The sequence below is a fragment of the Phycisphaerae bacterium genome (assembly GCA_035384605.1).
In the GTDB taxonomy this organism is placed as follows: Bacteria; Planctomycetota; Phycisphaerae; order UBA1845; family PWPN01; genus JAUCQB01.
Genome location: DAOOIV010000018.1, coordinates 1 through 57,671, shown reverse-complemented (window position 1 = coordinate 57,671; position 57,671 = coordinate 1). Strand labels below are relative to the sequence as shown.

The window sequence follows — 57,671 nt, the reverse complement described above, 5'->3', positions numbered from 1 at the left end:
GGCGTCTTCACCATCCGCAAGCGCCGAGTCGTGGCGATTCGTGCCCTTAGGAGGTTTCGGCTACGGTACACAACAAAACAGAAGAGTCCGTGCAGCCTTCCAAAGCAGTCTCGATGACTTCATCGCGATCCGGGTCGATGCTCATCTATCTGGCTCTGGCGACCCCCCTTGTTCTCGTCCACCTGGGCGGCACCGATCTGATCCGGATGGAGCCGATCATTGCCCTGGGTGCCAAACGGATGGTTGAGAACGGCGGCTGGTTCGTTCCGCACTTGTACGACGAGGTCTATGCGTTCAAACCTGGGCTGGCCTACTGGTTGACCGCAATCGCCGGCTCGACGTGGGGCTGGTCGGAGCTCTCACTGCGCCTGCCGACGGCAATCTGCGGCCTGCTGCTGGGCTTGGCGATCTGCCTCTTCATGGGACGCTTCCTGTCCCCCCGATGCGGCCTGGTCAGCGGCTTGGCGGCAGCCACGTCCTGCCTCTTCTTGGAGCAGGCCCGCACCATCGGTTTCGAGATGCCCATGGCTCTCGGCGTCGGCGTGGCCATCCTCGCGGCAATTCGCAACCTCGCCAAGGACGAATCGAGCCTGGGGTGGTGGATACTCGCCGGCGTCGGCCTGCTCTTCGGTTTCCTGGCCAAGGGCCTCCCTGCAATAGCGATCTACGCCGCCGGCCTGCTGACCGCCTCCGTTGCTCTTGGACGGATTCGACTTCTCCTGCGTTGGCAACACCTTGCTTCGGTGGCGATGTTCATCCTGGCGGCGGCAATCTACGGTCTGCTGGCCTATCGCGAAGGTGGAGCCCTCATCTTCTACCAGCACCTCGTGGAGATCCTCTTTCGCGGCACGCGATGGAAGCCCGCGATGCTGCTGCAGACTCTGCTCAAACCCGCCGTGATGTTCGCCGCCTACCTGCCCGGATCGGCCCTGCTGCTCCTGCGATTGGCCCCACAATCCCCGGAAAAGCCCGACCCCACGACAACCAGGCTTCGCATCGCAGCCTGGTGTTTCCTGCTCGCCGGCGCGGCCTTGTTCGTCCTCTCGCCGGTTGACAACACCCGTTACTATCTCCCGCTGATGACGCCGCTGGCCGTCTTGGCCGGAATCCATGCCGAGTCGCACCGGATCCCCATGGCCGCGTTCCTCAAGGAAAAACGCCGGCTTAAGGCGACGGCCAACCCCGTGCTCTGGATGGTCGTCGCAGGCTGCATCTATTGGCTTATCTACGTCGGCGTGGTCGAGCCGCGCCGCGCGTACAGCAACTCGCTGCGGGCCATCGCCGCACGGTTTGCCGAACACGTAGCGCCGAACGAGACCGTGTACGTGGACTCACAGGACGAGTACAGCTCGTTGTTCTGGTACCTCGATCGCCCGGTCCGCGGATCCTGGGACATCGGCGAGCCCCTGCCGCCGCCCCCCGCATACCTTCTCCTGGCCGACAAGCAGGCCAGGCTCGCCGCCTCGCTGCAGAACAGAGGCCTCATCACCGTCGCCGAAGAAAAAGACCACGAAGGGATCCCCTACATCCTCTGCCGCGTCCAGGGTACCCCCTGACCACAGCCCAGTCGGCGGAATCCCCTTTCGAACCAGCCTGCTCTCTCAGTAAACACATTGGCGGGCCGCATCCGCAAAAACCTGCAGCTTCTCCGGCGGCGTGTCAAAAAAATGATCGCTGAGCGAACAGATGTATCCACCGTCGCGCCCCACCGTCTCGAACAGCTTGTGAACCGCCTCCCGAATGGTCTCCCGGCTGCCGGTGGTAAGCGTGTTGAACTGATCCACGCCCCCGATCAGCGCCAGGCGGTTGCCCACCTTTCTCCTGAACTCCCACGGCTCCTGGTTGCCGCCGACGCTGGGCGGCGCGAGGGTCTCCGAAGCGTCGCAGCCGTTGGCCACGATCATCTCCTCGATGCCCAGCGTGCCCCCGCACGTGTGATAGGTGATCTTGAACCCCAGGTCATGCAAAGCGTCGTGCATCTTGCGATCGTACGGAAGACAGAACTCCTCGTGCAGCTTCGGCGAAATCAGCGTCGACGAGCCCGCCCCGCCGCCCGTCTCAACAAGGTCGAACTTCGCCCCCTTCATCGACTCGATAAACCGCATCTTCTTGTCCAGCAGAACTCGCAGCAGCGTATGCACCCAGTCCGGCTGGTCCACGCAGCGATAGATCAGCTCGCTCACGTCCATCAGGCAGCAGGCGTGTTGCCAGCACCCCGCCTGGTCGCCCCACACGAAGCCGCGAAGAATCCCGTCGTCGCCGACTTCGTCGTACGCCTCGCTGATCGGTTTGGGATCAAGCGCCGGCACCGGCATGTACTTGCGGATCAGGTCGACGTCTTCGTCGTGCTTGATGAGATACTCGGTGATCCAGGTCGTCTTGCGGTCCCCGGCCGTCTTATAGGTCATCGTGCCTTCCGGCGTCGTGATCGTGTGATGGGCGATGCGGTTGTCCGGGTCATCGCTGATCACCTTGACCTCGTCCACCCACTGCTGTTCCGAGAACCTGGCGAAGTCGGCGTCCACCAGCCAGAACTGCCCCATCAGTTGGAAATACTGAATCTGGGCGTCCATGCCGAACCTGCGAAACGCCTCCAGGGCGCTGATCCCGCCCAGGTAGGTATCCAGATGATAGGGCTGCCATTGGTGAACCGACACCGGCAACCGATCCGGCTTGCCGCGATTCAAAGCACAAAGCATCCGTTCCTTGCCGGTCATGAGCATGCTCCAAACGCCTGATACCGCAGATGCTAATGCCGGCTCCTGAAATGTGCCAGAATCCGGCCAAACGCCTTCGCATCTCGTCCTGCTGTCGGACAGTGGGGGTCGCACGTGCCAAGGCCGGCTCAATAATGTGAACGACAAGCGTCAGGCCGCCCAAAAAACGCTTGTCCATCCGGCCCGACTCTCGTAACATGAACGGTAGAGTCGAAGAGGCGCTTCCTGCGAGGTTCGCGCCAAGAGCCCGCGTGGCACCGCAAATCCGTGAGCCCGACCGTCATGAATCGCCGGATATGGGGTTGTGCCGTTCTGCTGGCAACCGTCGGGGGCAACCAGGCCCACGCCGTCGACTTCACGTTCGCCGTCTGGTCCGACACCCACTTCGGAGCCAACGACGGCGGCGGTTATCGCGATAACTCGGCTGAAGACATCGCCTCCCTCGCCGGCAAGCCCTACCCATCTCAGATCGGCGGCACGGTCGGCCAGATCCGCTTTGTCCTGGTCACCGGAGACATCACCGAGAACACCGCTTTCGCGCAGTACCAGGACAATGACGGAATGACCGACGACGACTTCATCTCATGCATCAACCGCTGGTTCACGATGCCGATCTACGAGATCACCGGCAACCATGATTCCTACAACGAACCGGGTGCCACCCAGATCCGCGCCGCCATCACCGGCCGGCACGGCAACACCTCCTACAGCTTCGACCATCAGGGCGTCCATTTCATCGGCCTTGACGGCTGGACCAGCGGCGATACGCCCTTCCACTCTTCGGCCCTGCCGTTTCTCGAACAACACATGACCGGCGTCCCCGCTCAGCAGCCGGTCGTCATCTTCTGCCACTATACCCCGCGCGACCCGCCCCACGCCCAATGGGACCGGTTCTTCAACGCCGTGCAGGGACACAACATCATCCTCATGTGTCACGGTCATGAACACTACCCGCGGGTAGGCCGATGGCGAGGCTACGATTACCTGGTCACATCCGACTGCAAAGTCGTGCACGGAAACCAGGCCTTCTCCGTGGTGCGGATCAGAGATACGCAACTGACCGGCATCGGCTACGACTGGTACAACAACACCTGGCGAACCGACGCCCTGATCACCAAACCGATCACCGGAATCGGCCCCTATATCATCGTCGAGCCCGCCGGCTTTGCACCGGCCACCGTATGGAGCGTCAACCCCCCGACCGATCACTTCACCGTGCGGAACGGGGGCGGCGGAACCTTGAACTACCAAATCGTCACCCAAACGGCCTGGATCACCGTCGAGCCGACATCCGGCAGCAGCACCGGCGAACCTGACGATGTCAGCGTCACCTACCACGTCGAGGGGTTGGTGCCGGGAGACTACCAGGCGACCATCGAAGTCCGCGACCCCCTCGCGTTCAACTCGCCTGTCGTCCTCGACGTCCGACTGCGCGTCAAACCGGTCCCTGGCGACCTCGACGTCGATCTGGACGTCGACCAGGAGGACTTCGGTCGGTTCCAGGCCTGTCTCAGCGGTCCGGGCGTCGCACAGAACGCGCCGCAGTGCGCCGGCGCGCGACTCGACGGCGACGGCGATGTCGACGCCGACGATGTCGCCATCTTCCGCCGCTGCCTCAGCGGACCGGAGATTCCGGCCGATCCCGGCTGCGCCGAATGAGGTCGGCTCGGACCTTCTCCATTTGCCTGCAACGCCAAAACGCCCATAATGTCGGCCACGCGGCCGTTTGACCTGGCCCGGTGCACCAGGCCCGCGCGAATTCGTCCCGGCAGGAAACATCCATGAGAACGAAAATCGGTGCGGATAATCTGGCTGATCCGATCACCGCTCATATTCACGCCGATATGGTCACACTGCGCGAAAACCAGACCGCCGCCGATGCGGTACGCGCCATCCGCCGGATGAATATCTCCGATAAGATCGTCTACCTGTACGTGCTCGACAAGAACGACCGCCTGGTCGGAGTAGTACCGGTGCGCCGACTGCTGGGCAGCGACCCGGGCGCGACCATCGAATCCATCATGGTCTCCCCCGTCATGTCGGCTCAGACTTCCAGCTCCGTGCTCGAAGCCTGTGAAATGCTGCTGAACCACCGCTTTCTGGCGCTGCCCGTGGTCGATGCCGACAATCGCCTCCAGGGCGTCATCGATCTCAGCCAGTTCACCGACGAAGTGCTGACCAGCGCCCAGCAGCAAATGGACAGCGCCTTCCAGTTGATCGGCGTACACGTCGCCCTGGGCCGCCGCGTCTCATCCTGGAGAAGCTTTCGCGACCGCTTTCCCTGGCTGCTCTGCAATATGGCCAGCGGCGTCATCTGCGCCTTCATCGCCGGCCGCTTCGAGTTGCTGCTCAGTCAGGTGGTGCTTCTGGCTATGTTTCTCACCGTTGTCCTGGCCCTCGGCGAGAGCGTCAGCATGCAGTCCATGACCATCACGCTCCAGAGCCTGCTGGGGCGCCAGACCGGCTGGGGACAGATCCTTGCCTCGGCCCGAAAGGAATTCACGACCTCCGCCATGCTGGGACTCGGCTGCGGCGGCATCATCGGCCTCACCGCTTGGATCTGGCGGGGTCAGCCCATGCCGGCCATCGCCATCGGCGGCGGCATCTGCCTTTCCATTATCACCGCTTGCTTCCTGGGCGTGGCCGTTCCGACCGCCATTCACAAGATGAGGATCGACCCCAAAGTGGCCGCCGGACCCATCGTCCTGGCATCCGCCGACATCGCAACCCTTCTCTTCTACTTCAACCTGGGCTACTGGCTGCTGAGCCGCCGGGTTTGACCCAAGAGGCTGAAAGAGAACCTCCGTTTCCGTCGTCACTCCAACTCCCGGACGCGGGGCCCACCCTGCCAACAGCACCGACATCCACCCTCGTGCATGGGCGCCCTGCCATCCGTTCATCGATTCTGCCATTTGGCTGGCTCGCTCCCGTGTGCCTCACTTGACGAAACTGGCCAGACCCAGCCCATGCTCTTATAATCGCATACTTTGGGGTAAGCCCGGGCTCGGGCAAGCCCTTGTTAGGCAGAACGAGCGTCAAGATGCCCAGAATCCGCGTCATCAGAACGACCGATCCCACGGCAATGGCTGACCTGGCAACGATGCGGCAGTCGTTGCTGTTAGACCACTTGATCCTCGATGAGCCGCCCCAGACAAAAACCGTCCGCGATATCATCGCCGAAGTTCGCCGTCGCGGCGACGATGCCGTAAGCGAGATCACCGCCCGCGTCGACCATGCTACCGTCCCGCCCGATCAGGTACGCGTTCCGCCCGAACGGATCGCCCGTGCTCAGGCGACGACGTCACCCGCCCTGCGGGCGGCAATCCAGAAAGCGATCGAGGCCGTTCGGCAATTCCAACAGTCAATCCTGTTGCGCGAGCCGTCGCCGATTCAGACCGACGGGCTTACGCTTTCCCTGCGGGTACGACCGCTGCGCCGCGTGGGCGTATGTGTTCCGGGCGCCGCAGCCCCCCTGCTGTCTTCCGTCATCCACAGTGCCCTGCCCGCACAAGTCGCCGGCGTCAAGGAAATAGCCGTCGTCGCGCCTCCCCGTCACAACGGCGACATCCACCCCACGATCCTGGCCGTCTGCGGCCAACTCGGCATCACCGAGGTCTACCGCATGGGCGGGGCCCAGGCCATCGCCGCGCTGGCACTCGGAACCCGGCAGGTTCCGCGAGTCGACAAGATCGTCGGCCCCGGAGGCATGTACGTGCAACTGGCAAAGCGATATCTCTACGGCCTGGTCGACATCGATATGTTCGCTGCGACCACCGAAGTATTAATCATCGCCGACCGTACCGCGCGACCGGCCTTTGTCGCAGCCGACATGCTTGCCCAGGCCGAGCACAACCCGGGCTCGGCGATTCTGCTGACCGACGACGAAAGCCTGTTGGATAAGGTCCTGACGGAACTCGATCGCCAACTGGCCGCCCTCCCCACCGCAAACGCGGCCGCGAAGTGCCTTGAAGAACTCGGCGCCATCGTCATCGTCCGCAACATGGATGAAGCGGCTGAGATGGCCGATCAGATGGCACCGGAGCACCTGCAGATCGAGACGGCCAACCCGCGAGACCTCGCCGATCGTATCAACGCCGCCGGAGCCGTCTTCCTGGGCCACTTCTCGCCGGAATCAGCCGGCGACTACGTGGCCGGACCGTCCCATACCCTGCCCACGGGCGGCACGGCAAGGTTTTGGAGCGGGCTCTCCTCGCTGAGCTTCCTGCGAACCAACAGCATGATCGAATATACTGCCGAGGGAATACGACGGGATGCGCCGGCAATCGATCTGATCGGCCGTGCCGAGAATCTGGAGGCCCACGCCCGTTCGGCCACGATTCGTGCCGAGTAGAATAACCGGGCTCTCCATGAAAGTTGATCGCGACCTGACAGAGCTTACCGGAATCCGATCGCTTACTGCTGAAGGCGGATAGCTGAGTGCTGATGTATGAGTTACTTTCGACCTGAAATAGAAGCGATGGAAGGCTACACCCCCGGCGAGCAGCCGGACAGCCTCTCCGTCGTCAAGCTCAACACCAACGAAAATCCCTACCCTCCCTCGCCAAAGGTGATGGAGGCTATCGCGAACATCAAGCCGGAGCAGTTGCGGCGATATCCGCATCCTCTGGGCAAGCCCTTTCGCGAAATGGCGGCAAGAATCTTCGACGTAACCCCCGACCACATCCTCTGCGGCAACGGGATGGATGACATTCTCAATCTGACCTGCCGGGCCTTCAGCGGACCGGAGGCGGCGCTCGTCTACCCCGTGCCCACGTATACCCTGTACGGCGTCCTCGGACAGATCCAGGCTTCCATCATCCGCGAGGTTCCCTGGGGGGTAGACTACTCCCTTCCGTTCGAGGCCCTTGTCGAGGCCCGCGGAGCCGTCACCTACCTGGCCAATCCCAACGCCCCCACGGGCACTTTCGTTCCCGTGGACGAGGTAGCCCGACTGGCCGATGCTTTGCGCGGCGTTCTCTGCGTCGACGAGGCATACGTCGATTTCGCCGATGCCAACTGCATGGAACTGGCCAAAACACGCCCAAACGTGCTGGTCATGCGAACGTTATCCAAGGGTTACTCGCTGGCCGGCCTGCGATTCGGTTTTGCCGTCGGCCACCCGGAACTTATCGCCGGCCTGGTCAAGGTCAAGGACAGCTACAACGTGGACGCTGTCGCCATCGCCGCGGCATCGGCCGCTCTGGCCGACCAGGATTACTACCGCCTGACACGGCGACGCGTGATCAACGAACGACAACGCCTGGCGGCGGAACTCGAGAAACTCGGCATCTCATGCTTGCCCAGCAAGTCGAACTTCCTCTTCGCCCGCCCCACCAGGCCGAGCGCGGCTCGGCTGTACGAATCGCTCAAGGCTCGCGGAATCCTCGTCCGATACTTCAACAGCCCGGGCATCGATGACCGTTTGCGCATCACCGTCGGCACGCCCGAACAAAATGATATCCTCATCGCCGCTCTCAAGGAGTTGGTCTCGTGAGCAGGAAAGCGTCTAAGCCGGCAGGACAAGGCAAAAGGGTGCCGCAGCGAAAAAGGGGACAGGACCCTTTTGTGCATAGCACCCGAAAGACCGCCTCGCGGCAAAAGGATCCTGTCCCCTTTTGCGGGCGAAAAGCAGTGGTGCATCGCTCAACCAAGGAAACCCGGATCGAAGTCGCCATCGATCTCGACGGCACCGGCCGCGTTGTCGCGGAGACCGGCATCGGCTTCTTCGATCACATGCTCAACCACATCGGCCGGCACGGCTTGTTCGATCTGTCGGTCAAGGCCAGCGGCGACCTGCACGTTGATTACCACCACACCGTCGAGGACGTGGGCATCTGCCTCGGGCAGGCGCTCGCCCAGGCGGTCGGCGACAAGAAAGGCATCCGCCGTTACGGCTTTTTCATCGCCCCGATGGAGGAGTCGCAGGCCATCGTGGCCGTCGACCTCTCCGGCCGCACGGCCGTGGTGTACAATGCCAAGTACCGGGGCTCCAAAATCGGCGACTTCGACGTCGAACTGGTCGAGGAGTTTCTGCGTGCCCTTGCGGCCAACGCCAAGATGAACCTGCAGGTCACCGTCCCCTTCGGCACCAACAACCACCACGTGGCCGAGGCCATCTTCAAGGCCCTGGGCAAATCCCTTCGCCAGGCAGTCGAGATCGATCCGCGAGAGGAATCCGTTCCGTCAACCAAAGGCATCCTGGTGTAGAAACCGCGAAATCACACCGTCGCGCGGCGGCGCGCAAACCCCTCCCTGAGCCCCCTCAGCGGACCAATGACAGTTCCAGCCCTTCGTCGATCTCCAGCGCCGCGCTGAACATCTTCTCAGCCTTCCCCAGATTGCCCCGCCTTCGGCAGACATGGCCCAGATTGGCATAATTCGCAGCCATGCCCTCCACGTCCCCCATCCGCTCATCAATTTCCAGCGCCCGGTTGAAAACCCGCTCGGCCTCCTCCATCGAGCCGGACAAAAGCTGCACCGTGCCCATGTTCGTAAACGCCATCGCCCGCCATTCGTCCTCAGAAGACAACATCAGGATCTTCTGGTAAGCCTCCTCGGCATCAACCAGCTTGTTGAGCATCAGGCAGGCACGCCCCAGCCGACAATATGCGTCCACGTCCTCCGGCACCAAACGGATAACCTGCTCAAGATGCTGCCGGGCGGTTTCCCAGTCGCCCCGCATTTCCGCCACACCCGCAATTTCGCGGCAGAAAGCCACGTAGGCGGTTGCGTCCTCGCGAGTCTTGCAGCCTCGACGCTCGGCCTCGGCAGCCAGAAACCGCTGCAGCGGCTCAACATCCAGTCGACTTCGCGCGGCCTCTGCCGCCGCCTTCGCCTCGGCATCGCCGCTCCGAGCGAGTCCGTCCGCACGAGCCAGGGCCGCATCCAGCCGATCGATCAGCCGATCCCGCTCAGACCGCAGCATTCGCACGGTCAACCGCGGCTCCTCGGAGGTTGCCGTCATCGAGGCATAACGCTCTGCAATCTTCGCCAACGTTTCCTGGTCCGGAACCCGCTCCCTGCGTTTGAACGGAGTCGGCGGCCGAAACCGCGGCAACTCATCATCCTTCCGCCGGCCCCTTGAGAAAGACTCGGGCTCGGGTATCTCATCTCCCACCGCATCCAGATCTGACGGGCTGCGGTGTTGAAGATACTCGATGACGGCAAAGAACAGCGCCGCCCCGCTCAAGATCCCTATCAGCCAGACCGCGTTCGAGATGACGAAGGCCGCCGACGCGTGCGGCCCAAAGTAGCCCTTGGTATGCAACAAGTAGATGAACACCACTCCGCCGACCATCAGAAGGGCAACCCACGACATCCGACGGAAAAAACCGGCCGGGTTGCAGAACCAAACCGTCAGATAAGCACCGACAAACACGGTCAGCGCGTGCTGTCCGGACTTCGCACCACGCGGTCCCAACAAGGCATACAGGCCGCCTGCAAGGAGCGCGGCAATCAGGGCGGTCCGCCACCATCGCTGATGCAATGGAACCTTCACCGCGGGCTTCACGCGAGATTGTGAGCGTTTCGGTCGTGACATATGCCCTCAGCATCGGCAGGCACATGACCGAACTGAAGGGTCCGGATATCGTCAGCCTTTCACCGCGCCAAGCTGAATCCCGCGCACCAGGTACCGCTGCAGCACGACAAACAGCACCATCAGCGGCACAATGTTCATAACTGTCGCTGCCATCATAAGTTCCGTCTGTCGGCCATACCCCGCGCCGCCAAGGTTCTCAAACCACATCATACCCACCGGCAACGTCCGCAAGTGATCGCTCTTGACCATCACCAACGGCCAGAAAAACGACGCATAGTTGCCCAGGAAGGTCATGATCGCCAAAACGATAAGTCCCGGCCGCGAAAGAGGTAAAATCACTTCGACAAAAACCTGCCACCGGCTCGCCCCATCAATCTCGGCCGCTTCATCCAGACTGGTCGGTATGTTCAGCATGAACTGGCGAAGCAGGAAGGTGCCAAAGGCACTGAACGCCGCCGGAAGGATCAGCCCAAGGTACGAATCCAGCAGCCCCAGCCGAAACATGATGTAATAGTTGGGAATCAGCAAGACCACCGCCGGAACCATCACCGTGGCCAGATAGGCCAGGAAAACCACGTCCCTGCCTCGCCACTTCAGCCGCGCAAACGCGTACGCCGCCATCGCACTGGTCACTACCTGCAGGAAGGTCACCCACGAAGCGACGAACAGGCTGTTGAAATACCACCGGCCAAAGCGGATCGGCAGCTTTTCACCCCTGCTATCGGGCGTGAGTCCCAGCACGATGGGGTAGTTCTCCCACTTCCACTGCTCCGGCAGGAACTCCGGCCTGTCGGCCTCGTGCGGCGGCTTGAAGCTCGCCAGCAACATCCACACAAACGGCACCGTCATTGAAGAGGCCAGACCGATCAACAGGATCGTCCTGAGAACCATCCACCCCGGCGACCGCCCCTGCACGGCCCCGCTGCCGGCTTTGCGAGCCAGTGGATCCTCCGCAAGCACGCCGATCGAAGTTGAATTCATGTCTCCCTCAAATGTTGATCTGGCGGCTTCCGAACCGCCACTGAACCAGCGTCACCGCCAGAATCATCACAAACATCGTCCAAGCAATCGCCGAGGCCAGCCCCAGCCGAAAATCGGCGAAGCCCGTCAGGTAGATGTAGAAACCAAGGCTGATCGTTGTTTCCGCCGGGTTGCCCTCGGTCATGATCTTGGCTTGCTCAAACCCCCCTTGTAACCCGCCGATGATGCTCATGATCACGATGAAAAACGTCGTGGGCGCCAGTTGCGGCCAGGAAACATGCCGGAAGCTCTTCCATCGCTCGGCGCCGTCGATCATCGCCGCTTCATACAAATCCTGCGGCACGTTCGCCAACCCCGCCAGGTAAAGCAGCATGTTGTTGCCGCCGACCGTGGCCCAGATGCCCATGATCACGATCGCGTCGCGAGCGCCGAGACCGAAATGCCCCGCGGCCGGCAGCCCCGTCTGCGGATCCAGGCACCAGAGATTGGCCGTACTACCAAGCCAGTTGGGTGGTTCAATGTCCAGGCCAAGTACGGCAAAGAGGACTCGCAAGGACGCGTTGATCGGCCCCGAATCCGGCCGGAACATCAGCTTCCACAAAATGTACTGCGCGACGCCGGCCGTGAAGAACGGCACGTAAAACAGCGTGCGGAGGCCAACCCGGTTGAAGACCGTGGCTACGGCCGCGCTGGCTCCGATGATCGCCAGGGCCAGCCCTGTCGTGGCCCGTCCCGTGCCCGCACATACCATCAATCCCGCGCACGTTGCTGCAAGGCTCGCCCCAATCAACAACCGGCGTACTCGTCGCGAACCCAGGTAGATCGGATCGCTCAGCAGTACCGCCAGCACCAGCGAACCGACAATGGACACCGGCATGCCCAACATGAAGTAAAGGGTCGTCCCGAAAGCTTTGCGGAAGTCCTTTGCCTCAGGCCCGAAGAACAATCGCTCGAAGTTCTCAAACCCCACAAAGCCAAACGGCTCCCGCTGGGCCAGGTCCCAGTTGGTGAACGCCATCACCAGGCTGAACACGACCGGTGCGGCCACGAACACCGCAAAACCCATGATGTTCGGCAGGAGGAAGAGCATCGCCCACCCGAAGTCCCGCCGTGATCGACGTGACAGCCGCAACCCCATTAGCGGTGCCCCCTTAAGACCTTACGGCCGTTCATCTGTGCGCCTTGCGTGCGCGTTTCTGGATCCCGGTGCGCTTGGGTTGCGGCCCGCAGAAGGGCGGTCCCCCTTCGGCGGATAGTCGGCCGGGTCGAAATCTCGCCCCGTTCGCCGCTTGTATTCCTCGCGCATCGAAGCGTAGCGGGTCAGACTGACCCGCATTTCCTCGTTGATCTCGTCCGTCAGAGCCCGGCACATCTGTTCCGGGGTCGTCTTGCGGTCGCTCATCACCGCCAAGTGCCGGTTGAATATCCGCTCCACCCGCGTCGTCTGAATGAACGGCGGGAAATGATTGCTCCGGCCCCGCCTGATCGCTTCGATGAACAGGTGATTGAAATCCTCTTCCGGGTGCGCGGCGTCCTTGAGGAACCGCTCATCCTGCCCCACCTTCGGCGAGGGCGGCAACGCATCTGCCGACTCGACCACCTGCCAACTGAACTCGTCCGAAGCAAGAAACTGAAGGAATCGCAGGGCCTCGTTCTTGTTCGGACTTTTCGGATTGATACCTACGCTGAGCGCCCTGATCTCATCGGCTCCGCTCCGCATGTGTGGCAGCAATACGGCTCCGATATTTCCCCGAAGGTTCGGCTGCGTGCGAAACTTGATCATCCCCCATCGGCCCATGCGAAGCATCGCGATTCTTTCCGTGCAGAACAGGTCGATCACGCTCGATCCCCACCCGCCTTGCGTGCCGATCGCGTTCCGCTCGGCCACCGACGGCATCACCTCGTCAACCACCAGCATCCGATGCAGAAACCTCATCGCCTCGATGGCCTCCGACGAATCCAACGTGCAATACGTGAGCGTCGGGTCGAAAAACGATCCGCCAAACTGCCAGACCAACCCCACCGTCTCATGCATCTCATACGTCCCCAGCCCGTAACGCGTGATCCGCCCGTGCCGGTCGCGTTTCACCAGCTTCTTGGCCACTCGCAAACACTCGTTCCAGTCCCAATCACTCGTCGGGTACGGCTCGCCGACCTCGTCAAAGATCCGCTTGTTGAAGAACATCACGTTGGCGTTCACGTTGAGCGGGAAGGTGTATTGATGACGCTCATATCGGCCGGCGGCCGGGTTGAATGCCTCGATTGAAATCTCATCCAGCACCTCGGGCCAGGTCTTCGCAACATCAAACCCCAGCCGTGCGGCCTCCTCGTCGATCGGCTGCAAAACGCCGGCCCGCACAAAATCGACCAGTTGCCAGCGGCCGTAGCAGTTGAACACGTCGCCCCCCACGCCTCCCTTGCACTGAACGATGATCTTCTCCAACGTGGTGTTGGCCGGGTCCAGGAGAAGCCGCAAGTCTGGATTGAGCTGCTCGAAAAGACGAATACTGCCGCGGCGGGCCGGGTTGTCATCACTGACCCACGTCAGAACCGTCCGGCCGTCCCGCGATGCGTCGGGCATCATCGCGTAGGCCAGCAGCGACCAGGCGATCAGGACACCGAGAATGCCCAAAAAGACCCACTTCATATCGTTCCCAGAACATGTGCGAAAACCACCGGAGCATACGGCAGGACAGCGTCGAGGCCACAGCGACCGAGACCTCCCGCATTGTCCGAACCTGGAGCGGCAGGTCTGCGCCGCTTGCGGCGGCTCCGACCGTGCCCTGCCAGTCTCACACCCGTTCTCACAGGCCGCGGCAATCGCAGCCCAACCCCTGGATCACGAGACAGAGCCCGCTGCCAGGCATGAGCCACGCCGCTGAACACGAATCCCATCCTCCGGCCAATCAAGCCGTTCGCATCGGCCCCGCGTTCACTCCAGTCTACCCGCTCCCTCGATCACGACCAACGGAGAACGGGAATCCCAAACCGGACATGCCCATCCCCAGACTTGCGGCCAATCTGGCCGGCGGTGATACTGCCAACGACCCCGGCTGGGGGGATTGGGAGATCCGGATCACATCATTGCAGCGAGGCCGCATGAGCAAGATGACGATAAGGCCGTTCACGGGTATGGACCTGAAAGAGGTGCTGGCCGTCTGGAACCGGGCTCTTAAAAAAGATCCCATGACCGAAGGACGATTCGTCCGGTGGGCCCTGGCCGATCCCGATTACTGGCCGGGAGATGACTCCGGCTTCTTTGTGGCCTTGCAGGACGACCGCTTGGTCGGCTTTCTGCGGGCCATCATCCGCCGAATGCCTAACGATCGGGCAGGCCTTGAACCCGAGCTGGGTTGGATCCCCGTCGTCGCGGTCGATCCCCCGTGCCGGCGCCATGGCATCGGCTTTGCACTGCTGGAATCAGCCTTGGCTTGGTTCCGCAAACACGGCCGCCGGCGAATTTGGGTTTGCGGCAACAGCGGTTCAGCACCCGGATATGTCTTCCCCGGCGTTGACAAGGACGATTATCCGGGTGGGTTGGCGTTGTTCGCCAAAGCCGGCTTCCGCGTCCACCGCGGCTCCGTAGCCATGTCCCGCGAAGTGGTCAATTTCGACATCGATGAGTACCGTCGGCAGGCTTGGGAAACCGGCAAGGACGTCCGGATCAGTACCCTGCACCCTGAGCAGGTTCCGGACTTCTTTACCTTCCTTTCTGAGGCTTTCCCTGGTGATTGGAACACCGCCGCACGGGCCAAGATCCGTGCCGGGCTTCTCCACGAAGTTCTGGTCGCCACCGCCGACGGACGGATCGTCGGTTACTGCCAGTGGGAAGGCGAGCATTTCGGGCCGTTCGGCGTCCGGGCGGAGTACCGAAACCGCCGTATCGGAGCCAAGCTTTTTGTCGAAGCCGTTCAGAAGATCCGCGAGGCCGACGGGCGGACGGTATGGTTCAACTGGGCCGAGGACGATGCCGCACGCTTCTACGGACGCTTCGGCCTGACCGCGACGCGACGCTACTGCATCTTTGTGAAGGAGTTGTGACTGCGTTCGCGCAGCCACGCCGGACTCAATGTCAGCCATGAGCAGGTATCTCGACTCCATTATCGTTGCCGGTTACTTCATCGCCGTTTTCGTGGCCGGCGCGCTGCTCGCCCGGCGCTTTGCCCGACGCGAGACATCCGAATTCCTCACCGGCGGCCGGACGTTCTCGTGGCATCAGACCGCTCTGACGCTCCTGGCATTCGCCGTGGACCCGACGTACATGGGCATGGCCGGCATCGCCTTCATCTGGGGAATGTACGTGTCGCAATGGACCGGCGTCCACATCTGGCTGACGAGCTGGGTCGCCGCCATGTTCCTCGTCCCTATCTACTGGCGCACGCGGATCGTCACCACGCCCGAATACCTGGAACGCCGATTCAACGCACAGTGCCGGGCATTGTTCTCGGTGCTGATGGCGGTAATTCTGGTGATCATCCTGGCAAGCGCGATCTATCTCGGCGCGCTGCTGACGACAAGGTTGTTGGACTGGCCTCTTTCATTAAGCGTCGCCCTCATCGCCGTCGTGTGCACCTTCTACGTGATCGTCGGCGGGCTGCGCACGGTGCTCTCGCTGGACGTGTACCAGGGTGCGATCCTGCTGGTGACGCTGATCGTCGTCGCCTGGCGCGTGGTGACGGAGGTCGGCGGCCTCGGAGCCTTGGCCGCCATCGACGTACCGGGCAGTGCCGGCACGCCCATCGGAAGCATGGTGCCGCCGCTGGAGTTCGACCTGCGATCCGAGACGTTTTTTCCAGTACCGGCGGTCCTGGCTTGGGCAACGGTCGCAGGTCTGTCCTGGATTGCCTGCAATTTCGGTATGGTCCAGCGCCTGCTTGCCTCGCGGACCGAACAGGACGCCCAGAAGAGCCTGCTCCTTCTCGCCGTACTCGCCAATATCGCCTGTTTCCTGACATTCGCCGTCGGGACAGCCATGCGCAAGTTGCATCCGGGCTTGCCGGCCGATCAGGCTTTCATGGAAGTCATGCTCACCATGTTCCCCACCGGCGTCCGAGGCCTGCTCGTGGCGGGCATGATGGCCGCGCTGCTGTCGTCCGCCGACGGCCTCCTCACCGCGTCCGGCACCCTGATTACCCAGGACATCTACCTGCGATTCCTGCGACCCACCGCGAACATGCAGCAGGTCAAGCTGGTCACCCGAGTGCTGGAAGCCGTCGCAATGGCGCTCTCACTGAGTCTCGTCCCCGTCGCCATGCGGGCACGATCGGCCGTCACCTTCGTCCAGGACTTCTTCGGTGACGTGCTCGGCGTCGTCGTGGCGCTCTACATCGTGGGCGTCTTCTCCCGCAGAGCCACGGCCAGGGCCGCATTCATCGCCATGATCACGGCAATCCCGCTGGCCGTGGGGCTGCATCTCTGGAGTGACTGGAACTTCGCTTATCGCGGTTTCTTCTCGTTCGCATACGCGCTCGCTGCAACGCTGATCCTCAGCCGCTTCGAGCCGCCGCCCGACCCCGCACGCCTGGTCAATCTGACTGTCCATACCGTCGAAGATGTGCGCGGCCCGTGGATCGGGCTCAAGTCGTGGCCGGGGCTCTGGAAATGGGCCATCGGCATCAGCGTCGGCTGGTTTGCGTTCACGGGTATCTGGGAGTGGTACGGGCGGACGCAGGAGCGGTCTCCGACCGCGATCTTGACGAGCCACGGGGTTTACCCCCGTGGTTCCGGACCGGCGGGATAAACCTGCCGGCTCGTCAAGACCGCGAACCGGGCTCGGAGAGCCCTCCTGCGAAGGCGGGGGAGCAAATTCGGACCGGAGATACCATCATGAGCGACAAGAAACACATTCTGGCGGTCGGGGCACATATCGGCGATGCGGAGATCACCGCCGGGCTGCTCATCAGCAAGTACGCGGCCGCCGGGCACCGCGCGACCATTCTGCACATGACCGCCGGCGAAAAGGGTAACCCGCGGATGGACCACCTCGAATATGCCAAACAGCGAATCCGCGAAGCCGAGGCCGCCGCCCGCCATATGGGCGCCGCCGACTGCATCGTGCTCGACCATCCCGATGGGCAACTGCAATCCGACGAAAAAACCATCCACGAAATGTGCGATCTCATCCGGCAGCTCAGGCCGGATATCATCCTGACTCACTGGCGGGGTTCCTTCCATCGCGACCACCGCGCAACCTACAACATCGTCATGGAAGGCGGCTTTCTCGCCGCCCTGCCGGGCATCAAGCGAGCCGAGCCGGCACATCTGATCCGCGGCCTGTACTACCTGGAAAACTGGGAGGACCTGGAGGACTACCAGCCGAACCTCTGGATTGACGTGTCCGAGGTATTCGACACCTGGGTCGGCGCCTGCCGCGAGCACCAGTTGCTCCGCGGCGAGATCTCCTTCAACTATCTGCACTACTACACCGGCCTGGCCGCCAAACGCGGCTGCGAAATCGGCGTCAAATACGCGGTCACCGTCAGCCTGCCACCCATCTCCCGCGCCAGGAAGGTCGACTGGCTGCCCGTCGACACCGAGCCCGTACTGGTGTTCTGATCTCGCCCAGACCGCACCAGGCGCCCAGACTCCGTATCATCGAACGGGGGTGGGCCACTCTTCTCCTCCGGATCGCCCCACGTGTTATCCACCCCTCTGCTGTCGGCGCTCAGGCGCGCCGTGTGGTCACGACGGTGCTTCTCTTCCGGAACACCCCGCGTGTTATCCTCCCGTCCGGGCACCTGGACACGCCGCGCGCTCTTTGAAAACCGAAGACTGACCCGTTCGCTCCGCCTTCATCACTCGCGCCCCTGCTCCCACTCCACGCCGAGCTCCAAACCCGTCGAGGTGCGAAGCGCCAAAGGAACCCAATGTTAAAATAGAGAACCCTCGCTTATTCGAGTACCCACCCTGCAGTCTCCGCCCAGCGCTGCCCGCAGAGCGAAAAGAACCCAAACTTAGGAAAGCTGGGAAAACCAGGCAAGATAATCGATACCGAAGCGAGACTTGGCGGCAACACCATCGACCTATCTCGAACCCTCCGATTCCGGTGGCCGAACTGGCTCACGCCAATGCTGCCGGAGCTCATCAACCGACAGAACACGATCGTAGAGAACCACCTCGTCAATCCGGCCTTCGAAGCTGTCATGATCGCCCGGGCTGGCCCCTATCATGATCTCCTCGCCGGTCGCTGGCGCGGCGGTGATCCGCGTCGCGATATCCGGAACGGCCCTGCCGTTCAGGTACACGTTCACCGTGCTGCCGTCCCGCACCATCACAACATGGTTCCAGGTCCGCGCTTCGATTTCCGTCCTTCCGCTCACCGCCTGCGAGCCCCCCTCACCGCCCCGAAAGACCAGCCGCCCCGACGCGCCTCCGGTGCCGCCGATCGACAGAAGCTCGACCGCCTTGCCACCCGCCTCCTTCCCCAAACGACAGAAAAGGTGCCCCGTCGTCGCCCGCCCATCCGCAGGCATGTAGTTGCAGAACCACATCTCAAGCGTGTAGCGATCGGCGATCCCCTTCACCCGGGCCGTCATCTGACCGCCCGCAAAATGGACGCACGGATTCGATGGGCCGTTGGTTGACCGGGCCTCAAAAACAGGCCCTTCTAAATAGAATGAAAAACCACCTTTATATGTTGCATGGTGATTGCGACCCGAGATGTCGGCCGCCGTTGGCCCGTCAAACTCGCTCATCGGCCACCAGGCCGCCGGCTTCGAGGCCAGGACCGCCTGCGCACGGGCATCCGACGGGTCCGGCCGCTGGTCAACGGCCCGCCGAGACCGACCCCCGACTTCCTCCAGCATCGACAACAGCGCTTCCACGATCTTCGGCTCGGCGTCAACCTCGAGCTGCGCCGTCCGCGCCGGCCAGGTCGTGTAACCGCCCAGCGCGTGCTGCGCCGGCGGCGGAATGTAACCCTCCTCGCCGTTCGCCAGCGTGATGTTGAAGGTCGGCCGCAGAGGACTTTGAGCCTTGATTCTTAAACCCGTCAGGCCGAACACCTCGCACGGAGTCGCGGTGATTCCCAGATCGCCGATCCTGATCACTTGAAGCTTCAACTCGCGGCTGGGACGCTCCGACAGGAATACCTGCTCGCGAGCGTAGACCTCCTTCTGATCCTTCGGCTTGCGACCCTGCATTCCGGCCACAACGAGCCTGGCGGCCTCCAGCCGTTTCTGATCCGGCTGACGAACCCCCAGAGTCAGCTTTCTCTCGATCATCCTCAGTGAGACCGACTCCTGATAACGAATGCCGCGATAGGCCTCTAACACAATCCCCGAAAGCGCTTCGGCAATCGTGTGATAATCGTGCTTCGCCAGCGGCTTGCGGTAATCCCCCCACCATTGATCGCCGCTGGTGCCCTGCGACATCATCACCACCAGCGGCGGCTTGACCTCGCGTGCCCCAAGCAGGTCGGTCATCCTCTCGGCAAACTGGCCGTAATAGTCCGCCGAAACCGCCGGCGCTCCCGCGTAGTGCATCGAGTAATTCGCCAGCAATGCCAACGGCCGACCGTCGACCGATTGCACGGACACCACACTGACTTCACAATCCACCGGCCCGGACGGCCCTTCATAGTCGGGATTGTTCGGCCCCGGGTGCATCATCGCCCGAACGGTCGGCTCGCCGAATGGATCCAGCCCGATCTTGTCCGGCCGTCGGATCCACCGGCGACAGTGCGTGTGCTCCGGATCATTGACCGTCGCCCAGCCGATCTTCGCCGATGCAAGCCTGTCGGCGGCCCCGATGATGCACTCGGCGATCCACCCCGGCAGCTTCGCCGCATAAGCCCTGTCCGCGTCGCTCCCCAAGCAACCCATGGCCGACGGCGCACTGTGCGTGTGCGTCGCCGAGATCATCATCCGGTCGGTCGCGATGCCGGTCACCCTGGACGCAAGTTCCTTCGCCTCGTCAAGCAGCTCGCGAGGTAGCACACAACTGTCCACGACCACAATGGCCACTCGCTCCCTCCCGCCGGCCAGCATCAGGCATTTGGCATAAAGGCGGTCGTACACCTTGTCCGCCGTTCGCTCCAGGAAACCGCCGTTGACGATGACCGGCAGATCCGTGGGAGTGATGTCAACGGCATACGCCCCGGCCAGAAGCCTCTCGGCCGCTTCGTCGGCCTGGCCGGCGGACACAGCGGCGACATCCAGAACCACCACCGCCAGAAAAACGCGGCTCAGCACGAGCCTCCGACCGACAGTCCGGCTTCTCTGCGAATCCATGCGATACACCTCCACCAGCGAACGACCATCGTATCAAATGACCCGACAAATCGACAGGCCATCCCCCTGACGGAAGACGCGCCCATCGAAAAATGGTATGCGATTGATCGCCGGACTCCCTGAGGTCCGACTCACAGCAACTTCTCCTCCCGGCAGCAAAGCCGATCAAGGCGGCCAACGGGCGCAGCCGCCTGGCTCGCCGGGCACGCCGCTTCCTTTGGGCAAAGGCCTTCCTCAGACGCCTCCGGAAACGTTGACAATTCCGGCCCCGGAATCCTATTATCTTGGCCGGATCATGCCCGTCGACAGGTCTGTCCGCAACCTGCCGACGAAGAACCACAGGCAATAGAAGCCTGCCGAGAACCTGATCTGCCCCACTGGATTCCCGCAGTCCTGAAAGGTTTGATCGACGGCATGACGGGGCTGGAACGGTCCGGCCGGCGCAAAAAGACAAGCGGGCTCCGCGCAACCGGAAACCTGTTGCATCCCCAAGGCAACGGATGGCACAACGCCGGCAAGCGCGAGGGCTGGGCGAGATAACCGCAATGGCTGCACCGCAAGTCACCGTCATCGGGGCAGGCATGATCGTCAGGATCCAAATCCTGCCGACGCTGTTCCACATGCAGCGAACGGGGCGCATCGGCGAAATCCACGTCTGCGCTCACCTTCCCGCCCACATCGCCGAACTGAGATCATCGCCGACACTCGCCCGAGCGTTTCCGGGCCAGCGATTCATCGCCCATCCCGACCCGGACGAAGTGCCGGCCGATTCAGTCCACCCGGAACTCTATCGAGAAGTGCTCGGGGCGGCCCCGCCCAACAGCATCGCCGTCGTCGCAACACCCGACCACATCCATTACCCGATGATCTGCGAAGCCCTTGAAAACGATCTCCACGTCTGCACGGTCAAACCGCTGGTCCTTCGGTACGATCATGCCGAGGACATCATTCGCCGATCGCACGAACGCGGCCTGGTCGTCGGAATCGAATACCACAAGCGATTTGATCACCGCAGCCTGATGGCCAGGCAGGCTTACCGCGCCGGCCGACTCGGTGAGTTCCGGCTCGGCCAGGCGTTTCTGCACGAGCCCTACTACTACCGCGACTCCAACTTCCAGAACTGGTGTACCTGCGAAAACACCGACATGTTCACTTACGTGGGCTGCCACTACGTGGACCTCGTCGCGTTCATCACCGGACTCAAGCCCGTGTCGGTCAGCGTGTGTGGCATCCGCGATCGCTATCCCAACGGCAACCAGGGCTTCCTCTGGACCGACGGCCGCGTCCGCTGGGACAACGGCGCCATCCTCAGCATCGCCAACGCCATCGGCTATCCATCCGGCGCCGCGGGCGGCAACGCCCAGGGGCTGACAATGTGGGGTCAAGGCAAAACCGACGCGACACTCTTGGAGCATTCCGACGCCTACCGCGGTGTGATCTATCACTACACCTCCGCCGGCACTGAGCCCGGCGACACAGCCTATGCCGAGCCGAACCCCGACTACTTCCAGTTGCTCGATACCGGCGGACCGGGCCTTACCCCCGTCGGCTACGGCCACCGCAGCGTCGAGTACATCATCGAGGCCTGCTGCCAGGCTTCGCAGATCGCCGGCCTGGAGGAACGCCGATCACTCGTCGCACAACTTGATCGCGAAGGAATCATGGCCACCCCCGCCAACAGCAGTTACAACGAATTGGTCATCGAAGCGGCACGCAAGAGCATCCTTGCCGACGGCCGCGAGGTCCTGATCCGATACGGCAGCAGACCCGGCGTCGCGTTTCGTGAGTACTCACCCGATCAGATTTCATCGAAGGAGTAATCCGTAGAAATGGCAACAAAGGAATTTCCCCTTCAGCCGCGTGAGGTTGAGCTTGTTCATACGAAATACCGCATGATCCGCACGCCGATCCCGGTTCCCGACTCCGTGCCTTTTCTGAAACGCCTGCGTGAGATGGAACCTCGCAGCATGGGTGGCCAGCCTCCGGTCATCTGGGACGGCGGCGAGGGTGCCACGGTCCGCGACCCCTACGGCAATCGTTGGATCGATTTCTCCTCCGGCGTATTGGTGACCTCATGCGGCCACGCCCACCCGGACATCGTCAAAGCAATCAAGGACATGGCCGACCAGGGCTTGTATCATGCCTACTGCTTCCCTACCGACGTGCGGTACAAGCTGGTTGAGGAATTGACCAGTTGGCTGCCCCCGCCCCTCAAACGCGTGTTCCTCCTGACAACCGGCTCAGAAGCTTGTGAATGCTGCATCAAGCTGGCCCGCACGCAAGGACTGCAGGTGGGCGGCAAGCACAAGAACATCTTGGTCTCGTTTGACTACGCCTTCCACGGCCGCACGATGGGCGCACAGTTGGCGGGCGGATCCTCTGCCCTCAAAGCGTGGCTCGGCGGCGACGATCCTTGCTTCGTGCAGGTGCCTTTCCCCGACGGCTTCCGCCAGAAAGACACCAGCTTTGCCGTCTTTGAGGCCGCGTTGAAGGCAAAGGGCGTCGACCCGAACCGCGTCTGCGGCGTGATGAGCGAGACCTACCAAGGCTGCAACGCCACCCTGATGCCGCCTCATTACGCACAAGCACTCCGAGCGTGGTGCGACAAGTACAAGGCCGTGATGATCTTCGACGAGGTCCAGGCCGGTTTCGGGCGAACCGGTGCCCCCTTCGGCTTCTCGCATTTAGGCATCGTGCCCGATCTGGCCGCTTGCGGAAAGGGCATTGCCGGTGGAATGCCGGTTGCGGCCGTGCTCGGCACCGACGAACTCATGAACCTGTACGGTCCGGGCGAAATGACCAGCACGCACTCGGCCAATCCGATTTGTGCAGCAGCCGCCCTGGCTAACCTTCAGGTCATCCGGCGAGAAAAACTGGTTGAGAATGCCGCCCGACTCGCACCGGTGATGGCCGAGGCCGTCCGCCGGATCAAAGATGCTTCCAAGGGTCGCATCGGCCACGTCGACTCGATCGGGCTGGTCGGCGCGCTTCAGTTCACCAGGCCCGGCACCACCGAGCCGATGCCGGACTGGGCGTGGGAGGTCGTCTGGAATTGTGTGTGCAAGGGTGTGCTCTTGTTCGCGCCGGTCGGCGTCGGGGGTTGCGCCATCAAGCTCAATCCGCCCCTGTTGATCGACGAAGAGGCCTTGCGCGAGGGACTGAACGTGGTCGAAGAGGTCGTGCGCTCCTGCTGATGCTCGATGCCCCGATTCCTCCGGAGGTGAGATGATCGAACGTGACGGCCTCCGCCTTGGCGGATTCCCCCGCAAATGAACCGGGCGTCGTTACCGAGGTTAAGGAATGAACGGAGACCCGATCGCACAAGCCGCCTCATCTGATGCGTTTCGGCGCCATCTGACCGACCTGCTGGTCAAGATCTGTGCAATCGACACCGTTCCTCGAGCCGACGTCGCCGCAACGGCCCGAGCCGAGTCGCGGGTCTTCGACATTCTCGAACAAGAAGTAACGCACTATGGACTGAAGTCTTTACGCTGTCTGAGGCAGCCGATCGACCCCGTGATCGCCCGGCACCCCTTCTTCTCCCAACCCTACTACACGCGCACGCCCGAGAACCCCGCCGGCCTCCCGGTCGAGCAATGCTATGCCGGCCGGTGCAACCTGGTGATCGAGATCGACGGCGAGCGGCGAGAGCCCAAAGGCGTCGGACAGGCACTCAACGCTCATATCGATGTGGTGGCCCCCTACTTCCCTCCGCGTGTCGAGGGAAATGTGGTCTTCGGCCGCGGGGCCTGCGACGACAAAGGCAGCGTGGTGGCCATCGTCGGGGCGATCAAGCTGCTTGCCGAGCACCTGCGGGCAACGGGCAGTTACCTCAACCGCGACCTGACCTGCATGATCGTCATCGATGAGGAACCCGGCGGCAACGGCTCGTTGTCCCTGGCGGTCGACCGCAATCTGAAACGCCGTTACGACAGCATGATGGTGCTTGAATGCGCCGACGACGGGATCTATCCGGGCAACCGCGGCTGCGTCTGGTTCAAGATCGAAGGCAAGCTTCCTGGCTCATACCTGTTCGAGGCCGCACTTTTCATCATCGACGAACTGGAGAAGGAAGGCCGGGCCATCAGGGCCGAGTCAAATCACCCGCTCTTTCCGCATCGCCCCGTCCAGACCTGCCACGGCATCATCGGCAACTGCGGTGAGCACCCGTCGAGGATCAACGGCGACGTCAGTTTCGAGATCGTCTTCGAATCCGGCGCCTTTGCGACCGGCGTAGCCGGCCTCATTCGTGACCTCATCGAGGACGGCTTGAGGCAATACATCGGCCTCTACGGCGACAAGACCCAGGTCATCGATCCCGCAACCGGCAAGCCCAAAGTGGACCGCCACTATGATTTGACCCCTACAGCTCAAGGCTGGCTCGTTCGCGTCTGGGGTTCGACGGGTCACATGGGGTCGATCCTTGAAAACGACGGAGCAATCACCAAGATGGCAACGATCGGGCGCGCGCTGATCCGCAGCCGCGCGGCCATCGAACGGGCAATCGGTGGGGCCATGCGGCTCCGACTCAGCGGCTGGCCCGACGAGTCGCGAATCCTGATGGAAGGCGGACAGGGCTTTTTGCCCACGCACTCGATGAGCGATGTGCAAGAGCGGCTCCGGGCAGCGGCGGTGCGCGGCGGGCAGTACTACCTGGATCTCGTCGGCGCAAAGGTCGACGCGAAGCACGTCCTGCAGGTGACGTTTGAGAAACTGCACAACGCTGCCTTTGACGGCGATCCGAACTCGACGGACATGTTGAACGCCATCGAAGCGGCAAGAAGGGCAGGGACTTGGAAGGAAGGCCCCATTCGCGGATGGGATGTGTCCTGCGATGCCCGTATTTTCGCGTGCGAGTATCCGGGCTTGCCGGTAATCACCACCGGGCCGGGTCTGATCCGGCACGCGCACAGCGACCAAGAACAGATTGACATGAGGGACGTGGCCAGGACCAGCGAGTTTCTGGCATATTTCATTCTGAAGCAGACGGGCACACTGTGAGCAGCCCGTCGAGATGATGGAGACAGCGACATGGACAGACTTCGCCTGGGAGTCATTGGCACAGGCTCAGTCGTACGAGAGATCTACCGGCATCTTTACTTTCACAGCGACTATTCACATCTGCTCTCGATCGAGGCCGTGGCCGACCCCAACGATAAAGCCCTGAACGACTTCGCCGATCAGTACGGCATTCCCGCGAATCGACGGTTCGCCGACTATCATGAAATGATCCGGCACGTACAACTCGATGCCGTCCAGGTCAACACCCCTGACCAGCTCCACCGCGAGCCGACGATCTTCGCCCTGGAAAACGATTTGGACGTCATGGTGGCCAAGCCGCTGGCTTCATCAATTGCTGATGCCCATGCCATCATCGAGGCCGCACGCAAAGCCGGCCGCCTCGTCACCGTCGATTTCCACAAGCGAGAAGACCCACGGATCAAGGAGGTCGCCACGCGCTACCACAGCGGAGCCTACGGCAGATTTCAGCTCGCCGTTCTGTACATGCTCGATAAGTTGTGCGTGGCCGATCCGAATTACCGCCCGCAATACTTCGCCTCGCCCGACTTCTGCGAAAGGAATACGCCCATCACCTTCCTGACCGTGCACATGGCTGACGCTCTGGTACAAATGGTAAGCCTCAAGCCGATCAGCGTCCGGGCAACAGCCTACTCTCAGAAACTCCCCTCTCTCCGCCCCGTGCCCTCCAAAGGGTACGACATGTGCGACGTCGAGGTACTGCTCGAAAACGGCGGCGTGGCCCACATCGTGACCTGCTGGCACCTTCCGAACTCCGCCCACGCCATGACCGTGCAGTCGTCACGGCTGATCTGCACCGATGCCATGGTCGACCTGGCCATCGACATGCCGGGATGCCGCGAGATCACCGAGAACGGAATCCAGGAACGCAACCCGCTCTTTCGCAATTTCGAGCCCGACGGCTCGGTCAGCGGCTACGGAATCAGTCACCCGGGCAATCTCTACCGCAAGATCCTGCGCAGTCGCAACAACCACATGCCGCGGGACGAGCATGAAGAGATAATCGGCCCGTTCGCCACGGGTTTCTACGCCACCGCGATCTGCGAGGCCGCGGGCGTCAGCGTCGAGAACGGTCGCACCATCGACGGCGTAACCCGGGGCACCGAGATCGACGTCGCCGAACTGCTCCGCCGGCGCATCGGAAATGCGGCCGACCGGTACATGTAAGCCCGCGGTCGTAGGGCGGTGTCGAGGTCGCCCGCGGCGACCGAGACCTGCCGCACTAAGCGCTCCCGTTCACAAGTCTTTGTGGGCTGATTTGCGCGGTTTTCGCCCGAATACAAGCGCCCAACCCGACAAGGATTCATGAAAGGGAGCACTAAGACAGACGGATCGTATACAGAACCATGGTCTCACCCACGGCATCCGGGGCGGTGATCGCCTTCAGTTCCCCCTCCGGACTGATCACGTAAGCCGCGCCGCGCCTGAGGTTCTTCTGCTCATCGCGTGCCGGAGCATCACAGGCAACATACCAGACCTGATTCTCCTTCGCCCGTTCGTATGGGTACGGCCGCTTGCCATTGAGCAGTTCGTCCGGATCGGTGCCGTTGGCATACGGCGCCAAGATGATCTCTGCCCCGTTCTCCCGAAGTCTCGCACAGGTTGGCGGATGCACCGACTCAAAACAGATCGCGATCCCAACACGGATGCCTTTGACCTCGAACACGTTGGCATCACTGCCCGGGTCCCATGTCTTTTCCTCGCCCGGTGCCAGGCTGGTCTTGCGATGCATGCCGATCACGCCTCTGCCGTCAATCACAACGTGCGTGATATGCGCCTTGTCGCCGTCACGCTCGGTCATGCCCACGGCGAGAACGATCCCCAGCTCATCCGCCACCTTTGTCAACCGGGTGATCGCCGGGCCGTCAATCGGCTCGGCAAACGCCCGGACCTCCCGGCTGGCCCACCAACCACTGATGCCCGTCTCCGGAAACAGCGCGATGTCGGCCCCCGCAGCCGCCGCTTGCCTGGCCCAGTGTTCGATCCGCGACAGATTGAACTCAACCTCATGAATCCGGCTTTCACAAGACACCGCCGCCACGGTCAGCGTGCGGACAGGTTTGACTGCCGAACCGCCGGCGCCTCGACCCGCATCACAACCCGTGACCCACAGTAACGTCGCAACGGCTGTTGCCATCAACAAGAATCGATAGCGCCTCATCATTCAGCCGCGCTCCCAACAGGCCGGCTCGCAGGTCTGCGCTTGAGATGCTGGTCGAAGAACTCGGCCACCATCTTCCTGTTAGCCAAGCCGCCGACGCCATGTCCGGCGTCGGGGACCACCTTCAGCGTGACGTCTGCGCCGGCCTTCCTCAGCGCATCGGCCAACAGGCGACTGTGTTTCACTGGCACGACGTTATCCTTCTCGCCGTGCACGATCAAAAACGGCGGATCGTCCTTGCTGACATGCTCGATCGGACTCGCCAGCCGGGCCTTTTCGGGATTCTTATTGAGCGGACCGCCAAGAAGCTTCTGCACGACCTGCGGACCGGCCCCTCTCGGCTTGTCCGGTTCATGCTCATAATCCTCTGCACGAAACGTGCTCGGTCCGCAGAAATCGCAAACGGCCTGCACGCGGCTGGACTGGTCGAGGTTACCGCCAATATCGCCCTCCAATTCCCTGATCCCAGCCGAGGTGCCCAAGAGCGCGACCAGATGCCCCCCTGCCGACGAGCCCCAGACGCCGATCCGAGCCGGATCGAACCCGTATTCCTTTGCGTGAGCGCGGACCCAGCGAACGGCGGCCTTGCAGTCGTGGATCTGAGCGGGAAACGGCGCAACATCGGTCAGCCGATAGTTGATGCTGACCACCGCATATCCCTCGCCCGACAGGAAGGCCGCACGGCAAAGATCCTTGCTCCCTGCCTGCCAGGCTCCGCCGTGTACCCAGATGACCACTGGGAACGGCTCGCCCTCGGGCTTGGGAAGGTAAAGGTCCAGTAGAAGAGGCTGGTCCCCAACGCGGGCGTATTCAACGTCGCGCACAACCCTCACACTCTCCGGCAACACGGTCTCGACAAGCTTCTGCTGTACACGGCCGCCTTGCCGGAGCCCCTTGCGGGCGGCTGCCCGCTCCTCCCGGCTGATCTCTCCGTCACCATCCTTGTCAAAACGCTCAATCAGCTCCCGTCGCAAAGCTCCTCGCCCCGCCGGTGCCGTTTGCTGGGCCGCCAAGTACGACGTCTGAATAGTTGCCGCAAGCAGGACAACGCCAAGCCACTTCCTCGTACCAAACACGGGTAACCTCCCTGGCCACAAAAGCATTCATGTCGTCATTCGCTGTCCGGAACAACGAAACCGCACTTATTCTATTGCGATCACCGCTCTTGACAAACGCAGCGCGGGCATATCCCAACCACGCCCTCCCCCAAGACAAACCCCAAAGACTTGGATAGAATGACCGGCAACTATGAAGACCATGCTGAGCCGGATCCGAACAAGAGAGAAATACCTGATCATCTACGCCGTGATCCTTGCGGCGGGCGCAGGAATCACCCTTGCTGCCGAAGTGCCGCAACCTTGGGCCGTCCTGGTTGTGACGACAGTCGCTTTGACGGCCGCTTGGGTATCTGCAAGGATCGCTTGCCGCCAGGCCCGCCGACGACTTCACCGGCTGCGAGAGGCAGTGGATGCCCTCGCCCGCGGTGATCTGGCAACCTGCATCGATCATCCGCCGGACGACGACTTCCTGAAGCTCAGCGACTCGGTCGAGCGAGTCCTTAATCAGCTCAGGGAGAACTGCCGCGAACATGAGCGACTGCGACGTCAGTTGACCCACAGCGAAAAGCTCGCACTGATCGGCGAACTGGCCGCAACCGTCGCCCATGAAGTCAATAACCCCCTCGATGGTCTGCAAAACAGCATTCGGATCCTCCGCCGAGGCGTGGACAACCCGGACCAGGTCCGGCAGTTGCTCGATCTCATGGAAAACGGCCTGTACCGCATCGAGATGATCATGCGGCGTCTCCTGACCATGTCTCGGAACGAGCCGCTCTCGCCGGAACCAACGCGCATCGAAACGATCGTCGACGATGCCCTCATGTTCGCCCAGCCGAAACTGAATCGGCGGCGAGTCGAACTGATCCGCGATCTTCCCGAATCGCTGCCCTTTGCGATGGCTGACAGACTGCAGATGGCCCAGGTTTTGATCAACCTCATGATCAACGCCGCGGATGCCATGCCCAATGGCGGCAAATTGACCATTCGTTGCCGGTCAGGCGACTATGGCCGCACACTCTTGCTCGATGTGATCGATACCGGCAGCGGAATAGCTCCCGAACACCTGCCGCACATTTTCGAGCCATTCTATACCACCAAGAGCAAGGGCGGTGGCACCGGGCTGGGGTTGGCCGTCGTGTCGCGAATTGTCAGGGCTCACGGCGGGACGGTGGAGATCCAGAGCGAAGTCGGCAAAGGTACCCGCTTCCGCATCATCCTGCCCGCCGCCCGCAGCCTGGAGCAGTCGGAAAGCACCCAGCCGGCGGCGGGCATTCCAACCCTGCACCAGTTGATGCAGCCTGCCGAGGCTAGTCGCGCCAAAAACCAATGACTTTGCACACTGCACCCGTCGGAGCAGGGACGGCGGAAAGAACAGATTACGATGTCATCGCTGCTGGCCGTCGATGTGGGACTGAGAACCGGCCTGGCCTTGTACGGACGCGACGGCCGGCTGCGCTGGTACCGCTCGCGAAACTTCGGAAACGCGACGCGGCTGCGAGGCGGCGTACAGGCCGTGCTCCGTGAGACTCCGGACCTCGAATGGCTTGTGCTCGAGGGAGGAGGGCCTCTTGCCGACATCTGGACGCACGAGGCCCAGCGCCGGGGCGTGCTCCTTCGTACAATCAGTGCCGAGGACTGGCGAAGGTCGCTGCTCTACCCACGTCAGCACCGCAACGGCCCCCAGGCCAAGCACTCCGCCGACATCGTAGCTCGCAGAGTCATCGCCTGGTCGCAGGCCCGTCGCCCCACTTCGCTTCGACATGACGCTGCCGAGGCCATCCTGATCGGCTTGTGGGGTCTGGTCAGCATCGGATGGCTGAAAACGCTGCCCACGGAGCTGCACCACGAAACCTGACTGCCGGCTCCGGCCTTTCGTGTTGTCCGAGTCGTCGATGGCGCCCTCCAGTAATCTGCGCGCCAACCGTCCGTCAATTCCGATGCGGCACGCTGCGACCGTCCCGCTGATACTTCTCCAGCAACAGAGTCAGTCGTTTCACAACGTCCGGATGATCGGTCCACAGGTTCTTCGTTTCAGCGGGGTCGGCCTGCATGTCGTAGAGCTGCCCCTTCGGACCACCAGGTTCGGGCTCGCCTCCGGTGGGCTTCGACCAGCCCCCTGACCCCAGACTCATGATCAGCTTCCACTTGCCTTGGCGAATCGCGAAGACGCCGTCGACGGAGTGGTGGACTGTGGCCTCACGGATCGCCTCGCTGCCCTCTTTGCTCAGCAGGAGCGGTGAGAGATCATAGCTGTCCTCGGCAGCATCGTTGGGCAGTCGATGCCCAACCAGGGCGGCAAACGTGGCCATGAAATCGGTCAGGCAAACGGTCTGGCCGCACGTCGAGCCTGGGGCAATCCGGCCGGGCCATCGCACAAATAACGGCACGCGATGACCTCCTTCCCAGATGTCCGCCTTCATGCCCCGCCATGGCGCGTTGGGATCGTGCCCGAACTTGGCGATACTGGCGCTGCGGGAACTGAGATCCGGGCCGTGCTTGAACGGGTCACCGGCGATCGCCGGCGACCCGTTGTCGCTGGTCATAACCACGACGGTGTTCTCGCGCATGCTGTTGCGGTCCAACGCCGCAAGAATCTGCCCGAGCGTCCAATCGACCTGGTAAACGAGGTCGCCGCAGGGCCCGGCCTGGCTCTTGCCGACAAACGGATCATCCGGCACGATCGGGGTGTGCGGAGCGGTCGAGGCGAAATAGAGGAAGAACGGTTTGTCACGATGCTGTGCGGCGTGCCGATCGATGAACGTGACCGCACGGGCGCCCAGCGTCGGCAGGATCGGCTCCAGCCGCCAGCCGGGGACCATCGGTCCGGGATCGCCGAACATCCGTCCAGGTTTGAGCTGCGTCGGAATACCGATCGTCCGATCGTCGTCGATGAAGCAGTACGGCGGATAGTTGGGCACGTCCATGCCGAAATAGGAGTCAAAACCGCGAGTCAGTGGCCCGCTGTCAATGACCCGAGTCAAATCGATGACCTCGTAATCTTCCATTGCGAGATTGCCGTCGGATCGGGCGTGTCGTAACGAGTCTGGAACGGGCCGGCCGTCGCGGGTGGGCCAGTCCCATCCGAGGTGCCACTTGCCGATGCATGCGGTCACATAACCGTGCTGCCGAAGCATCGCCGGCATGGTCAGACGGCCGGGCTCGATCAGTGGCCGGTCCCACGGGACGAGCACCCCCCGCTTCAACTCTGTCCGCCAGCAATAACGGCCGGTCAGGATACCATAGCGAGTGGGAGAGCAGACCGCCGAGGGCGAGTGAGCGTCTCGAAAAACCATCCCCTCCGCGGCGAGCCGATCCATGTGCGGCGTCGGGATCTTCGAGTCCGGATTGAGGCAACGCGGGTCGCCGTATCCCATGTCGTCGGCCAGAAAGAACACGATATTGGGCAACCGCTCGGCGGCCGGCGCATCCGCCCCGGCGGCCAACATCGCGAACGCCGCCAGAACGAACCCCGCGAATACGATGCGCACCCAAGGTCTTTGGAGCATCGTCCATCTCCTGCATGCCCGGCTACGAAGGCTGAGTACTGGCTACAAGTCGTGCGAGGTCCTTCTCCAGCGTCTCACACCCCTCAACGCGACCCGGACTGACAGCTTGCTCGGGTATTGCGAAGATAATCCAGCGCTCGCGAGCTGCAGACCACGGTCACCGCTTCATGCCAATGCCCCGTATCATGTCCTCTTCCCCTTGCCGCGTCCACTTCAAGCGGAATCCGGGGACATCATACGCATTTCGTCGATAGATTCCCGGACAGGCGGCGAATAACAGGAGGCCTGCCCGGACCGAGGGGACAAGCCCCTCGGCTCGTCAAGAGCGGCCGAACAGCCCAACAGATTAACAGAAGCCCCCTGCTACACCCTCTTAAACTGCCTTTCCAGATCGCGGAGCGTGAATCGCAGCGAGGTTGGCCGGCCGTGGGGGCAGTTGCTCGAACGCTCGATGTGGTGGCGTTGGGCCAGCAGCGAGCGGATCTCGGCCGGATCGAGCGGGTCGCCGGCCTTGACCGCCGCCTTGCACGCCATCATGCTCAGCAAATCATTAATCAGCATCTCGCTCGCGGCCGGGCCCGACCGCACCGCCAATCGATCAAGCATGTCGCGAACGAACGCGGTCACCCGCTCGGGCTTGAGAATGCTCGGGACAGCGTGAACCGCGATCGTACTCGGGCCGTAGGAGGTCATCTCGAAGCCAAGCTTGGCGAGCGTATCGGCGTGAGCCTCGATCACTGCCACCTGGTCGGGGGCAACGTCGATCATGTCCGGAAGAAGCAGACGCTGCGACTCGAGCGGCCCGCGGGTGATCTCCTGTGACAACTGCTCAAAAAGAATCCGCTCGTGCAGGGCGTGCTGGTCGATGATCACCAACCCGTCGGACGTCTCGGTCACCAGATAGCTGCGATGGATCTGCAACACGGTACCGAGGTCGATGCGATCGATTTCGCTCTCGCCGGCCCGGACGGACGCCGGCGGCAGGAGGCTCGGCGGTTCGAATGATTCCAAGGCTGCGTCGGAATCTACCATCCGCGCCGGCTGATAAGCCTCAATCGGCTGCGACGGGCTATAGGCCGTGCAAACCGGCCGGCCTTCACCAAAACCCGACGGAACCGGCGGCTTGTTTCGCTTGAAGAAGTCGGCGATCGACTCGCGAATCTCCCGATGCCGCCGCTCCGCTTCGCTGTCCGGCCCTGCGACCGCCGATTCACGAGCTTCGATCAGGTCCCCGCTGAATTCGCCTGTCGGGTCGGCAATCTGCGGCGACCGCACGGCCATCAGCCCCGGCGTCAGATCCGTGTTGAGAAACCGGTCGCGAATGGCCGACAACACCTGCGAATAAAGCATGTTCGAATCGCGCCAGCGGACCTCGATCTTGGTCGGATGGACGTTGACGTCGACTGAATCGGGCGGCACCTCAAGGGCCAGGAACACGACCGGGTAACGATGAGCCTCCATCAGCCCGCGATAAGCTTCGCGCACGGCGTGGCTGAGGAACCGATCGCGGATGTACCGGCCGTTCAGGAAGAAATACTGCCAACGAGCACTCGACCGACTGTCCGATGGCCGGCCCACGTAGCCGTGGATCTTCAAGCCTCGCTCGTCGCGAACCACTTCGAGCAGACTGTCGGACATCTCCTTGCCGAAGAAATCGGCAATCCGCTCGCGCATCGACCCTGCCGGACGCAGTTGTTGCACCGGCCGTCCGTTGTGGATCAGGCGAAACTCCACCTGAGGGTACACGAGGGCAATCCGCGCCACTTGCTCGGTGATATGACCCATCTCGGTCTGTGGCGTCCGGAGAAACTTATGCCGGGCGGGCACGTTGAAGAACAACTCGCGGATTTCGACCGTCGTGCCCACGGGGCCCGAGGCGGCCGTCACCGGCTCGATTCGGTCGGCGGTCACCCGGATCTCATGCGCGGCGTCCGAATTCGGCTGCCGGGACACAATCCGCAACTGCGACACCGCCCCGATACTTGGCAGAGCTTCGCCCCGGAAACCCATGGTCCGAATGCCGAACAGGTCCTCTTCGCGGGTGATTTTCGAGGTCGCGTGCGGCTGGACGGCCAGGGCCAGATCGTCGACATCCATCCCCCCGCCGTCGTCGGCCACCCGGATGAGCTTCCGCCCCCCCTGCTCGATAGTAATCTCGATCCGCCTGGCCCCGGCATCCAAGCTGTTCTCGACCAGTTCCTTCACCACACTGGCCGGACGCTCGATCACCTCGCCGGCGGCGATCTTGTTCACCAGCAAGTCAGGCAGAACGTGTATCTGCGGCATAGGCGCATCCGTTCGCGAGTCGAGTCAAGAGAATCGGCGACACGTGGTACTACTATACGCCCTGCCGGGGATACGTTCAAACCACGGATAAGAACGCCGCCCCGAGAATCATCCAACGTTGGCAGCACCAAAAGCGGCACGACCAACTCACGGACGCCCCTCGTTGACGAGGTCTCGAACCTTCAGCCTGCCCACCGTGATACCCTTGGAGGATTTCTGCCATCGGCGAATGCTCGCCGTACGTTCTTCTGACGCCACGGACTGCTTGACCGGGACCAGCCTGGCTACAGGAGAGCCGTGACGCGTGATCGTGACCTCCTCGCCCTTCTCGACGCGTTTGAGCAACTCGTAGAAATGTACATTGGCCTCATGTGCCCCGACGATGCTCCTCCTGTGATCTGTCATGCGCGCACTCTGGTGGAGAAACCACCAGCAACTCGTCCACCTGATGCCTCGAGCCACGTCAACTCGGCTATCGGACTCACGCTGCAGCTTCAGACACTTCCCATCTGCATGGGGCGTGACAGAACCGACGAGGTGCGCCAGACGGCATACGACAGGTGATCAATCCTCTTCAGGGGGTTCCCCGCCAAGGGCGGGCTGACAGGCCGGCCGTTGTACGGCCGTACGTGTTCAGCGTGCTGGGGTCTGGCTCTTTTTGCCCAAATGCGGTTCGCGGTGCAATTTGGAGAGGTTGGCTCAGTCCGGCGGGACTCGTCGGCGACAAGAAGACGGCAAAAGTGCCTGACCCGCTGTCTTGCACGCTGAACACGTACAAGCGGTCTGCTGCCGGCTCACTTCCATGCCGGCCGGACCAACCGCAACGAGGGCTGCGGCCTCTGTCACGGACCCGGACAGCACGGGCGCTGTGCCCCCGATCTCCGAGGCATGGAACTTCGGCACGTCGACGGTATAATGACCGCCTGCAGCAGGGTCAAACCGTCCGGGCGACCGCCCTCCGCCTCGGCTTCTGACACCGACGGCTGTTCGGGTTGTTTGGTATGACTTCCTTGGGGCGTATTGGGCTGGGTTACGACCCATCATAAGAGGGGCGGCCGTAGGAAGTGACAGTGAAGCGAACCGACATTCGTAACGTGGCGATCATCGCCCACGTGGACCACGGCAAGACCACCCTCGTCGATCAGATGCTCCGGCAGTGCGGACAGTTCCGCGACGCCGAGCTGAAGGGCGAGCGCATCCTCGACTCCAACGACCTGGAGCGCGAGCGGGGCATCACCATCCTCGCCAAGAACATCGCCATCCGCTACAAGGACACCAAGATCAACCTGATCGACACCCCCGGCCACGCCGATTTCGGCGGCGAGGTCGAGCGGGTCCTGAAAATGGCCGACGGAGCGCTGTTGCTGATCGATGCCTTTGAAGGCCCGATGCCACAGACGCGTTTTGTGCTCCGCAAGGCGTTCGAGTATGACCTCAGGCCGTTGGTGGTCGTCAGCAAAATGGACCGGCCGGACGCCCGCCCGCACGATGTCCTCCACGAGACCCTTGACCTCTTTCTGGAACTCGGAGCCGATGACGAGACGGCCGACTTCCCGATCATCTACACCTCGGCCGCCGAGGGGTGGGCCTCGACCTCGCCGGACGAACACCCGGACAACATCTATGCCCTGTTTGAAATGATCCTCAAACAGGTCCCGCCTCCCGAAGTCGACATCGATGCTCCCCTTCAGATGCTGATCACCACGTTGGACTACAGCGACTACGTCGGGCGAATCGGCATCGGCCGCGTCTTCCGTGGCCGCCTGAAGGTCGGACAGCCGGTCACGGTCATCTGCCGAAACGGGGAACCCAAGACCGAGAAGATCGGCGAAATCCATGCCTTCGACGGCCTCGGGCGACGGGCCGTGGACGAGGTCACCGCCGGAGACATCTGTGCCATCGTCGGCCTGGAATCAGTGGATATCGGCAACACCATCGCCGACCCCGAGCATCCCGAGCCGCTGGCCGTCATCCGTATCGATGAGCCGACCCTGCACATGAGCTTCCGGGTCAACGACTCGCCTTTTTCCGGCCGGTCGGGAAAATTCCTCACCAGCCGCCACCTCCGCGATCGACTGGAGAAGGAACTGCAGAGCAACGTGTCGCTGCGCGTCGAACCCGGTTGCACACCCGAGGAATTCCATGTCTCCGGGCGGGGCCTGCTGCATCTTTCCGTGCTTATCGAGAACATGCGTCGCGAAGGCTATGAGCTGGCGGTCGGCAAGCCCAAGGTCATCTACCACGAGCAGAACGGCAGGAGAACCGAGCCCGTTGAGCTGTGCGTGATCGAAGTCCCGCCCAAATACGTCGGCGCGGTCATGGAACTGATGGGCGGCCGAAGAGGCATATGCGTCAGGATGGAAACGCGCGGCGAGTACACACACATCGAGTTCACTGTTCCCGCCCGCGGCCTGATCGGAGCACGCAACCGCCTGCTCACCGCCACCAACGGCACGGCCATCATGCACCACAACTTCCACCAATATGAGGATTTCCGCGGCAGCATCGCCGGTAGAACGAACGGCTCCCTGATTGCCAGCGAGACCGGAACCGTCACGGCTTATGCCCTAGACAACCTCGCCGACCGGGGCACGTTCTTCGTGAAGCCGACTGACCAGGTCTACGCGGGCCAGATCGTCGGCGAGCACTGCAAGGACAAGGACATCGAGGTGAACGTCTGCCGGGCCAAGAGAATGACCAACATCCGGGCGGCCTCGGCCGACAAGACCGTCGTGCTCAAACCGCCGCGGGAAATGACCTTGGAGATGGCCCTTGAGTTTATCGAGGAGGACGAGCTCGTGGAGGCCACTCCAGATGCCGTTCGTATCCGCAAGCGCTTGCTTGACAGCAACGCCCGAAAGCAGGCCGCCCGACGCGAGGCGGCCGGCGTCTCCGAAGCCTGACGAACAACACAATGCCGCCGAGTTATGCGGCCCCACCCCTTGCTAAGATTCCCTGCTCTTCGCCTCAGAAGCGTGGCTGCTGAAACTGCAATCTTCCTGTTGCATCCTGTCCGACGAGGTGTTAGAATCCCGCACCATCTCATCACTGGAGAAGAGATTGGCCTGGAGAATCAAAACCCAAAGGAAGAAAACCCATGAAAGCTGTCTTGGTGCTCATTGTCCTGGCGGTCGTCGTCATCGGACTGGTTTACAAGTTCGGAGGATACGCATCCTTCGATCCAACGGCTCAGGGCCGGGAAGCCAAAGGCAAAATCCAGCCCGGCATGACCGTCAAGCAGGTGGTCGACATTGCCGGACCGAACGGCAAGTTCCACAACATCAGCGTGCTGAAACAGAAGATTCGCGGGCAGGACGTGGTGAAAACCGTCAGGGGGCCGGCGATGAGTCTGAACCCCGACCAGTTGAACGCGAGGATCCAGCGTAACGAGCTGCCGAACGGCTTCACCATCGAGTATGTCTTCTCCCAGCAGGCGGCCTTCGAGGTCATCTTCGACAGCACCGGGAAGGTCACGGGCATCGAGAATGTGACAACCATGGCCGACCTGCTGAACAGTCGGGAGGATTGACCAAAAGGCCGGAGGAAAGCCGGACGCGAGGTCCACGGACCTGGCGGCCGTCAGGTCGGAGGTCTTGCCATGCCCGTTCAATTCCGACGTGATGAACTGCCCGCTGACGACAACGACGTGCGACAGAGGGTTGTCTGGGAAGCAAACGGGTCCACAAAGGTTGGCGATGTTGCGAGAGCCGTATATGCCGGGCTCTGGGTCTCCGTCCCCGGTGCCGTGGGCCTGTGCCTCGGCCTCAACCTGATAAAACGGGCCCTGCTGGCCGCTGAGGTGCTTTCGAAGGACAACGACTACTGGCGGGAGACATGGATACCCATGCTGCTGTTCTGCTTCTACGGCGGCCTGCTGGGAGCAGGCATCGCCTGGCGAGTCACCTCTGCGGTGAGCCTGGGCGGCCCGGCGATATGGCTCGCCGCCGGTGCAAGCCTCATACTGGTTCTCCTTGCCGGGATAGGCGCGTCGACCTGGTTTGTGTTCCCCGGCAACGTTCCTTCGACCTGCTGGATTGGCCTGGGCCTGCTGGTCGGTGCCGCGGTCGTCGGCGTCCACGCTGTCAACGCCTGGAATGATTGACATCTGGCCTCCAAGAGCTTACCACGCCCCTCTGGAGCCAAGACTCAACCGAGCTTGAAAGCCACGGTCTGCCAAACCACAAGGTAGGAGCTTCCATCGTGTCAAGATCCATTGCGATTCTCGTCGTGTCGAGTATCTCGGGAGTTGCCCAAGCCGCCGACGTCCGCGAGGCGCATGCGGACGTCCTGCAGCCGCTCCCCGCGGCGGACGTCAAGATCGGCGGTTACGTCGGTCATCGTCTCGACCGCAATCTTCGCGGCATCTTGATGCACAAGGATGAGAACGCCCTGCTGGAACCGTTCCGCGAGCGCGGTCCCAAGCAGAGCGCCTGGGTCGGCGAGCACATCGGCAAATGGCTCTCGGCCGCGTCATGGATGTACGCTTACTCGCATGATGAGCAGATGCTCGCCAAGCTCAAACGCGTGGCCGGCGGCCTGGTCGCGACCCAGATGCCCGACGGCTATCTTGGCACCTATGCCGACAAAGACCGTTGGACGGGCTGGGACGTCTGGATTCACAAGTACAATATGCTGGGCTTGCTCGACTATTACGACGTGACCGGCGACATCGCCGCGATCGCGGCATGCCGAAAGATGGGCGATCTGCTCGTCAACACTTTTGGCCCCGACAAACGGGACATCCTCAAGGCCGGTGAGCACTTGGGCATGGCCTCGGCCAGCATCCTGGAGCCGGTATTGATGCTCTACCGCCGAACGGAAGAACAGCGGTATCTGGAATTCGCCAATTACATCGTTGAGGCCACTGAGCGATCCGACGGACCAAGGATCATCAGCACTCTCCTTAAGGACAGCGACGTTCAAAAGGTCGCCAACGCCAAGGCCTACGAGATGCTGTCGGACATCATCGGAATGATCGATTTGCACCGCATCAGCGGCGATGACCGGCTACTGCGGGCCGCGATGGCGGCCGGCGACGACATTATCCGACACCGTCTCTACATCACCGGCGGCTGCACTTTTGGCGAGCATTTCAGAGACGAGGGATACCTGCCCAACGCGGGCCACGTGGCCGAAACCTGCGTGACCATGAGCCTGATGCAGTTCTATCACGATCTGCAGGGCCTGACCGCCGACGTGAAATACGCCGATTCGGCCGAGAATCTGATCCTCAATCACCTGCTCGCCTGTCAGCGGCCCGACGGCGAACGCATCTGCTACTATACGCCGCTGTGGGGCCACAAGTTCTACTTCGACTTCCTCGGCTGCTGCATCTCCAGCGGCCCGCGGGCCCTGGCGATCATCCCGTCGATGTACTACCTTCGATGGAGAACCTCGGCGGTGACAGCAACAGACGCGGTTGGCGTGTACATGATCGGAGAGAGTACACTGGATACCACCCTGCCCAAGGGAGCGAAAGCCCACGTCGAGCAGAGGACGGACCATCCTTTCTCGGGTAGGGTACTCATCACGGCATCCGATGCAAACCGCAAGGGATATTCTCTGTCCGTACGCATACCAACCTGCGCCCCGAAACCGACTGTTACAGTGGGCGGCCAGGTCTTGCCATTCAATCCACCGGCTTCACAGTGGCTGATCGGTGCGTTGGTAGGTGACAGTCCCATCACCATCGAGATCGACCTTCACCTGACCTGGAAGATCATCGAGGGCACCGGCGCCAACACCGGTCTCTTTGCCCTGCAGTACGGCCCGGTTGTGTATGCGTTCGATCTGGATGCCAACCACGAGGTCCCGGGAGCCATGAACTGCGCGTTCGACATGGACCTCAAGTCGCTCGCCCCGCAGTTGATCAAAAAAGACGATCGATGGACGGCCAGAGTCCACGGCCACGTCCGGCAGGCCGACGGATCGTGGAAACCGGCCGAGATCACCCTGCTCCCCTTTGCCGACGCCGGTGTGACCGGGTATTTCAGCGTCTGGCTCATCGACCGCGCCCGCTATAACCCCAACGGCATCTCGCTGTTCACCCAGGTCCACGAAAACACCTCACGGCCGGGGACCAACCGCGGCTCGTTCGCCGACAACTCGACGGCCACCTTCACCAGCACCGACAACGGCGAGAAGCGTGACCAGGACTGGTTCGAGGTCGATGCCGGCTGGCACGCCAAGTTCAACGTCATCGTCTTCCGCCACGGCAAGGCCACGCCGGCCGGCGGATGGTTCGACACCAGCAAGGGCAAGCCGAAGATCCTGCTCAAGAGCTGGCACGACTACAAGGAAGTGGCCGAGATCGCCGATTACCCGGCCACAACTGCCACCAGCCCCGGCACCCTCACCGACGGCCAGGCCTTCCGAGTGGTCATCCCCAAGGACAAGCGCGAACCGGCCTTCCGCGTCCGAGTCACCGGCACCCCCGCCGCCGGCAACAGCCCCGCCCAGAACTCCGCCAGTTGCAGCGAGATCCAGGTCTTCTACGATCCGACAATGGAATGACGCTACCGAAGTCGGGTTCATGAGACTCTGGGCGGGTGCCACTGGCGGCTTGCCCGCCAGTGTCCTCTTGTTCAGGACAAGGCCGACGCTGGAATAGAAACGGGCTACTGACAGCCTACGTGCCCCGATTACGTGTTTAGCGTGTGCGGCGTGGGCTGCTCGGCCCGGAATCCCTTCCGGGCCGCCTCGCGCGGCGGAATCCGTTCCGCGTTTGATGAGGATGAGGATAGGAATCCTCCACGCGAAAGGCCCCAGTCGGGTGGCCCACCCTTCGCAGCAGCGAAGGATGGGAGCGCGATGATCGATTACGCTGAAAAACCCGTCGAACGGCAACCGCAAGACGCCGGGCACCACCAGCGACTCGCCCGCCAGTGTCTTCCTGCTCAGGACAGGGCACGGACAGCCAAGCCGACCGTGGCGTCTTCTGGAAGATGCCCAGACTCGGGAAGCATCGGGCCGTGCAGCAAGGCGTGAGGCAATGAAAGCCCCTGCTTTCCCGATCTGCAACCTGCAATACCTCAATGCCTCCTGGCGGCGTTGAGGCTACGCCGGCACGACGAACGGCTCGCGATACTCGCGCGTCAGCATCTCGTTGGCCTTCTCGTTTCCGACGAACCGTTCGGCCTTCACGTCAAACGCCAGCTTCGGTCCGACGTGGTACTTCAACCCGTCGACCGGCACGGCGTTGTCCTTCAGATGCTCCTGGATCCTCGCGAACGTCTCGTGGGCCTCCTGGTTGTCGCCGAACGCCTTGTTCGCCGAGTCAAACGGCTGGTCGGTGCCCAGCCGATAGGAAATGTTCCCCAGGTGGCACAGCGCACTCGACAGATGCCCTTCGAGGCAGTCCGCGGTGAGATCAGTATGCTTACGGCTATAAACCGCGTTGATGAAATTGCGATGGTGATCGCCCCCGCCCCCGAACTCCTTAACCACCTTGCCGTTCAGGTCAAACGCCGCCCCGCCCTCGTACTTGGGCACCACCACGTACCCCTCGTCTCCGTAGAAGATCACTCCCACGCCCGCTCCTTTGTGTTGCTTCGTTTTCAGACCGCGACATTCAAAAAGGATCTGGCAGTCCCCATAGTCCAGCAGCGTCAGTTGCGTGTTCGGCGTCTCGCCGTCGTCCTTGTAGCCGAATCGCCCGCCCAGACACACGACGCTGTCGGCCAGCCGGTCCTTTTTCAACCCCCACCGGGCGATGTCCATCTGGTGAATCCCCTGGTTGCCGAGGTCACCGTTGCCATAAGCCCAGAACCAGTGCCAGTCGTAGTGCAGTTGCTTGCGCGTCAGCGGCACCTTCGGCGCCGGGCCGAGCCAGAGGTCGTAATCGATCCCAGGCGGGATCGGCTGTTCGCCGCCGGCAATCCCGATACTGCCGCGATCGCGGTAGCACAGGCCGTGTGCCATCGAGACCTTGCCGATTCCACCCTTATGCACGTACTCAATAGCCTCAATCATCCCTCTCATCGACCTGCACTGTGTCCCGCACTGGCAGATACGATCAAGCTGCCGGGCGACCTCAACCAGCCGCCGCCCTTCCCAGACGTTGTGGCTGATCGGCTTTTCCACGTACACATCCTTGCCCGCCTGCATCGCCCAGATCGCGGCCAGCGAATGCCAGTGGTTCGGCGTGGCGATCGACACGGCATCTATCGACTCGTCGTCGAGAACGCGGCGAAGATCCTGCTCGCACTTGGGGACCTTCTTGCCCTTCTCCTCGCACATCTTCACACCGTTGGCAAACAGGTTGGAGTCAACATCGCATAAGGTGGCGACAGTTACGTCATCCATCCCAAGGTAAGCCTTGATGTGATTCTGTCCCTGGCCGCGGAAGCCGATGCAGGCAATCCGCAACTGGTCGTTCGGCCCAGCCTTCCTCGCCCGTCTTGGCTCGGCGGCAAAGGCCCCACGACCCACGGCCACACCGCCCGCCGCAGCCGCCGCCGCAAGCATCGAATCTTCCAGAAAACGTCTGCGCGTAATACCTCTCATCGTGTGCTCCTCACAAGGCCCTTTCCAACCGCCGTTCACAATTCACTCAATGTCCTGAGTAGACTTGCACAGTGTACTGAGAAGTCGCCGACAAGCCAAAACCGCTGCCTTGGGCCGCGCCGGGCGCGATGTCCACGGCTCCGCGTGGACATGTCTTCTTACAGTCCGGGTGCCGCTGACGGCTCGTCCGCCAGTGGTTCCTCCCGCCTCAGACAACCGGCGATCGTTCACGCCCCAATGTATCTCGCGTACACCGCCCGGGCCTCTTCCGGCTTATTCGTTCCTTTGATCAGCGCCCGCCCGTCGGCGAACACCGTGATCTCATAGTCATCGACGCTCACCTTGAGCAGCAGCGGGTTGAGCTTGGGCTCGGATCGTGCCAACGGCCGCAACCTCGCGGCAAGGGCAGGCAAATCGACCGCCCCCGCCCGGCTCGGATAAACCTGCACCGCGTTCCGCCCGCAGAGTCTCACTGTCCGACTCGCGAACGCCCCCTCCAGGTATTCGAATCGCCCCTGTTTGCAGCATGGACAATCGCCCTGCTCAAATGCCTTCCGCACATCCAGCCGAGACGACCGCCCCGTCCACGCATCAAAGCTCAGCAGGCGCCGGTCCACCGCTTCCTTATGCCCGCTGAGGATCTTGATCGCTTCCATCGCCTGATGGTTGGCCACCATGCCGACGACCGGCCCGAGGATGCCGGCCGTATCGCACGTCGGGCTCATCTCCATCGGCGGCGGATCTTCAAACACGCATCGCAGACAGGGCGTCTCGCCGGGAATGATCGGCATCGACAGGCCCGTCGAGCCGACACACGCCCCATACACCCACGGCCGGCCGGTCTTGACCGCCAGATCATTGATCAGAAAACGCGTTTCAAAGTTGTCCGTCGCATCGAGAATTAGATCGGCACCCGCGGCCAGCTCGACGATATTCGTGTGACTGACATCATCGACTACCGCCTCAACCGTCACCCCACTGTTGATCCGCGCCAGTTTGCGTCGCGCCGCCTCAGCCTTGGGCAACCCTTCCCGAACATCGTCCTCATCAAACAGCACCAAGCGATGCAGATTATCCAGCTCGACGACGTCACGGTCGACGATTCGCAGGAAACCAACCCCGGCGCGGACGATGAGATTGGCCAGCGTGCTGCCCAGCGCCCCGCACCCCACCAGCAGCACGCGCGAAGCCAGCAGCCGCCGCTGCCCTTCCGGGCCAAAAGGCGCGAACAATACTTGCCGGCAATACCGATCAGCCGAATCTCTCTCCGCCGTCGTATTGCGGCTGTGGCCTTGCTCCATCACGCGTCTCGCATACCACTGCCCATGAGCAGCGCTCCGATTCCGCGACTCCAAAACTGCTATCGTATCCCAATGCACACCGCCTGCCCTTGTGTTACAATACCTCTTCCCCAATTGGCCTGCCAGAAGGGCCCGTCGGGGCGGACCATGACCATGAGCCGAACCAACAGCCAGACAACAGAAGATTCATCGGCCCTCACCGATGCCCCCGGCGGCCTCGGCCGATATGCCAAGGACTGGATGTCCGACGAGCAGGCAGCCCGCTATGTGGTCTCCCGCCGTCCGGACCGCTACAAGCACTATGACATCGAGCAGAAGCTGGTCGGAAAGTGGCTCTCCCTGTGCGCCCCCGGGGCCACCGTTCTGGACTTCCCCTGCGGGACGGGGCGATTCAATGAGTTGGTCCGCCAATGCGGCCACCGGCTGATTCGGGCCGACCGCTCGACGGCCATGCTTGCTCAGGCCCGGACCCACGGCCCCAACGACCACTCCTTGGGCAATATCTGCTGCGATCTGGCGCATCCTCCGTTCCCTGACAACAGTGTGGACATCATGATCCTCTGGCGGATCTTTCATCACCTTCGCTCGTGGGACGATCGCCGTACTGTTCTCCAGCAGGCCGCCCGCGTGGCTCGAAAGTACGTCATCATGTCCTTCTACGACCGGGCCTGCCTGACCTACTGGGCCCAGGTTTTCGCCCAGAAATGCTTTCGCACCCGCCCGAAGCTCGGCGGTGCGATCCGGACCTCGGATCTGCTCCACCTCACGGCAAGCCTCGGCCTGAGCCCGGTTGAGATCCACCACTACCGTCGGTTCATCTCTCTCAACTCGGCTGCATGCTTCCGGCTGTCACAGTGAGATCGAGACATGCACAGACAGCTCAAGCCGATCTACCTCATCCAGATGAACCACTTGGACCCGATCTGGCGACGCTGCTGGGACCACCGGTTCGAGTGCGAGGGTCGGACCTTCGCCAGTTACGCCGATCTGCAAGAAGCAATTATCAGCGACTGGATCAAGACGGCCGAACGAGGAAAGACGGCATTCGTGCTCGAGCAGACCGTCTCGCTTCGCAAGTACCTGGAGCGGCACCCCGAACACTACGGCACGCTCAAACGGCTGGCCCGTGAAAAACGATGTGAAGTCCTGGCCGGCGGCGAGGTGATTCCCGACGCCAACATGCCCCTCGGCGAGTCGCTTGTCCGCAATCTTCTCTACGGCATCCTGTGGGTGGAAAAGACGTTGGGCATCCCGGTCAACATCGGCTGCCGGAATGACGGTTTCGGCTCATCGGCTCAGATCCCGCAGATCTTCCGTCAATGCGAAATCCGCTGGTTGCCCTTCCTGAGTTACAGGACTCCGACCGGCGACTACTGGCGAGGTCTGGATGGTTCGACGCTGTATGTGCGGGCACCGCAGGCCAGGCTATTGCTCGGCACAAGCGTCAAACTGGCACCGTGCGACGCCTGCAAGGGCAAGGGCTGCGAGGCCTGCCAGGACCGCGGTTTCGATCAGAACGTCCGCGTGGAGTTGACCAGTTGGCTCGAAGACACCGGCAAGGAACCATTCGGTCTGATCAGCTTGGGCGGCGAGGAAACGCTGCCATGCATGGACCTTGAAAAGCAGGTGGCTGAGCGGGCCGTAAATGCGAACGGCATCGAGTATCGTTTCGGTATCTACCAGGACCTGCTGCCGCACGTCGCGGCTGAGCTGGAGGCCGTCGACAATCCTCCGCCCGAGCACGTAGCCGCTGATCCCGACATTGCCCTGTCGTCGGCCGGCTGCTGGGTGACGCGCATCAAGCTCAAACAGCGAAATCGCCGGGCCGAACACGCCCTTCTGGCCGCCGAGACCCTGGCGGCCTGGGCGTGGCTGCGCGGCGAACAGTACCCGACCGACCTGCTCGCTGACACGTGGCGTTCGCTGGTTTTCACACACTTTCACGACGCGATCACCGCAACGCACATCGATGCCGCCTACGCCGAGTTGATGAACCTCTACGACTGGCTCGATGCCGACACCCAGGCGTTCACCGCCCGTGCCGCTCATGCGATAACCAAGCGATCGGCCCAAAACGGCCAGGACCGACCGGCAACCATCTTCAATACGCTCAGTTGGGCACGCACCGCCCCGGTAAGCGTCGAAATCGCCGGCTGGCCGACGGAATGGGCAACCGCTTGTGACGACCAGGGCCCGTTGCCGGTATACGGCGTTGACCGGCGGCAGGACGACACGGCCGTGATCCACACCCTCGGTCGTGATGTCCCCTTGCTGGGGTCTCGCGGCATTCGCCTGTCTCCGGCTGCCCAGCCACCCGCGGTCGAGACTCTCGAAGGCGACTCGATCGAGAATGAGCGATTTCGAATCACATCCGACGAACACGGAATCACCAGCATCGTCGACAAATCAACCGGCGATGAACTCATCAGGCCCGGGATGTTCTACTCCGGCGAGTTGATCCTCGAACACGACTACGGCGACCCCTGGGCCACGCGTCGAGCCGATCATCACCGCGAGCGACTCAGCCCGCTGACCCGACGATCCGCGGTACGGCGGGTCCCCGGTGGTTGCGAGATCATCTTTGAGGGCGAGCATCCCGGCAATCCCAGCGACTTCGAAGTTGTGTGGCTCACCTGGAAGCAGCGCGTGCTTCTGCGCGATGGGTTACCCTACGTCGAGTTTGTCACGCAAGTCGATTGGGATACCTACAACCGCCGGATTCGCATCGCCTTTCCTACCACCGCTCATGGTGACGACGGTGATTACGAGATTCCGTACGGCACCGTCCGGCGAGGTCGGTACGAACCGACCTACGAGGCCAATGGTGTCAACGGCGACTGGCCCGCGATTCACTGGGCCGCACCTGCCAGCGAGGACACCCGCGCGGCGATCATCAACCGGGGCGAGTGCAGTTATCGAATCGAAGACGGCACGGTGCTGGTGTCGCTGCTGCGCAGCCCGGGCTCGCCCTGGTGCCTGCACGAGCCGCAGTTCTATCGCATGCCGCTGTTCGACGGGATGCGCGACGCCGGAAAGCACGAATTCCGGCTGGCGATGTTGCCTTTCAAGGGACCATGGCAGGACAGCGGCGTCACGCAGGCCGCTTGGAGTTACAACGCCCCACTTCCGACCGTGGCAGACTGCACTGCGGCGGTGCCCTCGATGGGACTCGGTCTGTCAGCCAAGGGAACGATGATCAGCGCGGTCAAGCGAGCCGAAGACGGCGACGCCCTGATCGTCCGGCTCTACGAATACGCCGGGCGCGGCGAAACCGCCGACCTGCAGATACCTGAGGGCTTCGCCAAAGCCCAGGCCGTCAACCTGCTCGAACGACAGGGATCACCTCTGTCCGTCAAAGACCGTTCCGTCCAGATCGAGATGAAACCGTTCAAGCTGGTGACCGTCCGCGCGGAACGATGACCATTGGGCCGATGTTCACAGTCTCACCTTTCGGTCAAACGCCGTCTGCGGAAATAATCGAGAGCCACCGCCATGACAATGATCGCCCCGATCGCGATTTCCTGGACATAGTTCTCCCAGCCGGCGAGGGTGCAGCCGTTCACCAAACTGGTCAGCATGAACGCGCCCACCAGGGTGCCCAGGATGCTGCCCTGACCGCCCATCAGCGAGCCGCCGCCCACAACGACCGCGGCGATCACCTGCAGCTCGATGCCCGCCGAGGCCGTCGGATCGCCCTCTCGCATGTTCGCAAAGGCGAGCAGTCCCGCCAAACCTGCGAAGAGCCCCCCAAGCGTGTACAGATACACCTTCTGACGATTCACGCGTATGCCGCTCAGCCTGGCGGCCAACTCGTTTGAGCCCAAAGCGAAGGTCCGCCGTCCGAAAGCCGTCCAGTTGAGCACCACCGCCGCCGCGACGCCAAGAGCCAACGTCATCCAGATTGCGGGGGCCAGCCAAGTGGATGAACCCAGAGGCTGAACGAAGCTGACCAGGCTTTCCGCCTCGTTCGGTGGGCGGACGACCTGGTTGTCGGCCAGCCGCCGCGTCAGGCCGCGGATAGCGCTCAGTGTCCCCAGCGTGGCGATAAAGGGCACAATTCGCAGCCCTGTAATCAGTAAGGCATTAGCCAGACCGCACAACGCGCCGGTCATCATCGCTACAAGCACCGCCGTCGGGCACGAGTAGCCGGCCTTCAAGGTCAGCGCCGTAGTCACCGCCGCCAGTGCCATCACCGACCCCACGCTCAGGTCGATGCCCCCGCCGATCATGATGAAGGTCATGCCGATGGCGCAGACCCCAACCTGGACCGTCTGGGCTGCAACGATTCGCATGTTGTCGGACCCGAGAAAGGCAAAATTGTCGGACTTGAGGGCGAAAAAGACGACCACCCCGAGCAGCCCGACGACCGGAGTCACCCATTTGTGCCTGGCCCAGAAATCGAGGATGACGCCCACGTTGAAGGCCGTTCTGGAACGCGATGCGACCATGAACACCGTCACCCTCACGATCCCCGCGAAACGGCAGCTTCAAGCGGGTGGAGTAACCGATAGATCTCCGGGCTGTCCACGTTCTCAGGCGTCGCCACGGCCGCCCCGGTGTCGGTGCTGGGCGGCACCGGTTTGCCCGCGAGATGGTCGAGCATCTGTTTGACGCTTTGATAGCCCATCTTGAAGGGGTCCTGCAGAACCACGCCGTCGAGCTTGCGATCCCTCAGGCCCGCGATCACGCGGGGGTTGGCGTCGAAGCCCACGAACCGAGCCTTGCCCGCAAGCTGACGATCCTCCAGGGCGATCAGCATGCCGGCGGCGCTGGTTTCGTTCGGACAGAACACGCCCTCGAACTTGCCGAGGTGGGCAGTGATCATGTTCTCGGCGGCCTTCTTGCCGCTGTTGACGTCCGCCCCCGCATACTGCGGCGGGTCGATCACGGCAATGTCGGCGAAATCCTTCTTCAGGGCGTCGAGGAAGCCCTGCTCACGTTCGCGGGTACTGGCCGAGCTTTCGGCGTAACGCAGCAAGAGAACAGTCCCCTTGCCCTCCATGACCTCGCCCAGTCGCTGACCGGCCAAGGTCCCGGCCCGGTAATTGTCCGTCCCGATGTAGCAGACGAAATCCTTGCCGACCTGCCCGGCCAGCGGCGAGTCAAAGATGATCACCGGAATCTTCGCCTGGACCGCCAGCCGCACGGGGCGTACCAGCGCCTGATCACTCAGGGGGGCCAGGATGATCCCGTCCACGCGAGAGCTGACGAAGCTCTCGACCAGGTTGATCTGAAGCTGGGTGTCATCCTCCTTGGGCGCCGATTTGTAGATGATTTCGACGTTGCCGACCTCGGTGGCGGCCTTTTTCGCCCCGGCCTCCACGGCCTTCCAGTGCTCGTGGGTCAGCCCCTTGGGAATCACCGCGAACCGCAGTCCGGAAGTCTTGCCGCCCGCTTCAGGCGAATCGGACTTGCCGCACCCGAGAACCAGCAAGCCCGCCGCCAACACCGACAATGCAGCCGCAAATCTCATTTTCACTCCCATCTGACGGCGCGAGAACCGAATTCCGCCGCGTCAGCCGAAGATGATATACAGAGCAACCATGGTGATAAACAGCAGCCCGGCCAGGAACTTGTAGTTGCCGATCCCGCGCCAGGCCTCACCCTGGAGAGCCTCGAGCGGGTGCTTCCACACCAGGGCATTGCCGGGATGATCGGCCGGCTGAGGCCGCAGCAGCGAGACAACCACCAGAACCACGGAACACACGACAAACAGATAAAACGCGGCCATCATGAAGTTCAACGACCAACCAGTGTAGTCCTTGAACCATTCGAGCAGGAATACCGTCAGGCCCAGCACCGAACCAGCAACCAGCGTGGCGAACGCCCCCTTTGCCGATGCCCGGCGCCAGAATACGCCCCACAGAAACACCACCGTGATCGGCGGGGCAATGTAACAGATCAGCGAATTGGCCCCTTTATAGATGTTCTCAAACCGCGCAATGTACGGCGTCCACAGAATCGACAGAACCATCGCAACGAACGTCACCACGCGCCCCAGTGTCACCAGTTTGTGGTCCGAGACCTGTGGACGCCACTGCCGGTAGATGTCGTAGCAGAAGAGCGTGGCAATGGAGTTGAGAGCCCCCGAAACGGTGCTCATCAGTGCTGCCAGCAGCGCCGCCGCAACGATGCCCTTGAGCCCCGTCGGAAGCAGGTGCTGAATCATGTGGGCGTAGATGTCCTCGGACTTGTCCCTCACCAGTTTCAGTTCGGTCAGGCCGGCCACCGCCCCGTCAATCTCCGCCTTGGTCAGATCGACGGCCTTGCTGAGATCTTCTCTGCTGACAGCCTTGTCTGGCCCCGCGCTGATCTTCGTCAGATGGTCGTACACCCTCTGCTCCGCCGTCGTCAGAGGTCGCGAAGCCGCTCCGCTCTCTTCCTGCGCCGCCGCCACCGGCAGCGCAGGCATCTTGTTCTGGTGAATCAGCGCCAGGCCGATCGTCCCCGGCATCACGAAGATGAATACCGGCAGGATCTTGATGAAACCGGCGAACAGCGGCCCGACACGGGCATGGTTTTCGTTCTTGGCCCCCAGGACGCGCTGAACGATGGTCTGGTCGGCACACCAGTACCACAGCCCGATCACCGGATACCCGAGCAGCACCGCATACCACGGCAGTTCGGGCAACTGCTCCGCCGTCCGCATCACGTTCAGATACACCGGATCGACGCTGGAGGCCATGCCGCTCCAGCCCCCGGCCTTCGTCAGGCCGATCAAGGTGATGGCGATGGCTCCGCACAACAGAATGATGGTCTGCAGCGATTCGGTCAGCACGACCGCCAGCAGCCCGCCGATGATCGTGTACAACCCGGTGAGCAGACAGATGGCGATGACGCTCTGCATCGTGTCAATGCCGAACATCTTGTTGAGCACCAGCGCGCCGGTGTACAGCGAAAAACCGATGTGAATGAATATTGCCGAGATCATCGACAGAAGCGCAAGCCAGTTGCGACTCGCCCGGCTGTACCGTTTCTCCAGGAAGTCGGGCAGTGTGGTCACGCCCGATCGAAGGTAGAAGGGAGCAAAGAACATCGCCAGGCAGATCAGCGTGAATGGGGCCATCCATTCAAAGCTGCCGTAGGCCAGTCCGCTGAGGTAGCCCACTTGTGCCTGGCTGACCAGGTGGATGGTCGAGATGTTTGTCGAGAACAATGCCAGGCCGATGATCGGCCAGGTCAGCGTCCCGCCGGCGAGGAAGTAGTTCTTACCCTCCGACGCGCGACGGCGATATAGCCCGGCCAGGCAGCCGATGCCGATGATCACCACGAAGTAGACGATGATAATGGCCAGATCGAGGCCCTTGATCGCCAACTGCAACGCAAGCATCAAACGTCTCCCGACCTGTCCTGGAGATCACCCCTGCCTCTCTGCACGACGGGGCGGTGCAGGTCTCACGGCATCTGAAATCTCAAATCTCAGATCTCAGATCTGCAATCTTCAATTGCCGTGTCTGGCCCTCCGGCGCGCCGCCCCTTGCTCTCCCACCCCCGCCTCTCATGTCAATCCGTGTGGAATACCTCTTCGCCGACAGCCCACCATTCGCCCTTCTCACGAATCGGCAGCGGCTCCTGCAACGGGTCGGTCAGTTTCCACCAGTCCTGCATGGCCTTGTAGGTCTTCATCTTCTCCATGTCGGCCTTGATATCCTCGCCGGTGTATTCGTAGTAGGCGAACAAGTACCACTTGTCCTTCTCGACCTCCTTCAGAAAGATCGAGTAGTTGCGGATGTTGCACTCGCGAATGACCTGCAGAACGCTGGGCCAGGTATCGGCATGCAGCCGCTTGTACTCGGGGATGGCCTCCTTCTTCACGCCGATCACCGCCCCGAATCGCTGCACCTTGCACTTGGGCTGGGCACAGCCGGTCGCGGCCAAGAAGATCAACAAGACGGACCCGATCAGAGAGGTTTTGGCGACGCTCTTCATGGTCACTCCTTCGCAATCGCAGCGAGTTATGGACGCAGTACTATCAGCCAAGAGCCGGAAGCTGACGGCCTCGGTGTCACGCTAATTCTTTCCCAACTCCTTCGCCCGATCGAAGGCTGCCAGCACGGCCTCGCGAATGGCCTTGTCCACTCCGGCGGCATTCATGGCATCGAGTGCCGCCTGGGTCGTGCCGCCCTTGCTGGTCACCTTGCGTCGAAGCTCGGCCGGCGGCTCGCCGGTCTCCAGCATCATCCTCGCAGCTCCCAGGCATGTGTGCGCGGCCAGCTTGAGGGCCTCTGCCTCGCTCAGCCCGCAGGCCACCCCTCCGGCAACCATGGCTTCCACGAAATAATAGAAATAGGCCGGCCCCGAACCCGATATAGCCGTGACCGCGTCAATCAGCGACTCGTCCTTCACCACTACGCTCGCCCCGCCGGCATCGAACAGCGCCTGCACATCGGCCACGTCTTGAGCAGTCGCAAAACGACCCGGACAGACGCCTGCCACGCCCGCGCCGACAAGAATCGGCAGGTTGGGCATCACCCGGACCACCCGAAGGTTGATCTGCGGAAAGAGGGACTCCACCCGACCGGTACTGACGCCGGCCATGATGCTGACGATGAGCTGATCCTGCCGCACATGATCCGCGAGCGGCGTGATGGCCTCGGCGAAGCTCTGAGGCTTCACCGCGAGGACGATGCGTTGAGCCTCCGCCACCAATTGAAAGCTGTCCCGGACCGCCGCGACACCGAACTTCTGAACCATCAGTTCTCTTCGCTGCTCAGCCGGGTCATAGACTGCAAGCCGGCTGCTCTTGAAAAGCCGGTTCCCGACCGCGGCGGAGATGATCCCCTCGGCCATGTTTCCCGCGCCGATGAAGCCGTACTCGTATCGTCGAGGCACTGACACACCCTCGCCGGCAAGTTCCAAGAACTCAACCTGACAGCCGTCCGCTCAAACAAGACTCCAAGCGTGGCACATTGTACCGGGCATCACTTGGTTCTCAACGTTCGATCAGGAATGGCGCCAGAAAACCTGCCGGCCTGCGGATCGGCGGAGCGGATATGCGCGTCAAAACACGCCCGTGACGAAGAACGACCGATTACTCGCTGGCCACCGCCAAGTGATGCAACGGCATGCCCGGGACGCCGATGTCGTACCGCCAGACTGCGTTTGTCACGGTTTCCGTGACGAACAGAGAAGCCGCGTACTTCGATCCCGGCGGACCGAAACAGCAGTTGGTCGGGTTGTCTCCGGGAGTCACGAGCCGGCCGATCGGCCTGCCGGACGGATCAACCACGTAGACACAGGCTGAGCCATACCAGGCCACGTACAGATTGCCGTCTTGGTCAAAACACATGCCGTCCGGTCCCACTCCGCCCGAAAGCTGACAGAAGACGTGGCGACTCCCGAGCGTTCCGTCAGGCCGCCGCCGGTAGCGGTAGACCCGGTGTGTCAGCGTCTCGGCCACGAGGACGGCCGAGCGGTCGACCGTGATGTTGATCCCGTTCGGATACGCGAGGCCGGAGTCGACCTGCAGAATGGTCCGGTCGGGCCGGACGTAGTAGACCGCCCCGATCCGGTTTTCGAGCGAGCTGCCATCCGGGTCCGTGAAATAGAAGCCGCCGTCGGCGTCAATGGCCACATCATTGGGCCCATTAAACGGGTGACCCTCATAAGATTCAGTAAGGGCTGAAATAATGCCCTCAGGTGAAACCCGGACAATCGCCTTCCGCTTGCACTCACAGCAGATGTAATGGCCGTCGGCGTCGAATTGCCCGCCGTTGGGACCCGGCGTCTCGGCCACCCGGGTTTTCTTACCGCTCATGGTGACTCTGGAGATAAAGCCACCGTGAAGATTGACGACCCACAGGCGGCCTTTCGGATCGAATGCCGGCCCCTCGCAAAACTTGAAGCCGCCAGCGACTTTCACAGGCTCTGCGTTCAGGTTCACTTCGTCTCCTTGCTGCTCCGGCGTCAATCTCTCCGAGTGAACAAATGGTAATCGGTCGCCTTTGGGGCACAAGGGGGCCGGCACGTGACGCGGACGGGAATCTCGCTAGAATGCTCGCCTGACACGGTTCTTGTCTCGAACGAAATGAACGAAAGAGGTGACACTTACATGATCAAGATCCTTGTTGCCGATCCTCTCGCGAAGGAAGGCATGAAGAAGATCCAGGAAACCAGCGGCATCGAAGCCGACGTCAAGACCGGGCTGAAGGAAGATGAACTCGCCGCCATCGTCGGCGAGTACGACGGCATGATCATCCGCTCGGGCGTCAAGATCACCGCCAAAGTCTTGGCCAACCCGGGCAAGCTGCGGGTGATCGCACGCGCGGGCGTCGGTGTTGATAACGTGGATCTCCAGGCGGCCACGAGGGCCGGTATCCTGGTGATGAACACGCCGGATGCCAACACCGTGAGTACGGCCGAGCAGACCATGGCCCTGATGCTGGCTCTGTCCCGCCATGTTCCCAAGGCTGATGCCCACGTCCGCGAGAAGAAATGGGATCGCAAGGCTCTCACCGGAACACAGTTGGCCGGCAAGACGCTGGGAATCATCGGCTTGGGGCGCGTGGGCAGCGCGGTGGCTCGCCGGGCTTTGGCCTTCGATATGAAGGTCATTGCGTACGACCCGTTTTTCTCCGGGGAAACAGCGTTGGACGGACAAGTCATTCTTTGCCGCACGCGGGAGGAGGTCTTCGCCAAGGCCGATTACCTCACCCTTCATACCAAGCTCAGTGACGAAACGAGGCAGATGATCAACAAAGAGAACATCGCCAAAATGAAGAAGGGGGTGCGGATCATCAACAGCTCCCGCGGCGGCGTGATCAATGACGCAGATCTGGCCGAGGCCCTCAAGAGCGGTCATGTGGCCGGGGCGGCCATCGACGTCTATACGACGGAGCCGCCGGCACCCGACAACCCGCTGCTGACGGCTCCAAACACGGTACTGTCCCCCCACCTCGGGGCTTCGACGGAAGAGGCACAGTTGCAGGTAACCCTCGACGCGGTTGAGATTCTGCTCAACTATCTGCTCAAAGGTGAAATCCGCTGGGCCTGTAACGTGGCCGGCTTGCCGCCGCAGCTCACCGCTCGCGACAAGGCCTATCTGGACCTCGCCCAGCGAATGGGGGCGATCCTATCGCACGTCGGTTCGGGAGTGATCGAGACGGTGAGCGTCACCACCCACGGCGAGTCTTTGGAGCCTCTGCTGGGCACCATTCAGAAGCAGATACTCATTGACGTGCTCAGCCCCCATTTCACCTCGCGGCTGAACATGATCAACGTAGACAGCTTCGTGAAAGAGCGCGGTATCAAGCTTGAGCAGACGGCCGACCTGACAGCCAGCGCCGTGACGGACAGCGTCACCGTGGAGGTGAAGACGCGGGACGGCGCCCACGAGGTGACCGGGGAGGTCTTCCTTGACGGCAAACCCAGGATCATGGCGATAAACGGCTATCAGATGAACCTGAAACCCGAAGGCCCCATGGTTCTGATCTTCAACGACGACCAACCCGGCGTGATCGGCCTGGTAGGCACCGTCTTCGGCAAGAACGGGATCAACATCGCCGACATGATGCTCTCTCGGCGGGACAACACGGCTCTCATGGTTCTCAAGCTCGACGAGGCGATTCCGTCCAAGGTGCTGCAGGACCTGGAGAGCCACAAGCCGCCGATCCAGCGTGTTCTGCCGGTAACACTGCCGCCCATTACGGTATAGAGAGGACTTGACATGAATCGTCGCGAGTTGCTCAAGGCCGGCGTAGTCGGATCGATCACATCCGCCTTCGGCGGTTACTTCGTCCAGGGCGCGGAACAAAAACCCTTACGCGTGGGGCTCATTGGCACCGGCTGGTACGGCAAGTCCGATCTTTTCCGGCTCATCCAGGTTGCCCCGGTCGAGGTCGTCTCGTTGTGCGACGTCGACAAGAGGCTGCTCGCGGAAGCGGCGGACCTCGTCGCCGCCCGTCAGGCCTCGAAGAAACGGCCTCGCACCTACGGCGACTATCGCGAAATGCTCAAAGAAAAGGATCTGGACATCGTTCTGATCGGCACGCCCGATCACTGGCACGCCCTGACCATGATCGCGGCGGTCGAAGCCGGGGCTCATGTCTACGTCCAGAAGCCGATCAGCGTCGACGTGGCCGAAGGGGCGGCAATGGTCGCAGCCGCGCGTAAGCAGGGCCGCGTCGTCCAGGTCGGCACCCAGCGTAAGAGCACGCCGCACCTGATCGACTGCAAGAAGAACGTCGTAGAGGCCGGCCTTCTGGGCAAGGTTGGTCACGTGGAGGTGTGTTGCTATTTCCACATGCGAGCGAACGGCAACCCGCCGGTGCAGCCCGTGCCGGACTACCTCGATTACGAGATGTGGACCGGACCCGCGCCCCTGCGGCCGTACGACGGCATTCCCCACCGCCGTTGGTGGCGAACCTTCATGGAATACGGCAACGGCATCGTCGGGGACATGTGCATCCACATGTTGGACACCGTCCGCTGGATGCTCGGCCTGGGTTGGCCGAAGCGCGTCTCGTCCGCCGGCGGCATCCTCGTCCAAAAGGACGGCAAGTCCAACATCAGCGACACTCAGACCGCCACGTTTGAGTACGACGGTCTGAACGTCGTCTGGACGCACCGTACCTGGGGGCACGCTCCTGATCCCAAGTACCCGTGGGCCTTGATCATTTACGGCGACGACGGCACCCTCAAGGCCAGCACCATGAGCTATGACTTTTATCCTGCGGGCAAGAACGAGCCCAGCATCCACAAGGACGTGGTCTACGAGCGCGAGCAATACCCGGAGGATCTGACCGAGAAGGACATCGAGTTGAACGCCGCGCCGGCCACTCGGTTGCACATGAAGGACTTCTTGAACGCCATCGCCACACACGGCAAACCCGTGGCCGACATCGAGGAGGGCCACATTTCCACCGCTTCCTGCATCCTGGCCAACATCGCCATGAGAGTCGGGCGCACACTGGCCTGGGACGCCGCCAAAGGACAGGTGGTCGGGGATGACGAAGCCAACCGCCTGCTCAAGCGGGCCTACCGGACACCGTGGGTACATCCGGCGGATAAGACATAGGACGGTCAGGCACACCCGTCCGGTTCAGGCCCGTGGGCGCGTTCGGGGGGCGCGGGGGGCGCCGTCGGGCCCCAGGGCATAGCACCTAAAAGAGTTATATAGAGCCTATATACGCCTTATTAGTCTTATGCCTGGCGGCGGCGCGGCGGCGGGCGAAGGTTGGGACGGGGCGGGGGGATTTGAGATTTGAGAGGGGGTTGAGGGGTGCGGGGTGGGAGTTGGGGGCTGCCGATTGGGAGTCGGCGGGTTGGGGGTTGGAGCGAGGGAGGGGTTGGGCTCGTTCGGCGCGGGGGGTGTGACAGTGGGCTTGGGGGGATTTGAGATTTGAGAG

Annotated in this window: 42 protein-coding genes; 23 read left to right on the top strand and 19 right to left on the bottom strand. The window is 62.2% G+C overall.

Annotated elements, in window-relative coordinates; translation table 11 throughout:
- Positions 1-113: 113 nt before the first annotated feature.
- Positions 114-1,556, top strand: a complete 1,443-nt coding sequence (locus PLL20_06735; protein HPD29672.1) for a glycosyltransferase family 39 protein — start codon at positions 114-116, stop codon at positions 1,554-1,556.
- 45 nt (positions 1,557-1,601) lie between these two features.
- Here the strand turns inward: PLL20_06735 and PLL20_06730 are convergent, their stop codons facing one another.
- Complete coding sequence (locus PLL20_06730) at positions 1,602-2,717, bottom strand: uroporphyrinogen decarboxylase family protein (protein HPD29671.1); 1,116 nt, start codon at positions 2,715-2,717, stop codon at positions 1,602-1,604.
- 282 nt (positions 2,718-2,999) lie between these two features.
- Between PLL20_06730 and PLL20_06725 the strand changes: the two genes are divergently transcribed.
- The 5 genes from PLL20_06725 to hisB all read left to right on the top strand — a co-directional run bounded on the left by PLL20_06725 (position 3,000) and on the right by hisB (position 8,924).
- Positions 3,000-4,376 carry a metallophosphoesterase gene (locus tag PLL20_06725; protein ID HPD29670.1) on the top strand — a complete coding sequence of 459 codons (1,377 nt, stop codon included), beginning with the start codon at positions 3,000-3,002 and terminating at the stop codon, positions 4,374-4,376.
- Between the two features lie 122 nt (positions 4,377-4,498).
- Positions 4,499-5,497, top strand: coding sequence for a CBS domain-containing protein (locus PLL20_06720; protein HPD29669.1), 999 nt, complete (start codon positions 4,499-4,501; stop codon positions 5,495-5,497).
- A 260-nt stretch (positions 5,498-5,757) separates the two neighbouring features.
- Positions 5,758-7,068 carry a histidinol dehydrogenase gene (hisD, locus tag PLL20_06715; protein ID HPD29668.1) on the top strand — a complete coding sequence of 437 codons (1,311 nt, stop codon included), beginning with the start codon at positions 5,758-5,760 and terminating at the stop codon, positions 7,066-7,068.
- Between the two features lie 96 nt (positions 7,069-7,164).
- Positions 7,165-8,211 (top strand): histidinol-phosphate transaminase, encoded by a 1,047-nt coding sequence (gene hisC / locus PLL20_06710; GenBank protein ID HPD29667.1) that lies wholly within the window; start codon positions 7,165-7,167, stop codon positions 8,209-8,211.
- A 140-nt stretch (positions 8,212-8,351) separates the two neighbouring features.
- A complete protein-coding gene (gene hisB, locus PLL20_06705; protein HPD29666.1) occupies positions 8,352-8,924 on the top strand; it encodes an imidazoleglycerol-phosphate dehydratase HisB in 573 nt (190 codons plus the stop codon).
- A 55-nt stretch (positions 8,925-8,979) separates the two neighbouring features.
- On the opposite strand, the gene PLL20_06700 is transcribed toward hisB, so the two are convergent.
- The 4 genes from PLL20_06700 to PLL20_06685 all read right to left on the bottom strand — a co-directional run bounded on the left by PLL20_06700 (position 8,980) and on the right by PLL20_06685 (position 13,885).
- On the bottom strand, positions 8,980-10,215 hold the full coding sequence (locus PLL20_06700; protein HPD29665.1) for a tetratricopeptide repeat protein: 1,236 nt from the start codon (positions 10,213-10,215) through the stop codon (positions 8,980-8,982).
- 93 nt (positions 10,216-10,308) lie between these two features.
- Positions 10,309-11,238 carry a carbohydrate ABC transporter permease gene (locus PLL20_06695; protein HPD29664.1) on the bottom strand — a complete coding sequence of 310 codons (930 nt, stop codon included), beginning with the start codon at positions 11,236-11,238 and terminating at the stop codon, positions 10,309-10,311.
- Between the two features lie 7 nt (positions 11,239-11,245).
- Positions 11,246-12,376 (bottom strand): sugar ABC transporter permease, encoded by a 1,131-nt coding sequence (locus PLL20_06690; protein HPD29663.1) that lies wholly within the window; start codon positions 12,374-12,376, stop codon positions 11,246-11,248.
- Between the two features lie 21 nt (positions 12,377-12,397).
- The gene (locus tag PLL20_06685) at positions 12,398-13,885 is read right to left on the bottom strand and encodes an extracellular solute-binding protein (protein ID HPD29662.1); all 1,488 of its coding nucleotides are present in this window, start codon (positions 13,883-13,885) and stop codon (positions 12,398-12,400) included.
- A 347-nt stretch (positions 13,886-14,232) separates the two neighbouring features.
- Here PLL20_06685 and PLL20_06680 point away from each other — a divergent pair, with 347 nt between their 5' ends.
- The 3 genes from PLL20_06680 (at position 14,233) to PLL20_06670 (ending at position 17,793) form a co-directional block, all read left to right on the top strand.
- Complete coding sequence (locus PLL20_06680; protein HPD29661.1) at positions 14,233-15,279, top strand: GNAT family N-acetyltransferase; 1,047 nt, start codon at positions 14,233-14,235, stop codon at positions 15,277-15,279.
- 37 nt (positions 15,280-15,316) lie between these two features.
- A complete protein-coding gene (locus PLL20_06675) occupies positions 15,317-16,978 on the top strand; it encodes a sodium/solute symporter (protein HPD29660.1) in 1,662 nt (553 codons plus the stop codon).
- Positions 16,979-17,064: 86 nt separating this feature from the next.
- Complete coding sequence (locus tag PLL20_06670) at positions 17,065-17,793, top strand: PIG-L family deacetylase (protein ID HPD29659.1); 729 nt, start codon at positions 17,065-17,067, stop codon at positions 17,791-17,793.
- 467 nt (positions 17,794-18,260) lie between these two features.
- On the opposite strand, the gene PLL20_06665 is transcribed toward PLL20_06670, so the two are convergent.
- Entirely contained in the window at positions 18,261-20,468 is a 2,208-nt protein-coding gene (locus PLL20_06665; GenBank protein HPD29658.1) for a LamG domain-containing protein, read from the bottom strand.
- 545 nt (positions 20,469-21,013) lie between these two features.
- On the opposite strand from PLL20_06665, the gene PLL20_06660 reads away from it, so the two are divergent.
- From PLL20_06660 to PLL20_06645, 4 genes are all read left to right on the top strand, one after another.
- Positions 21,014-22,288, top strand: a complete 1,275-nt coding sequence (locus tag PLL20_06660) for a Gfo/Idh/MocA family oxidoreductase (GenBank protein HPD29657.1) — start codon at positions 21,014-21,016, stop codon at positions 22,286-22,288.
- Between the two features lie 9 nt (positions 22,289-22,297).
- Positions 22,298-23,662, top strand: coding sequence for an aspartate aminotransferase family protein (locus PLL20_06655; GenBank protein ID HPD29656.1), 1,365 nt, complete (start codon positions 22,298-22,300; stop codon positions 23,660-23,662).
- 106 nt (positions 23,663-23,768) lie between these two features.
- Positions 23,769-25,469, top strand: a complete 1,701-nt coding sequence (locus tag PLL20_06650; protein HPD29655.1) for a M20/M25/M40 family metallo-hydrolase — start codon at positions 23,769-23,771, stop codon at positions 25,467-25,469.
- A gap of 30 nt (positions 25,470-25,499) precedes the next feature.
- Positions 25,500-26,675 (top strand): Gfo/Idh/MocA family oxidoreductase, encoded by a 1,176-nt coding sequence (locus tag PLL20_06645; GenBank protein HPD29654.1) that lies wholly within the window; start codon positions 25,500-25,502, stop codon positions 26,673-26,675.
- Between the two features lie 151 nt (positions 26,676-26,826).
- Here the strand turns inward: PLL20_06645 and PLL20_06640 are convergent, their stop codons facing one another.
- Positions 26,827-27,672, bottom strand: coding sequence for a nitrilase-related carbon-nitrogen hydrolase (locus PLL20_06640; protein ID HPD29653.1), 846 nt, complete (start codon positions 27,670-27,672; stop codon positions 26,827-26,829).
- On the bottom strand, positions 27,669-28,745 hold the full coding sequence (locus PLL20_06635; GenBank protein ID HPD29652.1) for an alpha/beta hydrolase fold domain-containing protein: 1,077 nt from the start codon (positions 28,743-28,745) through the stop codon (positions 27,669-27,671). The genes PLL20_06640 and PLL20_06635 overlap by 4 nt, the downstream gene beginning before the upstream one ends.
- Before the next feature lie 172 nt (positions 28,746-28,917).
- Here PLL20_06635 and PLL20_06630 point away from each other — a divergent pair, with 172 nt between their 5' ends.
- Together PLL20_06630 and PLL20_06625 are read left to right on the top strand one after the other, a co-directional pair.
- Positions 28,918-30,057, top strand: coding sequence for an ATP-binding protein (locus PLL20_06630; protein ID HPD29651.1), 1,140 nt, complete (start codon positions 28,918-28,920; stop codon positions 30,055-30,057).
- Between the two features lie 51 nt (positions 30,058-30,108).
- On the top strand, positions 30,109-30,582 hold the full coding sequence (locus tag PLL20_06625; protein HPD29650.1) for a hypothetical protein: 474 nt from the start codon (positions 30,109-30,111) through the stop codon (positions 30,580-30,582).
- 73 nt (positions 30,583-30,655) lie between these two features.
- Here the strand turns inward: PLL20_06625 and PLL20_06620 are convergent, their stop codons facing one another.
- The 3 genes from PLL20_06620 to PLL20_06610 form a co-directional block, all read right to left on the bottom strand.
- Positions 30,656-32,233: an arylsulfatase gene (locus tag PLL20_06620; GenBank protein HPD29649.1), complete on the bottom strand. Its 1,578-nt coding sequence runs from the start codon at positions 32,231-32,233 to the stop codon at positions 30,656-30,658.
- A gap of 363 nt (positions 32,234-32,596) precedes the next feature.
- Positions 32,597-34,519 (bottom strand): DNA mismatch repair endonuclease MutL, encoded by a 1,923-nt coding sequence (gene mutL, locus PLL20_06615; protein ID HPD29648.1) that lies wholly within the window; start codon positions 34,517-34,519, stop codon positions 32,597-32,599.
- A 147-nt stretch (positions 34,520-34,666) separates the two neighbouring features.
- Complete coding sequence (locus tag PLL20_06610) at positions 34,667-34,924, bottom strand: type II toxin-antitoxin system prevent-host-death family antitoxin (protein ID HPD29647.1); 258 nt, start codon at positions 34,922-34,924, stop codon at positions 34,667-34,669.
- 665 nt (positions 34,925-35,589) lie between these two features.
- Here PLL20_06610 and typA point away from each other — a divergent pair.
- The 4 genes from typA (at position 35,590) to PLL20_06590 (ending at position 41,032) form a co-directional block, all read left to right on the top strand.
- A complete protein-coding gene (gene typA / locus PLL20_06605; GenBank protein HPD29646.1) occupies positions 35,590-37,422 on the top strand; it encodes a translational GTPase TypA in 1,833 nt (610 codons plus the stop codon).
- A gap of 194 nt (positions 37,423-37,616) precedes the next feature.
- Positions 37,617-38,048, top strand: coding sequence for a hypothetical protein (locus PLL20_06600; GenBank protein ID HPD29645.1), 432 nt, complete (start codon positions 37,617-37,619; stop codon positions 38,046-38,048).
- A gap of 69 nt (positions 38,049-38,117) precedes the next feature.
- On the top strand, positions 38,118-38,621 hold the full coding sequence (locus tag PLL20_06595; GenBank protein ID HPD29644.1) for a hypothetical protein: 504 nt from the start codon (positions 38,118-38,120) through the stop codon (positions 38,619-38,621).
- A 98-nt stretch (positions 38,622-38,719) separates the two neighbouring features.
- Entirely contained in the window at positions 38,720-41,032 is a 2,313-nt protein-coding gene (locus tag PLL20_06590) for a glycoside hydrolase family 127 protein (GenBank protein HPD29643.1), read from the top strand.
- Between the two features lie 543 nt (positions 41,033-41,575).
- On the opposite strand, the gene PLL20_06585 is transcribed toward PLL20_06590, so the two are convergent.
- The gene (locus tag PLL20_06585; protein HPD29642.1) at positions 41,576-43,024 is read right to left on the bottom strand and encodes a Gfo/Idh/MocA family oxidoreductase; all 1,449 of its coding nucleotides are present in this window, start codon (positions 43,022-43,024) and stop codon (positions 41,576-41,578) included.
- A 227-nt stretch (positions 43,025-43,251) separates the two neighbouring features.
- On the bottom strand, positions 43,252-44,325 hold the full coding sequence (locus tag PLL20_06580; GenBank protein HPD29641.1) for a ThiF family adenylyltransferase: 1,074 nt from the start codon (positions 44,323-44,325) through the stop codon (positions 43,252-43,254).
- A 153-nt stretch (positions 44,326-44,478) separates the two neighbouring features.
- Between PLL20_06580 and PLL20_06575 the strand changes: the two genes are divergently transcribed.
- Both PLL20_06575 and PLL20_06570 read left to right on the top strand, forming a co-directional pair.
- The gene (locus PLL20_06575; protein ID HPD29640.1) at positions 44,479-45,183 is read left to right on the top strand and encodes a class I SAM-dependent methyltransferase; all 705 of its coding nucleotides are present in this window, start codon (positions 44,479-44,481) and stop codon (positions 45,181-45,183) included.
- A 9-nt stretch (positions 45,184-45,192) separates the two neighbouring features.
- The gene (locus PLL20_06570; protein ID HPD29639.1) at positions 45,193-47,745 is read left to right on the top strand and encodes a glycoside hydrolase family 38 C-terminal domain-containing protein; all 2,553 of its coding nucleotides are present in this window, start codon (positions 45,193-45,195) and stop codon (positions 47,743-47,745) included.
- Positions 47,746-47,768: 23 nt separating this feature from the next.
- On the opposite strand, the gene PLL20_06565 is transcribed toward PLL20_06570, so the two are convergent.
- From PLL20_06565 to PLL20_06540, 6 genes are all read right to left on the bottom strand, one after another.
- Complete coding sequence (locus PLL20_06565) at positions 47,769-48,773, bottom strand: ABC transporter permease (protein HPD29638.1); 1,005 nt, start codon at positions 48,771-48,773, stop codon at positions 47,769-47,771.
- Positions 48,774-48,787: 14 nt separating this feature from the next.
- The gene (locus tag PLL20_06560; protein HPD29637.1) at positions 48,788-49,798 is read right to left on the bottom strand and encodes a substrate-binding domain-containing protein; all 1,011 of its coding nucleotides are present in this window, start codon (positions 49,796-49,798) and stop codon (positions 48,788-48,790) included.
- A 42-nt stretch (positions 49,799-49,840) separates the two neighbouring features.
- The gene (locus tag PLL20_06555) at positions 49,841-51,655 is read right to left on the bottom strand and encodes a sodium/solute symporter (GenBank protein ID HPD29636.1); all 1,815 of its coding nucleotides are present in this window, start codon (positions 51,653-51,655) and stop codon (positions 49,841-49,843) included.
- 173 nt (positions 51,656-51,828) lie between these two features.
- Positions 51,829-52,167, bottom strand: coding sequence for an L-rhamnose mutarotase (locus tag PLL20_06550; GenBank protein HPD29635.1), 339 nt, complete (start codon positions 52,165-52,167; stop codon positions 51,829-51,831).
- Positions 52,168-52,335: 168 nt separating this feature from the next.
- Positions 52,336-53,157, bottom strand: a complete 822-nt coding sequence (proC, locus tag PLL20_06545; GenBank protein ID HPD29634.1) for a pyrroline-5-carboxylate reductase — start codon at positions 53,155-53,157, stop codon at positions 52,336-52,338.
- A gap of 199 nt (positions 53,158-53,356) precedes the next feature.
- Positions 53,357-54,208: an SMP-30/gluconolactonase/LRE family protein gene (locus PLL20_06540; protein HPD29633.1), complete on the bottom strand. Its 852-nt coding sequence runs from the start codon at positions 54,206-54,208 to the stop codon at positions 53,357-53,359.
- 168 nt (positions 54,209-54,376) lie between these two features.
- Here PLL20_06540 and serA point away from each other — a divergent pair, with 168 nt between their 5' ends.
- Both serA and PLL20_06530 read left to right on the top strand, forming a co-directional pair.
- The gene (gene serA, locus PLL20_06535; GenBank protein HPD29632.1) at positions 54,377-55,978 is read left to right on the top strand and encodes a phosphoglycerate dehydrogenase; all 1,602 of its coding nucleotides are present in this window, start codon (positions 54,377-54,379) and stop codon (positions 55,976-55,978) included.
- Between the two features lie 12 nt (positions 55,979-55,990).
- Positions 55,991-57,340 carry a Gfo/Idh/MocA family oxidoreductase gene (locus PLL20_06530; protein ID HPD29631.1) on the top strand — a complete coding sequence of 450 codons (1,350 nt, stop codon included), beginning with the start codon at positions 55,991-55,993 and terminating at the stop codon, positions 57,338-57,340.
- Positions 57,341-57,671 lie beyond the last annotated feature (331 nt).

Coding starts and splice junctions, on each gene's coding strand:
- PLL20_06735 (HPD29672.1), top strand. CDS start 114: ATGACTTCATCGCGATCCGGGTCGATGCTCATCTATCTGGCTCTGGCG.
- PLL20_06730 (HPD29671.1), bottom strand. CDS start 2,717: ATGACCGGCAAGGAACGGATGCTTTGTGCTTTGAATCGCGGCAAGCCG.
- PLL20_06725 (HPD29670.1), top strand. CDS start 3,000: ATGAATCGCCGGATATGGGGTTGTGCCGTTCTGCTGGCAACCGTCGGG.
- PLL20_06720 (HPD29669.1), top strand. CDS start 4,499: ATGAGAACGAAAATCGGTGCGGATAATCTGGCTGATCCGATCACCGCT.
- hisD (HPD29668.1), top strand. CDS start 5,758: ATGCCCAGAATCCGCGTCATCAGAACGACCGATCCCACGGCAATGGCT.
- hisC (HPD29667.1), top strand. CDS start 7,165: ATGAGTTACTTTCGACCTGAAATAGAAGCGATGGAAGGCTACACCCCC.
- PLL20_06695 (HPD29664.1), bottom strand. CDS start 11,238: ATGAATTCAACTTCGATCGGCGTGCTTGCGGAGGATCCACTGGCTCGC.
- PLL20_06690 (HPD29663.1), bottom strand. CDS start 12,376: ATGGGGTTGCGGCTGTCACGTCGATCACGGCGGGACTTCGGGTGGGCG.
- PLL20_06685 (HPD29662.1), bottom strand. CDS start 13,885: ATGAAGTGGGTCTTTTTGGGCATTCTCGGTGTCCTGATCGCCTGGTCG.
- PLL20_06680 (HPD29661.1), top strand. CDS start 14,233: ATGCCCATCCCCAGACTTGCGGCCAATCTGGCCGGCGGTGATACTGCC.
- PLL20_06675 (HPD29660.1), top strand. CDS start 15,317: ATGAGCAGGTATCTCGACTCCATTATCGTTGCCGGTTACTTCATCGCC.
- PLL20_06670 (HPD29659.1), top strand. CDS start 17,065: ATGAGCGACAAGAAACACATTCTGGCGGTCGGGGCACATATCGGCGAT.
- PLL20_06665 (HPD29658.1), bottom strand. CDS start 20,468: ATGGATTCGCAGAGAAGCCGGACTGTCGGTCGGAGGCTCGTGCTGAGC.
- PLL20_06660 (HPD29657.1), top strand. CDS start 21,014: ATGGCTGCACCGCAAGTCACCGTCATCGGGGCAGGCATGATCGTCAGG.
- PLL20_06655 (HPD29656.1), top strand. CDS start 22,298: ATGGCAACAAAGGAATTTCCCCTTCAGCCGCGTGAGGTTGAGCTTGTT.
- PLL20_06650 (HPD29655.1), top strand. CDS start 23,769: ATGAACGGAGACCCGATCGCACAAGCCGCCTCATCTGATGCGTTTCGG.
- PLL20_06645 (HPD29654.1), top strand. CDS start 25,500: ATGGACAGACTTCGCCTGGGAGTCATTGGCACAGGCTCAGTCGTACGA.
- PLL20_06640 (HPD29653.1), bottom strand. CDS start 27,672: ATGATGAGGCGCTATCGATTCTTGTTGATGGCAACAGCCGTTGCGACG.
- PLL20_06630 (HPD29651.1), top strand. CDS start 28,918: ATGAAGACCATGCTGAGCCGGATCCGAACAAGAGAGAAATACCTGATC.
- PLL20_06625 (HPD29650.1), top strand. CDS start 30,109: ATGTCATCGCTGCTGGCCGTCGATGTGGGACTGAGAACCGGCCTGGCC.
- PLL20_06620 (HPD29649.1), bottom strand. CDS start 32,233: ATGCTCCAAAGACCTTGGGTGCGCATCGTATTCGCGGGGTTCGTTCTG.
- mutL (HPD29648.1), bottom strand. CDS start 34,519: ATGCCGCAGATACACGTTCTGCCTGACTTGCTGGTGAACAAGATCGCC.
- PLL20_06610 (HPD29647.1), bottom strand. CDS start 34,924: ATGACAGATCACAGGAGGAGCATCGTCGGGGCACATGAGGCCAATGTA.
- PLL20_06600 (HPD29645.1), top strand. CDS start 37,617: ATGAAAGCTGTCTTGGTGCTCATTGTCCTGGCGGTCGTCGTCATCGGA.
- PLL20_06595 (HPD29644.1), top strand. CDS start 38,118: ATGCCCGTTCAATTCCGACGTGATGAACTGCCCGCTGACGACAACGAC.
- PLL20_06585 (HPD29642.1), bottom strand. CDS start 43,024: ATGAGAGGTATTACGCGCAGACGTTTTCTGGAAGATTCGATGCTTGCG.
- PLL20_06580 (HPD29641.1), bottom strand. CDS start 44,325: ATGGAGCAAGGCCACAGCCGCAATACGACGGCGGAGAGAGATTCGGCT.
- PLL20_06575 (HPD29640.1), top strand. CDS start 44,479: ATGAGCCGAACCAACAGCCAGACAACAGAAGATTCATCGGCCCTCACC.
- PLL20_06570 (HPD29639.1), top strand. CDS start 45,193: ATGCACAGACAGCTCAAGCCGATCTACCTCATCCAGATGAACCACTTG.
- PLL20_06565 (HPD29638.1), bottom strand. CDS start 48,773: ATGGTCGCATCGCGTTCCAGAACGGCCTTCAACGTGGGCGTCATCCTC.
- PLL20_06560 (HPD29637.1), bottom strand. CDS start 49,798: ATGAGATTTGCGGCTGCATTGTCGGTGTTGGCGGCGGGCTTGCTGGTT.
- PLL20_06555 (HPD29636.1), bottom strand. CDS start 51,655: ATGCTTGCGTTGCAGTTGGCGATCAAGGGCCTCGATCTGGCCATTATC.
- serA (HPD29632.1), top strand. CDS start 54,377: ATGATCAAGATCCTTGTTGCCGATCCTCTCGCGAAGGAAGGCATGAAG.
- PLL20_06530 (HPD29631.1), top strand. CDS start 55,991: ATGAATCGTCGCGAGTTGCTCAAGGCCGGCGTAGTCGGATCGATCACA.